Source organism: Streptomyces sp. MS06 (genome assembly GCF_047200655.1).
Taxonomy (GTDB): Bacteria; Actinomycetota; Actinomycetes; order Streptomycetales; family Streptomycetaceae; genus Streptomyces.
The window spans coordinates 1-56677 of sequence record NZ_JBJZOJ010000044.1 but is presented as its reverse complement, the minus strand read 5'-3'; the positions used below and the strand labels follow the sequence as shown (position 1 = coordinate 56677).

The window sequence follows — 56677 nt, the reverse complement described above, 5'->3', positions numbered from 1 at the left end:
GGTTTCTCCGGGCTGGGGGGCGAGGTTCAGGGAGAGCACCCGGCGCGCCTTCGTCTGCGTCAGCGCGTCCAGCAGTCCGGGCACCAGCAGGTGCGGGATGACGGAGGAGAACCACGAGCCGGGGCCGAGGACCACCCAGTCCGCGTCGAGGACCGCCGCGAGCGCCTCCGGGACGGCCGGCGGGTCGTGCGGCACCAGGTGCACGGACTGCACCTCTCCGGGCGTGAGCGCGACGGTCGCCTGACCGCGGACGGTGTCCACGTCCTCGGGCCGGTCCGGGCGGTGCCCCTTCACCAGCGCCTGCAGCTCCAGCGGTACGGCCGACATCGGCAGCACCCGCCCGTGCGCGCCGAGCAGCTTGCCGACCAGGTCCAGCGCCTGGACGTGGTCGCCGAGCTGCTCCCACAGCGCGACGATCAGGAGGTTGCCGACCGCGTGGTCGTGCAGGTCCCCCTTGGAGTGGAAGCGGTGCTGGATGACGCGGGCCCAGGTCTGGCCCCAGTCGTCGTCGCCGCACAGCGCGGCCAGCGCCTTGCGCAGGTCGCCGGGCGGCAGTACGCCCAGCTCGTCGCGGAGCCGCCCGCTGGAACCGCCGTCGTCGGCGACGGTGACCACGGCGGTGAGGTCACCGGTGATCCGGCGCAGGGCGGCGAGCGAGGCGGACAGGCCTCTGCCGCCGCCGAGGGCGACCACCTTGGGCTGGGCGCCCCGGCGGCGCGGCCGGGCGCCGCGGGCCTCGGCGGGGCGGCTCGCCCGCCCCTCGGGCACCACCCGGCGCAGCCGGCTCAGCCGCGGTGTACGTCCGGTCATTCGCGTCCCATGTCCCGGTGCACGACCACCGTCTCCACGCCCTCGGCGGCGAGCCGCGCGGCGAGCTTCTCCGACATGGCCACCGAGCGGTGCTTGCCGCCGGTGCAGCCGACCGCGATGGTCACGTAGCGCTTGCCCTCGCGCCGGTACCCCGCGGCGACCAGTTGGAGGAGCTCCGCGTAGCGGTCCAGGAACTCCTTCGCCCCGGGCTGGTTGAGGACGTACGTGGCGACCTCGTCGTTCAGCCCGGTGTACGGGCGCAGCTCGGGGACCCAGTGCGGGTTGGGCAGGAACCGCATGTCCACGACCAGGTCGGCGTCGACGGGGAGGCCGTACTTGAAGCCGAAGGACATGACGGTGGCCCGCAGCTCGGGCTCCTCGTCGCCGGCGAACTGGGCGTCCATCTTGGCCCGCAGCTCGTGCACGTTGAGGCTGGAGGTGTCGATCACCAGGTCCGCGTCGCCGCGCAGCTCGCGCAGCAGCTCCCGCTCGGCGGCGATGCCGTCGACGATCCGGCCGTCGCCCTGGAGGGGGTGCGGACGCCGCACCGACTCGAAGCGGCGGACCAGGGCCTCGTCGGAGGACTCCAGGAAGACGATCCGCCGGGTGACGCCCTTGTGGTCGAGGTCGGCGAGGGAGTCGCGCAGGTTGTCGAAGAAGCGCCGGCCGCGGACGTCGACGACGACCGCGATCCGGGCCACGTTGCCCTGGGAGCGGGCGCCGAGCTCCACCATGGTGGGGATCAGCGCGGGCGGCAGGTTGTCCACGACGAACCAGCCCAGGTCCTCCAGGCACTTCGCCGCGGTGGAACGACCGGCTCCGGACATGCCGGAGATGATCACCAACTCGGGGATCGCGGCGTCGGGCACGGCGGCCGTGTCCATGCCCGTACTGCCGGTACTGCCCGTACTGCCGGTACTGCCCGTACTGCCCGTACTCACCTGTGCTCCGTCGTCCTGGTGCGCGCCGGGGCGCCCCTGGTCCTCGCCGCTCGGCGGGGGCGCCTGCTCTCGCTGCTGCGTGGGGTCTGTCTCGTGCTCGGTCATGTCTCCTGCACCCGTCGTTCCTCCGCGGCGCCGGCGGTCGCGCGCTCCGTGGCGGGGTCCGGCGCGGCGGTCTCCCTCTTCTCCACGTCTTCCACGTCTTCCATGATCTCTCCAGTGGCCGTGTTCACGGCGGGGGCGGCCGGAGCCGCGCCGGCGAGGGCCGCGGCGACCGTCTCGGCGGTCTTGCGCCCGAACCCCGGAACCTCGCGGATCTCGTCGATTGTCGCCGACCTCAGCTTCCTCAACGAACCGAAGTGCTTGATCAGCGCCAGTCTGCGGGTCTCCCCCAGCCCCGGCACGTCGTCCAGCGGACTGGACCGCAGGCGCTTGCCCCGCCGGTTGCGCTGATAGGTGATCGCGAAGCGGTGGGCCTCGTCGCGGACGCGCTGGAGCAGGTAGAGGCCCTCGCTGGTGCGGGGCAGCACCACGGGGTCGTCCTCGTGCGGGACCCAGACCTCCTCCAGACGCTTGGCGAGGCCGCAGACGGCGATGTCGTCGATGCCCAACTCGTCCAGCGCCCGCCGGGCGGCGGCGACCTGCGGCGCGCCACCGTCGACGACGACCAGCTGGGGCGGATAGGCGAACTTCCGGGGCCGGCCGTCCTCGTCCTTCAGCGGGCTCGCGTCCTCGCCGTTCCCGTTCTCCCCGGCCGCGCCGTCGTCCGTCCACTCGCCGGTCCGCTCCTTCTCGGCGAGGTAGCGCCTGAACCGGCGGGTGATCACCTCGTGCATGGCGCGGACGTCGTCCTGACCGGCGAAGCCCTTGATCTGGAAGCGGCGGTACTCGCTCTTGCGGGCCAGGCCGTCCTCGAAGACGACCATGGAGGCCACCACGTCCTCGCCCTGGAGGTGCGAGATGTCGTAGCACTCGACGCGCAGCGGGGCGCTGTCCAGGGTGAGCGCGTCGGCGATCTCCTCGAGCGCGCGCGAGCGCGTGGTCAGGTCGGAGGCGCGTTTGGTCTTGTGCAGCACGAGCGCCTGCTGGGCGTTGCGCTGCACGGTCTCCATGAGGGCCTTCTTGTCGCCGCGCTGCGGCACGCGCAGGGACACCTGGGAGCCCCGCCGCCCGCTCAGCCACTCCTGTGCCGGTTCCACCGGATCGGGCAGGGCCGGGACCAGTACCTCCTTGGGCACGGTGTCCCCGGCCTCCTCGCCGTACAGCTGCTGGAGGGCGTGCTCGACCAGGGCGCCGGTGGCGATCTCCTCGACCTTGTCGGTGACCCAGCCGCGCTGGCCGCGCACCCGCCCGCCGCGGACGTGGAAGATCTGGACGGCCGCCTCCAGCTCGTCCTCGGCCACCGCGATCAGGTCGGCGTCGGTCGCGTCCGCGAGCACGACCGCGTTCTTCTCCATGGCCTTGCGCAGGGCCTCGACGTCGTCGCGCAGGCGGGCCGCCCGCTCGTACTCCATCTCCTCGGCCGCCTCGGCCATCTGCTTCTCCAGGCGCCGCAGATAGGTGCCGGTGCGGCCGGCCATGAAGTCGCAGAAGTCCGCGGCCAGGTCCCGGTGGTCCTCCGGCGAGATCCGGCCGACGCAGGGCGCGGAGCACTTGCCGATGTACCCGAGCAGGCAGGGGCGGCCGCTGCGGGCGGCGTTCCTGAAGACACCGGCCGAGCAGGTGCGCACCGGGAAGACCCGCAGCAGCAGGTCGACGGTGTCGCGGATGGCCCAGGCGTGCGCGTACGGCCCGAAGTACCGTACGCCCTTGCGCTTGTGACCGCGCATCACCTGCACCCGCGGGAACTCCTCGTTCATCGTGACCGCGAGGTACGGGTAGCTCTTGTCGTCGCGGTACTTGACGTTGAACCGCGGGTCGTACTCCTTGATCCAGGAGTACTCCAGCTGCAGCGCCTCGACCTCCGTGGACACCACCGTCCACTCCACGGACGCCGCCGTGGTGACCATGCTGCGGGTGCGCGGGTGGAGGTTCGCCAGGTCCTGGAAGTAGTTCGCCAGGCGCTGGCGCAGGCTCTTCGCCTTCCCGACGTAGATCACCCGGCGGTGCTCGTCGCGGAACCTGTACACCCCGGGCGAGTCCGGGATCTCCCCCGGCCGGGGGCGGTAGCTGGAGGGATCGGCCATGTCTCCCACCCTACTGGCGGGGAGTGACAGCACGGCGGGCCCGCACCGGACGGGCCGGGTCGGCCTTCCGGCGCGGCCCGGGCCCCTCCGGGGGGTCCCGCGGAGCGGCCGTGCGGCCGGGTCCCGCACCGTGCCGACTCGGCCAGCGGCGCCCCGGTACCGGGTCTCGGGTGTTGTCGGGACCTGGTCGACACGCTTCAATGCGGAGGAACTCGGGGCCGTGAACGACGCCGTACGGATGTGAAGACCCGTCCTGCGCCGGCCGGGGGAGGCCCCGACCGCCCAAGCCGACGGCCTGACCAGCCGTTGTGATCCTTCACAGAAAGGCGCCTGCATGCCGCACGCCACATCGCACGCGGACGTCACCGCCGCGGAACTGGACACGGCCCTGAGCGGCGGCCCCTTCCATGTCGCACTGCGCGCGGCGATAGCCGCCCGCGGACTCCCGCTCCAGCGCGTACAGCACCATCTGTCGCGCCACGGGGTGAAGGTGGGCGTCACCAGCCTGAGTTACTGGCAGCAGGGCGCCCGGCGCCCGCAGCGCCCGGAGTCGCTGCGGGCCGTACGCGCGCTGGAGGAGATACTCCAGCTCCCCGAGGAGTCGCTGATCCGGCTCCTCGCCGAGACCGGCGGGCAGTCGGCATCCGGACGGCCCGCTTCCCGGTCCTACCGCTCGCTGGTCGAGGCGTCCGGCGTGCTGGAGCGGATGCTGGCCGAGCTCGAGGCCGCGCCCGGCGACGGACTGCAGACCCTCGGTCATCACGAACGGGTGCGCATCGGGGCGCGCCGGGAGCTGCTGCGGCGCGAGGCGCACCACATCGTGCGCGCCCACCGGGACGGCGTCGACCGCTTCGTGGCGGTCCACCACGGCGACCCGGGGTGCGTGCCGGAGCGGATGACGGTGCGGGCCCTGGAGAACTGCCGCACCGGCCGCGTCCTGCTGCACCACGACACCGGAGTGCTCGTCGCCGAGCTGCTCTTCGACACGCGACTGCGGTCCGGGGAGACGTTTCTGTTCCGCTACGGGGTCGAGGACGGTACCGCGGACGTCTGCCGCGAGTACCTTCGCGGGGTCGGCGGCGCGGGCGGACAGTACGCCCTCCAGGTGCGCTTCGACGAGCGTGCCCTCCCGGTGCGGTGCCACCGCTTCGCCCAGCACTCCCCCGCGGCGCCGCGCAGCGGCCGCCAGGAGTTGCCGCTGAGCGAGCGGCACCGCTCGGTGCACCTCGTCGAGCCCAGGGCTCGGTCCGGGATCGTGGGGATCGGGTGGGAGTGGGAGTGACGACCGGGCCGGAACGGACGGGAGGGCGGCGCGGCCCGGTCCGGTGGCTCAGTCGGCCGGTCCGGCCACGATCCGGCCGTTCTTCGCCTGCACGGACAGCTTCTGCAGCGGCTCGGTGGCGGGATCGCGCAGCACATCGCCGGTCCGGGCGTCGAACTCGCTGCCGTGGCACGGGCAGATCAGCGTGGTGCCCTGCAGCTTGTTGATGGCGCACCCGGCGTGCGTGCAGATCGTGCTGTGCGCCGTGTAGGTGTCACCGCTCCGGCTGACGACGACGTTGTGGTCCCGGTACAGGTGGGCGCCTCCCTCCGGGACCTCGCTCGCCGCTCCCAGGTCCACGGGGGCGGTGGGCGCTGCGGGCCCGGTCTCCCCGCTGCAGGCGGTGAGGGCGAGCCCGGCAGCGGGCGTGGCGGCGGCTGACTTCAGCAGGAGGCGGCGGCTGGGGGCCGGGCGGCCGGACATGAGGCTCTCCACGGGTCGGAAGGCGGTGCCTGCTGACGATATCCGCGGCGGCGGGCGCGGGGCCCGCCGGGTGGGCTCCGGGAGTGGCGGGTCCAGGCGGGCTCCGGGTGGCGGGTCCAGGCGGGCTCCGGGTGGCGGGTCCAGGCGGGCTCCGGGTGGCGGGTCCAGGCGGCTTCCCGAGTGCTGCGACGACGGGTGACTGCAGCGGAACGGCGGGGGCGCGGCAGGGCGGAAGGGCCGGGTCACGGCGTGGCGCGGTGGCGGGGTGGCGGGAGAGGGGGAGAGAGGGAGAGAGGGGCGGCAGGGAGGGAAGTCCTTGGCGTAAACGCTTGCGTAAGCGTTTACGCGAGCCGCCGCATCGGATAGGTTCCCTGGCACGGCCGAGCGTGGACACCCGTCGGTGAGCCGCCGGGCCGGGACCGGGAGGGGATCCGTATGCCGACCATGCTGGACGTCGCACGGTGCGCGGGCGTGTCCGTGGCGACCGTCTCGCACGTCCTGAACGGCACCCGCCCGGTGCGGGAACACACCCGGCAGGCCGTCCTGGACGCCGTCGAGGAACTCGGATACACCCCGAACACGCTCGCCCGGTCCCTGGTGACCTCGCGGACCCGGTCGATCGGGCTGGCCGTGTCCGCGATCCGCAACCCGTACTTCACCGAGCTCCTCCAGGGAGTGGAGGCCGCCGCCCTGGAACACGGCTACGGGCTGCTCCTCGCCGACCCGCACGACGATCCGCACCACGAACGCACGGTCGTGCAGTTGCTGCACGAGCGCCGGGTGGACGGCCTGATCGTCGCGCCGTCCGCACAGCCGGCCGCCCTCCTCGCCTACCTCACCCGGCACGGCGTGCCCGCCGTCCTCCTCGACCGTCTGGCCGACGGACCGGCCGGCGGCAGCGCGGGCGGCTCCCCGCGCTTCGACCAGGTGTGCGCCGAGAACGCGGCGCCGACGGCCCGGCTCGTCGGCCACCTCGCCGGACTCGGCCATCGGCGCATCGGCCTCGTCGCCGGCCTGCCCGGGCTCAGTACCACCGACGAGCGGAGCGCCGGCTACCGCCAGGGCCTCACGGCGGCCGGGCTCCCCCACGACGAGCGGCTCGTCCGGCACGGCGACTCCACCGCGACCGGTGCCGAGCGGGCGACCGCCGCGCTGCTGTCCCTGGACGCGCCACCGACGGCCCTGGTCAGCGGGAACAACACGATGACCCTGGGCGTGCTGCGCACCCTGCGCGACCGGGGCCTGTCGGTTCCCGGGGACATCGCGCTCTGCTGCTTCGACGACTTCCCCTGGGCGGATCTCTTCTCGCCCAGGCTCACGGCGGTCGCGCAACCCGGCCGGGAGATCGGCGCGACCGCTGTGCGCGTGCTCCTGGACCGCCTGGACGGCCCCGGACGCGCTCCCCGGACCGTGCGGCTTCCGTGCGACTTCGTCCACCGGGACTCCTGCGGCTGCCCGGCCCCGGAGGCCGGCTCCGGTCCCGGCCGCCCTGTCCGGCGCCTCCAGCGCGCCCTGCCCGAGGAAGGAACCGACTCGTGATCGTCGTCGCCGGTGAGGCCCTGATCGACCTGGTACCGCAGGACAGGGGCGCCCTGGCCGCGCTGCGTCCGGCACGCGGCGGCGGACCGTACAACACGGCCGTCGCCCTGGCCCGGCTCGGCACCCGTACCGCGTTCTGCTCGCGCACCTCCACCGACGCCTTCGGTGAGGCACTGCTCGACGGGCTGCGGCAGGCCGGGGTGGACGTCTCCGGCGTGCAGCGGGGGCCGGAGCCGACGACTCTCGCGGTCGCCACGCTCGACGAACGGGGCTCGGCGGCCTACTCGTTCTACGTCGAGGGCACTGCGGACCGCCTCTTCACGACTCCGCCCGCGCTTGCCGAGTCCGTCCGCGCGGTGTCCTTCGGCACGTGCTCGCTGGTGCTGGAGCCGGGGGCGAGCGCGTACGAGGAACTGCTGCGAGCGGCGGCCGGGCGGGGCCTGTTCACCGCTCTCGATCCGAACATCCGGCCGGGCCTCATCCCGGACGAGGAGGCCTACCGCGCCCGCTTCCTCAGCTGGTTGCCGTCGGTGTCGCTGCTCAAGCTGTCCGAGGAGGACGCCCGCTGGTTGGGCGGCACCCCGCGGCAGTGGCTCGCCGCCGGGCCCGCGGCCGTGGTCATCACCCGGGGCGGTGACGGCCTGACCGTCTTCACCCGGGACGGCGCCGTGTATACGGTGCCGGGCGAGAAGGTCGAGGTGGTGGACACCATCGGCGCCGGCGACACGGTGAACGCGGCTCTGCTGCACGGCTTGGCCGCCCGGGACGCGCTGTCCCCGGAGGCCGTGACGAGACTGGGCGGCGACGGGTGGAGCGGACTGCTGCGGTTCGCGGCCCGCGCGGCCGCTGTCACCTGCTCGCGGGCGGGTGCGGAGCCACCGTACGCGCACGAACTGGACGGATGACCCGCAGCGTTCGCGGGCCGTGCCTTCGGTCGGCGGAGGGGGCTGCCGGATGCTGGAGAAGCGGGCCGGCCTCAGGGCGCCGGACGCCGGACGGGTCGCCTGGGGCGGCTGCCTGCCCGAGGGCGGGCCGCACACCCGACCGGCACGGGGTTTCCGTACCCGGGCGGTGTGCGCGGCCCCCACGGCCGGCGCGGTCAGGCCCCGTCGGCGCGCGTCGTCTTCTTCGCGGTCTTCTTGACCGCCGCCTTCCCGGCCGCCGTCTTCTTGACCGCCGTCTTCTTGACCGCTGCCTTCCCGGCCGCCGTGTTCCCGGCCGCGGCCTTCGCGGCGCTCTTCGTCGCCGCGGACTTCTTCGCAGTGGCGCCACCGGCGGTCTTGGCGACCGTCTTCCCGACGGCGGCCTTCTTTGCAGCGGTCCTGGCGGCCGGCTTGGACTCCGCCGTCTTCGCCGCCGAGGCCCTGCCACCGCGTACCGGGGACATCGGGGCGTCGCTGATCCGGTCGGCACCGAGGATCTCCCGCAGGAACTTGCCGGTGTGGCTGGCCGGTACGCCGGCGACCTGCTCCGGGGTGCCCTCGGCGACGACGAGCCCGCCGCCCGCGCCGCCCTCGGGTCCCATGTCGACGACCCAGTCGGCGGTCTTGATCACGTCGAGGTTGTGCTCGATGACGATGACCGTGTTGCCCTTGTCGACCAGTCCCCCGAGCACCTTCAGCAGCTTGCTGATGTCCTCGAAGTGCAGACCGGTCGTCGGTTCGTCCAGGACGTAGACGGTGCGCCCGGTGGAGCGGCGCTGCAGTTCGCTGGCGAGCTTGACGCGCTGGGCCTCGCCGCCGGAGAGGGTGGTCGCGGACTGGCCGAGGCGGACGTAGCCCAGACCGACGTCGTTCAGCGTCCTCAGGTGTCGGGAGATGGCCGGCACCGCGTCGAAGAAGTCCATGGCCTCCTCGATCGGCATGTTCAGCACGTCGGCGATGGACTTGCCCTTGTAGTGGACCTCCAGGGTCTCCCGGTTGTACCGGGCGCCGTGGCAGACCTCGCACGGGACGTACACGTCCGGGAGGAAGTTCATCTCGATCTTGATCGTGCCGTCGCCGGCGCAGTTCTCGCAGCGGCCGCCCTTGACGTTGAAGGAGAAGCGGCCGGGCTGGTACCCGCGGACCTTGGCCTCGGTGGTCTCGGCGAACAGCCTGCGGACGTGGTCGAAGACGCCGGTGTACGTCGCCGGGTTGGAGCGCGGGGTGCGGCCGATCGGCGACTGGTCGACGTGGACCACCTTGTCGACGAGATCGTCGCCGTCCACCCTGGTGTGCCGCCCCGGGACGTTCCGCGCTCCGTTGAGTTCACGGGCCAGGTGCGTGTAGAGGATGTCGTTGACCAGGGTGGACTTGCCGGAACCGGACACGCCGGTGACCGCGGTGAAGACACCCAGCGGGAAGGAGACGTCGATGTCCCGCAGGTTGTTCTCCCGGGCCCCGTGCACGGTCAGCCGACGTGCACCGTCCTGGGGGCGGCGGATGTCCGGCAGCGGAATGGACTTCCGTCCGGACAGGTACTGCCCGGTCTGCGACTCTGCGTTGGCGAGCAGTTCCTTCAGGGCGCCGCTGTGCACGACCTTGCCGCCGTGCTCCCCGGCGCCGGGGCCGATGTCGACGATCCAGTCGGCCGTCTTGATGGTGTCCTCGTCGTGCTCGACGACGATGAGGGTGTTGCCCATGTCGCGCAGCCGGACCAGGGTCTCGATGAGCCGGTGGTTGTCGCGCTGGTGCAGGCCGATGGAGGGCTCGTCCAGGACGTAGAGGACGCCGACGAGTCCCGAGCCGATCTGGGTGGCCAGGCGGATGCGCTGGGCCTCGCCGCCGGAGAGGGTTCCGGCCGCGCGGTTCAGCGAGAGGTAGTCCAGGCCTACGTCGACGAGGAACCGCAGCCTCTCGTTGACCTCCTTGAGGACCCGCTCGGCGATCTTCTTGTCGCGGGCGCCCAGCCGCAGCTCGCCCAGGAAGTCCGCGCAGTCGCTGATGGACATCGCGGAGACCTCGGCGATCGACCTGCCCATGACGGTGACGGCCAGGACGATCGGCTTCAGCCGGGAGCCCTCGCAGGTGGGGCAGGGCACCTCGCGCATGTAGCCCTCGAAGCGCTCCCGGCTGGCGTCGCTCTCGGCCTCGCTGTGCCGCCGCTTGACGAAGGGCACGGCGCCCTCGAAGGGCGTGGTGTAGCGGCGCTCGCGACCGTAGCGGTTGCGGTAGCGGACCTCGATCTGCGTCCGGTGCCCGTGCAGGAGGGCCTTGCGGGCCCGCTGCGGAAGTCCGGCGAAGGGGATGTCGGTCCGGAAACCCAGTGCGTCGGCCAGGGCACCGGTCAGGCGGCCGAAGTAGTCCTTGGTGTGCCCGTGCGACCAGGGGTGGATGGCGCCCTCGTCGAGGGACTTCTCCTCGTCCGGGACGATCAGTTCCGGGTCGACCTCCATCCGGGTGCCGATACCGGAGCAGTCGGGGCAGGCGCCGAACGGCGAGTTGAAGGAGAAGGAGCGCGGCTCCAACTCCTCGAAGGACAGGTCGTCGTACGGGCAGTAGAGGTGCTCCGAGTACATGCGCTCGCGCTCGGGGTCGTCCTCGGGGAGATCGACGAAGTCGAGCACGACCATGCCGCCCGAGAGGCCGAGCGCGGTCTCCACGGAGTCGGTGAGGCGGCGCTTGGCGGAGTCCTTGACGGTGAGGCGGTCGACGACCACCTCGATCGTGTGCTTCTCCTGCTTCTTCAGCGTGGGCGGGTTGGACAGCTGGACGGTCCCGCCGTCCACCCGCGCGCGGGAGTAGCCCTTGGTCTGCAGCTCGGCGAAGAGGTCGACGAACTCGCCCTTGCGTTCGCGTACCAGCGGGGACAGCACCTGGAAGCGGCTTCCCTCCGGCAGTTCCAGGACCTTGTCGACGATGGCCTGCGGCGACTGGCGCGAGATGGGACGGCCGCACTCGGGGCAGTGCGGCTTCCCGATCCGCGCGAACAGCAGCCGGAGGTAGTCGTAGACCTCGGTGATGGTGCCGACCGTCGAGCGCGGGTTGCGCGAGGTGGACTTCTGGTCGATGGAGACCGCGGGCGAGAGCCCCTCGATGAAGTCGACGTCCGGCTTGTCCATCTGGCCGAGGAACTGGCGCGCGTACGAGGAGAGGGACTCCACGTAGCGACGCTGGCCCTCGGCGAAGATCGTGTCGAAGGCCAGGGAGGACTTGCCCGACCCGGACAGGCCCGTGAAGACGATGAGCGCGTCCCGAGGCAGGTCGAGCGAGACGTTCTTCAGGTTGTGCTCGCGCGCGCCACGGACGATGAGACGGTCGGCCACGCCGGTCCGCACCTTTCTTGAGGGAAGTGACAGGGCCAGGGGCCCCGTCCTTTTCAGACTAGGGCGAGCCACTGACAACGCCGGTCGGTTTCACCGGTTGCAAACAACCTCCGGCCATCCAGCATGCCCGACGCCGGACACGAGCTTATAGCACGTGCATTCGAATTAGGGCGTTGCTTCACCACCTTCACCCGAAGGAGTGGCGGGGACTACTGTCGGCACCATGATTGATCACGTGCGTGACCTGGCCTCCGTACAGGACGCGACCGAACGGCTGCTCACCGCCGTCGCCGAACTGGACAACGCCTCGGTGGCCGGACCGTCACGGCTTCCCGGCTGGAGCCGTGGACATGTCCTCGCCCATCTCTCCCGCAACGCGGACGCGCTGATGAACGTTCTGCAGGGCCGCCCGATGTACGTCTCCGCGGAGGCGCGGAACGCCGACATCGAGGACGGCGCCGGCCGCCCCGTGCACGACCAGCTCACCGACCTGCGCCAGAGCGCCGCCCGCCTGCAGGCGCTGGGCGACGTCCCGGCCGACTGGTCACGGACCGTCGAGCTGCGCAACGGGGTGACCGACTCCGCGGCCCGGCTGCCGTTCCGGCGCTGGGGCGAGGTCGAGCTCCACCACGTCGACCTGGGCATCGGCTACGAACTGGAGGACCTGCCCGCGGAGTTCACCGAGCGGGAGATCGAATTCCTGGCGAAGCGGTTCGAGGGGCACCGGGACGTTCCCGCCACGCGGCTCGGCACCGTGGACGGCCGGACGTGGAGCACCGGCGGCGGCGCCCCGGGGGGACCGGTCGCGGTCGAGGGCCCGGCCGCCGATCTGCTCGGCTGGCTGGCCGGCCGCCGGGACGGCTCCGCGCTGACCGTGCGGGGCGGAGCCCTGCCGAAGCTCCCCGCGCTGTAGCGGCGGCCCGCGCTCCCCGGGCCGCCGCCGCTATAGGCTGGCCGTCATGACGTACAGCGGACAGGTGACGGTCGGCGGCCCGGCGGACGTGCACGAGCTGAAGGACCTGATGATCACCAAGATCGCGGTCGGCCCCATGAACAACAACGCCTATCTGCTGCGCTGCCGGGCCACCGACGAGCAACTGCTGATCGACGCGGCCGCCGACGCCCGGACTCTGCTCGGGACGATCGGCGACGACGGGATCGCGTCCGTCGTCACCACGCACCGGCACGGGGACCACTGGCAGGCGCTCGCCGAGGTGGTGGCGGCCACCGGAGCCCGCACCCACGCGGGACGCGAGGACGCCGACGGGATCCCGGTGCCGACCGATGTCCTGCTGGACGACGGCGACACCGTGCGGGTGGGGCAGGTGGAACTCACCGCACGTCATCTCGTGGGCCACACCCCCGGCTCGATCGCGCTCGTCTACGACGACCCGCACGGGCACCCGCACGTCTTCACCGGGGACTGCCTCTTCCCCGGGGGACCTGGCAGGACAACACGTCCGGAAGAGTTCAACTCCCTGATGGGCGACCTGGAGACCAAGCTCTTCGACGTCCTGCCCGACGAGACGTGGATCTACCCCGGCCACGGCAACGACACCACCATCGGCACGGAGCGGCCCCACCTCGCGGAGTGGCGCGCACGAGGCTGGTAACCGTCCAACGACGACCGCCCTTGTCTCGGAACCGAGGAGGGGGATTGATTTCGGCCCGGTATCCGGGTGTTCTGATCGCCGGTTGCCGGCCGGATGTCTCCTCGTCGGGCCCGCCTGAGCTCGCCAGTCGCGTCGGACGACACCGCCTCGGTCCCCCGTCGGCGGTTCCCGGTGGCCGGGGTGCCGACCGACCGTCTCGATGACACCGCCGTGGTGGACGTGGCCGTCCGGCTCGCCGTCTCGCGCCGTGCACCGCTGCTGCTGATCGCGGCGCTGCCTCCACCACCGCCCAGGACCAAGGCCGTCTGCCCGGACTCGATGGCGGTCCGTGCGGTGGGCGGGCGGGCCCTGCCGCGGCTGGCCCGCGCGGGGATCGCCCATGGCTCAGACTTCGATCACCGTCCCGCTGTGCGCGGCGGCGGGCAGCCGCATGCGGCGTAGGCGCTGCTGGACACGGCGGTCCTTTACGGCTGCTCGCTGCCGGTGGTATCGCGCAGCGGGGCCCGGATGCGTGCACACGGTGACAGAGGCTGCCGCCATCCGTGGCGGCCCGTTCGTGCCCGCGGTCTCGCCGGTGCCGTGGGTGCCGCCGGCCGTGCCCTCCCCGCCCCGCTGGGCCTCGGGCAAAAGGAATCGGTGTCTCGACCGCCCTCAGCCCCCACCGCCGCAGCACACCCGCCCCGCACCTCCCCCGTCCACCTGCCCGCACCCTGGCGCGGTTCGCCGCCCGCATCGCTGCCACCGTGATCACTTCTGTGCTGCTCCACCCACCCGGCCGGGCGCCACTCGGGCGACTTTCCGACCGGGCGGTGGTGTGACTGCCTCGATTCCCGGCCAACCGGTACGACCATGCTGACGTACCGCGGCACCAGCGACCGAGGAGGACCTGTGGAGCGAGAGGACGTGACAGCGGTGGCCACCGGTGTCACCACCGAGCGTCTCACCGGGCTCCGCAGGTGGAACCTGGGGCTCACGCTGCTGCACTTGATCCAAGCCGTGGCCGTCGTCCTGCTCGCCGGAAGCTTCTCGATCACCGTGACCTCCTCCGTCCCCGAGGGGCCACCGGGAACGGCAGCGCCCGCCCCGGAAGCGTTGTTCGACGTGCCGATCGGCTGGGCCGTCGCCGTGTTCCTCGCCCTCGCGGCAGCAGACCACCTACTGACGGCGACAGTGTGCCGCGACACCTACGAACGCGACCTCAGACGCGGCATCAACCGTTTCCGGTGGCTGGAGTACGCGCTGAGCGCAACCCTGATGGTGCTCCTCATCGGCTTCTACGCGGGCATTACCGGCCTCAATGCCGTCATCGCCGTCGTCGGCGCCAACGTCGGGATGATTCTCTTCGGCTGGGTCGAGGAGGTGATGAACCCTCCGGGGCGGGCGAGGACCAGAATGCTGCCGTTCTGGTTCGGGACGCTGGTCGGCGTCACGCCGTGGGTCTCGATCGCGTACAACACCGTCGCGGCCGAGACCGTCCCCGGCTTCGTGTACGGAATCGTTCTCGTCCAGGCCGCCCTCTTCTTCAGCTTCGGTCTCAACCAGTGGCTCCAGTACCACGGAGTCGGCCGGTGGTCCGACTACGCGTACGGGGAAAAGACCTACCTGGTCCTCAGCCTCGTGGCGAAGTCACTCCTGGCGTGGCAGATCTTCGCCGGCTCGCTGGCCGACTGAACCTCTTCGACGGTACGCGCGGGTACCCGGAGATCCGAACGTAAAGAAGGACGAGGGTACGGCGCGGGGAGAGCATCCCAGTGTTCAGAGGAACCCAGGACTTCCCGGGCGGCGTCGGCAACACGCACCAGGACGGGAAGGCGTTCGCCCGCCTGATCCACGACGTGGAGACGAAGATCTTCGACGTACTGCCCGACGAGACCTGGGTCTACCCGGGACACGGCGACGACACCACATTGGGTGCCGAGCGGCCGCATCTGCCGGAGTGGCACGCGCGCGGGTGGTGAGAACCTGCGGCGCGCCCCGGCACTGCCGGGCGGCACCGGGGCGGGCGGCCCGGATCCCGCCCGCCCGCAACCGCCCCCGGCACTCGCCGCGCCCGGTCGGGGGCGGTGAGCGCCGGGGCCCCGCCGGGGGTCACGCCTGCGCGCGGCCCGCTTCGGCGAGCGCCGCGACCCGCGCCACACCGAACGCGTATCCCTGCACCCCGCACCCCGCGATGACGCCGTCCGCGCGCAGCGAGACGTAGGAGTGATGGCGGAACGCCTCGCGCCGGTGGATGTTGGAGATGTGCACCTCGATCACGGGGAGGCCGTCGCAGGTGTTGAGGGCGTCCAGGATCGCCACCGACGTGTGCGAGTAGGCGGCGGGGTTGATCACGATGCCGCAGTGGTGCAGGCGCGCCTCGTGGATCCAGTCGACCAGTTCGCCCTCGTGGTTGGACTGCCGGAAGTCCGCCGTACCGCCGTGCGCGGCGGCCGTCTCGGCGCAGAGGGACTCCACGTCGGCGAGCGTGTCGGAGCCGTAGATCTCCGGCTGGCGCTGCCCGAGGAGGTTCAGGTTGGGTCCGTTGAGGATCATGATCGGGGCGTTGGCCAGGGTGCGGGGCACGGTTCCTCCGGTCCGTTCGCGGTGGGGCGGCCCGGCTCGGACCGCCGCTCGGACCTGGTGTATCACGGGCCGCCGAACGCCCGGCGGCCCGTTTCCGGGGCCCTCCCGGCCCGATGGCGCCCGGTCCGTGGCGCTGCGGGTCACGGGCTGATCGCCAGCTCCAGGTAGGCCGCGAACAGCACCACCGTCAGGGTGACGATCAGGGCCCACCTCGATGACCGTGACGGCGACGGCGACGGCGAGCACGAGCGAGCCGAAGGGTTCGCCGACCCTGTGGGCGATCACCTCGGCGTGGTGCACGGCTGCCAGGACGGAGCCGGCCGGCACCAGCGACAGCAGGGCGACGAACGCACCGGACAGGTCGCGGCCCCAGGTCAGGACCAGCAGCACGACCGCGCCCACCGGCACGAGGGCTGTCCAACGGGTCGCTTCGGACCTCAGCCGGGTGATTACGGAGCAGGGGCCGCGGCCGCCGGACGGCCCTGCCGGGTCCGGGAGCGTCCACCACAACGAAACCTCGTGGACGCCGGTCGGCGATTCGGCCCGTGCCGGTCCCGCGGGGGAGCCTGGAGCCGTCTACTTCGAGGTCAGGCCTCGATACGGTCCTTGCGGTCCTTGCGGTCCTTGCGGTCCTGCGGCCCCCGGTCACCGCCCGCTTGCGCCGCTTCGCGACCGGCCCGTCTGGCGGACGCGTGCAGGCTGGTGAGCGTGGTGACGACCAGCACGGCGCAGATGACGCCGAGCGAGACCGGGACGCTGATCTGCGGCACGTGCACACCGGACTCGTGCAGCGCGTGCAGCACCAGTTTCACGCCGATGAAGCCGAGAATGACGGACAGGCCGTAGCTGAGGTGGACGAGCTTCTTCAGCAGGCCGCCGATCAGGAAGTACAGCTGCCTGAGACCCATCAGCGCGAAGGCGTTGGCCGTGAAGACGATGTAGGGGTCCTGGGTCAGGCCGAAGATCGCGGGAATGGAGTCGAGCGCGAACAGGACGTCGGTGGTGCCGATCGCGAGCATCACGACCAGCATGGGGGTCATGACCCGCTTGCCGTTCTGCCGGATCCACAGCTTGGTCCCGTGGTAGCGGTCGGCGACACCGAACCGGCGTTCAACGGCCTTGAGCAGCCGGTTCTCCTCGTACTCCTCGTCCTCGCCGCCGGCACGGGCCTCCTGGACGAGCTTCCACGCGGTCCAGATGAGGAAGGCGCCGAAGAGGTAGAACACCCAGGAGAACCCGGCGATGATCGCGGCGCCGGCGGCGATGAACACGGTGCGCAGGACCAGGGCTATCAGGACCCCGACGAGGAGGACTCGCTGCTGGTACCGCGAGGGCACCGAGAACTTCGCCATGATCAGGACGAAGACGAACAGGTTGTCGACGCTCAGGGACTTCTCGGTGATGAAGCCTGCGAAGAACTCGCCGGCGGGCTTCCCGCCGGCGAGGACAAGCAGTCCGACTCCGAAGAGACCGGCGAGGGCGACCCAGACGGCAGTCCAGGCACCGGCTTCCCTGAGGGAGACCTCGTGCGGTTTCCGGCCGATGAAGAAGTCGACCGCGATGAGAGCGGCGAGGCCTACGACAGTCAGGACCCACAGGGTCAGAGAGATGTCCACTGCGCCTCCGGTAGTCGTAACGGCAAGTGATCGGTGTCGTCGCGCGACCGGAGGTCTTCTCCACCCCGGGAGGCCGGGTACGGCGTGCGCCCGGGACGCCCTGGGCCGGCGCCCCGGGATCAGTATCGATCCGAACTGACGGGTGCGCCGCGCTTACGGGGAGTACTCCCCTCCGTGCCGACCACCCTACCGAAATACCAAGGAAAGGTAAAGAGCAAGGCAAAGGAAAAGCAAAGCATGCTGGTCCTTGCGCTTTGCGCAGCCCCGTGACCGATGTGCCGCGCGTTCAGCGGCCCCCTGGCCGGTTGGCGGCGGCGAGTCGACCGAGCACCTGGTGCAGTATCCGGCTGCCGGGTGGGACGAGGGCGGGCTCATAGGTCCACGCGTGGCCGACCCAGGGGTCGGCGAGGTGATCGCTCGGGACCGGGGTGAGCCGCAGCAGCGAACGCCACAGCGGATCCAGCAACGGTCCGTGATCGGCGGCGTCCTCGCGGTCGGCGACCAGCATCAGGTGCACACCGGCGGCGGGCCCCTCATCCGCCAGATAGCGCAGCCGGGTGAGGGCACGATCGTCGAAACCGTGCGGGAAGTCGTTGATCACGAGGAGGTGCCGGGCGGTGCCGAACCCGGGCGCCAGCGCATCCGTCGCACCGCCTCGCACCGCCATGTGCACGAGGTCGACATGCTCGGTGAGCCGGTTCAGCACGTCCGAAAGGCCCGCGGCACCCCGGGACGGGGGAGCCGCGAGCACTCCGGTCTGCGTCAGCGGAGCGCAGGCCCGCGTTCCCGAACCAGCGGGATCGACCAGGTGCGCCATGAATTCGCCCGGCGGGTGGACGGCGAGCAGTCGCGCGGTCAGCGCCACCGCGGTCTCCCACGCCGCGTGGCGCGGATCGAGGCCGTCGGTGGACGGCCCGCGGACCTGCCCGCCCGACCCGCCGTCGATCCAGATTCCGCGTTCCAGAGGCAGCCGTACCAGCATCGGAATGCGCAGCCGCTCGCTCTCCGGCAGGCTGAGGTCCCCCAGGCGAACCGCCATCGGCGCGCGGGTCGGGAGACGGTAGCCGTGCCACACCGGATGGTCCCAGCGGGCGCATGCGGGCGGCAGGGCCGGCTCCACGACCTCGGATTCGGCCGCCAACTGGATGAGGTCGCGGTCGAGGACCTGTCGGGCCCGGCCGACGAGGTGGTCGCGTCTGGCCTCGGCTTCCTCGCGTGCCGCCTCGCCGGATGCACCGGCGCGGCTGCGCGGGTCGGACAGGAGCTGGTCCAGTTCCTTCTCCCGCCGCGCGTCCGCGAAGCCGACCGCGCTGCGGTAGGCGGCGGTACTGCGGGCGAGGTCCTCGAACATGCCCCAGACCTGGTTGTAGAGCCGCTCCTCCATGGACCAGCCGGTCGCGTCGCCCGCCACGGGCGCCGCGGGCTGCCCGGGCCCGCCGGTAACGGGCACCGCGGCAGGGGAGGACGGGGGCGCGCCGGGCCGCCGACGGGGATGGGTGTAGTCGATCGGCGGCGCGGCCGGCGCGGACGCCGGCGCTGCCGGGGCCGCGGTGTGTGCGTCCTGCGACCGGGGAGGCGGAGTGTGCTGCGGCGGGACCGGGGCCGCGGGGCCGCCGCCGTCCGGTCCGGGGGCAGCGGTCGCCGCCGGCAGCGGGAGGTCCCGGTCCACCGTCCCCGGAGAGGGGGCCGGGGCCGCGCGGCCCGAACCGTCGGCCGCCGCCTCCTCGATGGCATCCGCGATCCGGGAGGCTTCGGGCAGGCCCCGGTCGGCGAGGAGTTCGACGAGGCCGCCGGCGTACCCCTGCCCGACGGCGCGCACCCTCCAGGCGTGCTGCCGCCGGTACAGCTCCAGAGCGACGACGGCCCTCTCGGCGTCCAGGCCGGCGAGGGTGCAGCTGACGAGCCGGGTGCCGTCGACGCCGTCCACCGCGGCGGAGGGGGCGGCGACGGCGCCGAAGCGGGCCGGTCCGCCGTGGGCGGGGGCCGGCAGGGCCAGCAGTACCTCGACCCGGTGCACGGTCTCCGGCATCGCGTCCAGGTCAACCGCGAGCCGCTGCTCGGCGGCCGTCCGCCGGGGAACCCGGACGCCGGGCAGCGCGGGCACGCCGGGGTGGGCCACCCAGTCCTCGCCGCGTACCGTGCCGTTCGCGTCGCTGAGGATGGCCGCGGCCACGACGGGGGTACCGGCCGAGACGCGGATCCCGAGGCGGGTCCGGGGCAGCGGGTGGTTCTGCCCCCGCACCAGCTCCGCCACCGCCGCCCCCCATGTCGCCGTGTCGCCGTGTCGCCGTGTCGCTCCGATTGTCGTGGCCGCGGCCCGTGGCCCGACCGCCGCCGGCCTGCTACAGCAGCGGCAGGATCGTCGGCATCAGGTCCTGGAAGGTGCGTCCGTTGGCCGGGGTACCGAGGGCGGTCATCGTCCACCCCTGACCGGCGCGGTGCACCTTCGCCATGATCTGCGCCGTGTAGGAGCCGCCGCCGGCGAGCGTGTAGCGCGCCAGTTCCTGGCCGTTGGTCTCGTCGACGAGCCGGCAGAAGGCGTTCTGCACCTCCTGGAAGGTCTGGCCGGTGAACGAGTTCACCGTGAAGACGATCTGGTCGATGTGGACGGGCACACGTGCGAGGTCCACCAGGACGGCCTCGTCGTCGCCGCCCTGGCCGGCGCCGCCGACGAGGTTGTCGCCGGTGTGCCGCACGGACCCGTCGTCGCTCACCAGATGCCTGAAGAAGACGACATCGACGGGCTGCTTGTCGGCGAACAGCACGGCGGAGGCGTCGAGGTCGATCTCCCGGGTCCTGGAACCGAACAGGCCGCGCCGCGGAGCCGCCTGCCAGCCGAGCCCCATCCGGACCGCGGTCAGGCTGCCTCCGTCGTTCTTCTCCAGACTGATGGCCTGACCCTTGGTCATGTTGACGGTCACGCGCAGTTTCCCCTCTCGAGCTGTCCCCTGTTGCCGCGTTGTACGCGGTTGACCAGAACCCTACGCAGCGGCACGGACATCGCCGAACCCGGTGCACCGTTTGTGTCGGTGTTGCAACACTGCGGACGGGGTCCCGCGGAGCCCGGTGGCGCGGCGGGCGTCAGGTCAGACCGGCCTCCTTCATCTGGCGCAGTTCCCTCTTCATCTCGGAGACCTCGTCGCGCAGCCGGGCCGCGATCTCGAACTGCAGGTCCGCCGCCGCGGCGCGCATGCGCTCGGTCAGCTGCTCGATCTGCTCCGCGAGTTCCGTCGCCGGCCGGTCGGTCGGTGCCGCCTCCTCGGCCTTGGCCCTCTTCTTGGGGGACGGGGTGGACTTGGCGGCCTTCGCGCCGTCGCCCGCCCGGCCTCCCGCAGAGGGCACGGGGGCCTTGGTGCTGCGGCCGTCCTTGGCCGACCGGTAGCCCGTGCCGAGCAACTGCTCGGTGTCGACCTCCTCCCTGGCGATCTGCGCCACGATGTCGTTGATCTTCTTGCGCAGCGGCTGCGGGTCGATGCCCTGGGCCGTGTTGTAGGCGACCTGCTTCTCCCGGCGCCGATTGGTCTCGTCGATGGCCTTCTCCATCGCCGGAGTGATCTTGTCGGCGTACATGTGGACCTGGCCGGAGACGTTGCGCGCGGCGCGGCCGATGGTCTGGATGAGGGAGGTGCCGGAGCGCAGGAAGCCCTCCTTGTCGGCGTCGAGGATCGCCACGAGGGAGACCTCTGGCAGGTCCAACCCCTCGCGCAGGAGGTTGATGCCGACCAGGACGTCGAACTCGCCGGCGCGCAGCTCGCGCAGCAGTTCGACGCGGCGCAGCGTGTCGACGTCGCTGTGCAGGTAGCGCACCTGGATGCCGAGTTCGAGGAAGTAGTCGGTCAGGTCCTCGGCCATCTTCTTGGTGAGCGTGGTGACGAGGACCCGCTCGTCCTTCTCGGTGCGGGTGCGGATCTCGTGCACCAGGTCGTCGATCTGCCCCTCGGTGGGCTTGACGACGACTTCCGGGTCGACGAGCCCGGTGGGCCGGATGATCTGCTCGACGACGCCGTCCGAACGGGAGAGCTCGTACGCCCCGGGGGTGGCGGACAGGTAGACCGCCTGGCCGATCCGCTCCTGGAACTCCTCCCACTTGAGCGGCCGGTTGTCGAGAGCGGAGGGAAGCCGGAAGCCGTGGTCGACGAGGGTGCGTTTACGGGAGGCGTCCCCCTCGTACATGGCGCCGATCTGCGGGACGGTGACATGCGACTCGTCGATGACGAGCAGGAAGTCGTCCGGGAAGTAGTCGAGCAGCGTGTTGGGCGGCGAGCCCGGCGAGCGGCCGTCGAAGTGCATCGAGTAGTTCTCGACACCGGAGCAGGTGCCGATCTGGCGCAGCATCTCGAGGTCGTAGGAGGTGCGCATGCGCAGTCGCTGGGCCTCCAGCAGCTTGCCCTGCTTCTCCAGTTCGGCCAGCCGCTCCGCCAGCTCCTTCTCGATGTCGTTGACCGCCCGTTCCATGCGCTCGGGGCCGGCGACGTAGTGGGAGGCCGGGAAGACGTAGAGCTGCTGGTCGTCGCTGATGATCTCGCCGGTGATCGGGTGGAGGGTGGACAGGGCCTCGACCTCGTCGCCGAACATCTCGATGCGGACCGCGAGCTCCTCGTACACGGGGAAGATCTCGATGGTGTCGCCGCGCACCCGGAAGGTGCCTCGGGTGAAGGCCATGTCGTTGCGGGTGTACTGGATGTCGACGAAGCGGCGCAGCAGCTCGTCCCGGTCGATCTCGTCGCCGACCCGCAGCGGGACCATCCGGTCCACGTACTCCTGCGGTGTGCCCAGACCGTAGATGCAGGAGACCGAGGCGACCACGACGACGTCGCGGCGGGTGAGGAGCGAGTTCGTCGCGGAGTGGCGCAGCCGCTCCACCTCCTCGTTGATCGAGGAGTCCTTCTCGATGTAGGTGTCCGACTGCGGTACGTAGGCCTCGGGCTGGTAGTAGTCGTAGTACGAGACGAAGTACTCGACGGCGTTGTTCGGGAGCAGTTCGCGGAACTCGTTCGCCAGCTGGGCGGCCAGCGTCTTGTTCGGCGCCATCACCAGGGTGGGGCGCTGGAGCCTTTCGATCATCCACGCGGTGGTGGCGGACTTGCCGGTGCCGGTCGCGCCCAGCAGGACGACGTTCTTCTCGCCGGCGTCGACGCGCTTGGCCAGCTCGGCGATGGCCGCCGGCTGGTCGCCGCTGGGCTGGTAGGGGCTGACGACCTCGAAGGGCGCCACCGTGCGTTCGATGTGGGAAACGGGCCGCATGGAATCCACCGTACGACCAGCCACTGACATCCGGGCCGGCCCGCGGGTTCCGGCAGCCGGAGGATGGGCCGGTCAGGCGCGGGAGCGGCGCGGGGCCGCCTCCCGGCCGACCCGGGGCCGGGGCCTGCCGGCGGTGTCCACGACACGCGGATGTGCGGGGACCCCGGGCTTGCGCTCGGCGGGCGTCCACTGCGGGCTCCGTGCGGCCAACAGCGGGTCGAACAGGACGACGGCGCCCGCCAGGCAGAGAAAGGCGAGCGGCCCGACCAGCAGGGGGGCGAGGAGGGTCGCGGGCGAGTCGCCCGCGGGGGCGGCCGTCGTGCCGTCCAGGTGGACGGTGAGGGCCGCCATCCCCGTGTAGTGCGTGCCGGTGACGGCGATTCCCATGACGAGGCTCGCGCCCAGGGTCCAACCGACTCCTTTGACCTGCCCGGCCGCCCACAGGGCGGCGGTGGCGGCGACCACGGCGATCACTACGGAGGCCGCGACCAGGTAGGTGTTGTACTCCACCTTGCCGGGCACGCGCATGCCGGCCATACCCAGGTAGTGCATCGAGGCGATGCCCAGGCCGGTGACGGTGCCCCCGGTGAGCAGGGCGGCTCCGCGGGCGCCCTGGTATCCGACGATGAACACCCCGATACCGACCATGAGGATCGCCAGGCCGAGGCTGGCGAAGGTGGTGGCCATGTCGTAGCGGATCGGCGCCTCGTGGACGGTGAACCCCATCATCGCGATGAAGTGCATGGCCCATATGCCGGAGCCCATGGCCGCGGCTCCCAGGGCGAGCCAGCCGGGGCGCCAGGTGTGGGCCACCAGCAGGGCTCTGGTGGTGCAGCGCAGACCGAGGGCACCGCCGAGGCAGGCCATGAGAGACGCCACCGACGGCGTGACGAGTCCATAGCTGAAACCGTCGACCGTGCCCTGCATACGCGACTGCCCCTCCGACCGATCCGATCCGGTTTCTCCCGATCGCACCCTCCCCCGGCACCGCTCGCGCGGTCGGGTACGAGTGCGAAGAGTATGGCCCCCACCGGAATGGTCGAACGACCATCCGGCGAAGAAACACGTTCCCGCCCCGGATGTGGCGCACCGGTGAGCGGACTTCGGCGACTCGGTCCGCACCGCGGCCGTCTCACACCCTGACACGCTCACTCTCTGCTGTCAGAGTTGTGCCGTGAGTCACCGTTCAACGCGAGGAGTACGCATGCACGCGCGCACCGCTGCCGCCACCACCACCGCGCTCCTGGCCACCGTGGCGTTCCTGCTGCCCGCGTCGGAGGCCGCGGCCGACGGCTTCGCCGGCCCGCCTGTGGTGGTCGCCCATCGGGGCGCTTCGGCCTACGCCCCCGAGAACACGCTGGACGCCGTGGACAAGGCGCACGAACTGGGCATCCGCTGGCTGGAGAACGACGTCCAGCGCACCAGGGACGGTGAACTCGTCGTCCTGCACGACGGCAGCCTCCGCCGCACCACCGACGTCGAGCAGGTCTTCCCCGGCCGGGCACCGTGGAACGTGCGGGACTTCACGGCCGCCGAGATCGCCCGGCTGGACGCGGGCAGCTGGTTCGGTCCCGCCTTCGCCGGTGCGCACGTGCCGACGCTCAAGGAGTACGTCGAGCGGGTCGACGAGAACCACCAGAAGCTGCTCCTGGAGCTCAAGGACCCGGAGCTGTACCCGGGCATCGAGCAGCAGACGCTCAAGCTCCTCGGCAACGAGGGGTGGCTGGACGCGCGCCACCTGGCCGACAGGCTGGTCGTGCAGAGCTTCGACGCGGACAGCATCCGCATGGTGCACGCCCTCCGGCCCGCCGTCAGGACCGGATTCCTCGGCACCCCGCCGGTCGAGGACCTGGCCGAGTACGCCGCCTTCACCGACGAGATCAACCCCTCGCACGGTTCGGTCTCCGCGGCGTACGTGGCCGCCGTGCACGGGTATCTCGGAGCTCACGGCAGGCCCCTGCAGGTGTTCACCTGGACCGTGGACACCGCGGCGATCGCACGGACGGTCACGGGGTACGGCGTCGACGGCGTCATCTCCGACAAGCCGGACGTGGTCCGGGACGCGGTGGGAGGCTTCTGAGTCCTGTCGGGTACACCGCGGCGGAGCCCGCTGCCGCTGCGGTCGGCGCCGGCCCGCCGCGGTGACGGACGCGGCGGGCCCGGTTGTCGGTGGCGGGCCGTACCGTGGGGGGCATGAGCAGCGATGAGCGGTACGGGCAGCAGGTCGTGTGGGCCGTCGTGGACACCGGCATCGGTCCGCTGCTGCTGGCCGCGACCCGTGAGGGCCTGGTGCACGTGGCGTTCCACGCGACCGCCCCGGTGCGCGAGAAGGCCCTGCGAGGGCTGGCCGAGCGGCTGGGCGGCGAGCCCGCCGAGGCCCCGGACTCCCCCCTGCTGGCCGAGGCGATACGTCAGGTGCGGGAGTACTTCGACGGTCGGCGGCGCGACTTCGACCTGTCGTTGGACTGGTCGCTGATCTCGGGCTTCAACCGGCAGGTGCTGCGTGAACTGGCGTCCGGCGTCCCGTTCGGGACGGTGGTCGGGTACGGCGATCTGGCCCGCCGGGTCGGCCAGCCGCGGGCGGCGCAGGCGGTCGGTCTGGCGATGGGCGCGAACCCCCTGCCGTTGGTGGTGCCGTGTCACCGCGTGGTGGAGAGTGACGGCGGTATCGGCGGATTCGGCGGTGGCCTGGACACCAAGCGGCAGTTGCTGGCGCTGGAAGGAGTGCTGCCGGAACCGCTGTTCTGAGCGCCCCGGCCGGTCCCCGCGGCGTCGGCGCACGCAGCGGAACGGGCACGGCGCGGCGTGGTGGGATCACGCGGGGCGGGTGGGTCACCCGTAGTGGCGAGCCTCGAACACGTTGCCGTCGGGGTCCTGGAAGTAGAAGCTCCGCTCGGCCCTTCCGCGCGCACCGAAGGAACCGTGGGAGACCGCCGACACGGGTACGGAGGCGTCCTCCAACCGCCGGCGCAGTGCGTCGAACTGCGCTTCCGGCAGGGACAGGCAGACGTGGTTGACGGGGTGCCCCGCGCTCTCGGACGCCCCGGCGAGCATCGTCATGCGAGGTGCCGAGTCCGCGGGCATCAGGTCGAGGATGGTCTCGTCGTTGATCCGGACCGACGGGAAGGGAGCCCGACCCGCCTCGAAGCCGGCGAGCCGGAGCGGTTCGAGGCCGACGGTCTTCTCGTAGAAACCGGCCGCCGCCACCGGGTCGCGCACCCACAGGACGACGTGGTCCAGACGTGCCGAACTGTGCGTCATGCCTCCAGGCTCGCGCCCTCCCGTCGGTGCCGCAAGGGGTTTGATCGGGCGCGTCGCCCGCCAGGGATGAGGGAGTACCGAGAGACAGGAGGCAGGCCCGTGACGCTGGTGGTGTCCGAGGAGGTACGGGAGGCGGTCGAAGCGCACCGCCCGGTGGTGGCCCTGGAGTCCACGATCATCGCGCACGGTCTGCCGCGCCCGCGCAATCTGCGGGTGGCGCTGGAGCTGGAGGCGGCCGTGCGGCAGGAGGGCGCCGTACCGGCGACGGTCGCCGTGCTGGACGGGCGGCCGCATGTCGGCCTGGACGGGGAACAGGTGGAGCGGATCGCCCACGAGCGGGGCATGCGCAAGCTGGGTCACCGCGATCTGCCGCTCGCCGTGGCGTCGGGGGCCAGCGGAGCGACGACGGTGTCGGCGACCGCGCAGCTGGCGGCGCTGGCGGGTGTCCGGGTGTTCGCGACGGGCGGGCTCGGCGGAGTGCACCGGCAGTGGACGGCGACGCAGGACGAGTCGGCCGATCTCGGATTGCTGGCGCGCACCCGCATCACGGTGGTGTGCGCGGGAGTGAAGTCGATCCTGGACGTGCCGGCGACGCTGCAGCGGCTGGAGACGCTGGGCGTCTCGGTGGCCGGATACGGAACCGACCGCTTCCCCGGCTTCTACCTGTCCGACTCGGGCCATCCCGTCGACTGGCGGCTCGACACGCCACGCCAGGTGGCCCGGGTCATGCGGGCCCAGGACGCCCTCGGCGGCGCCCCCTCGGCGCTGATCGTCGCCAATCCGGTCGCACCGGAGGAGCAGTTGGACCCCGAACTGCACGCGCGGGTACTCGCCGGCGCGCTGCGGGAGTGCGAGGAACGCGGCATCTCGGGGCAGGCGGTCACCCCCTTCCTGCTCGACCATCTGGTGCGCCACACCGACGGGGCGTCCCTGCGCGCCAACCTGGCGGCGGTACGCGGAAACGTGCGTCTCGCCGGGCGGGTGGCGGTGGCATGGGCGGAGGCGTGACGGCGGCGGGCGGAGGTACGGGGGCGGCGGGCGGAGGTGCGGCGGCGGGCGGCGCCCTGCTCGTCGTCGGGGACGTGGTCACGGACGTCGTGGCCCGGCACAGCGGGCCGCTGGCGGCGGGTACCGACACCGCGGCGGTGATCCGGAAGCTGCCCGGCGGAGCGGGCGCCAACGTGGCGTGCTGGGCCGCCCACCGGGGATGCCCGGACGTACGGCTGCTGGGACGGGTCGGTGCCGACGCGGGGGCGTGGCACGAGCGGGAGCTCCTGGCGAACGGCGTGCTGCCCCACCTGGTCGTCGACCCCCGGACGCCGACCGGGACGGTGATATGCCTGGTCGACGAGGACGACGGCGGTGAGCGGACGTTCCTCACCGACAGTGGCGCCGCTCTGCGACTGGGCCCCGCCGACTGGGCGGACGGCGCACTGGACGGTATCGGCTGGGTGCACCTGTCGGGCTACCTGCTGTTCTCCGAGACCAGCAGGGCGCTGGTGGCCGCTGTTCTGCGGTCGGCACAGGCACGTCGGGTGCCCGTGAGCCTGGATCCGGCGTCGGCGGGCTTCCTGGCTCGCCTCGGCACCGACCGCTTCCTCGCGCTCGTACGGGGTGTGCGCGTCCTGCTGCCCAGCCGCGACGAGGCCTGCCTGCTCACCGGGGAGTCCGAGATCGCGGAGGCGGCGGCCGTGCTGAGCCGCCGGGTCCCGCTCGTGGTCGCCAAGGCCGGTGCCGACGGTGCGGTGGTGGCACCCTCGGGTGCGGCGCCCGAACGGGTACCTGCCCTGCCGGTGCGGCCCCGCGACACCACGGGCGCCGGCGACGCATTCACCGGCGGGTTCCTCGCGGCCCTGCTCGCGGGCGCGGCTCCCCGGGACGCGGCTGCGGAGGGGTGCCGGGCGGGCGCCGAGGCGGTGCGGCGGGTGGGCGGCCGGCCACCGCGGTGAGCGGCGCGGTCCGCCCGCGGGAGGACGGGCGGGCGGCCGCCCGGCGCCGGACGGCCGCCCGTCAGAAGTGCGGATCCGGCCCCGCAGTAGCCGACCGCGGCCGACGGCTGTCCCGCCCGGCGGCACTGCGCCCGCTGCGCCTCCGCGCGGATGCGCCAGCCGCACGGACGGTGCAGCTCCCTTACCCCGCCACCGCCCTCACCCCGGCACCGCCGTCGGCCACCGCCACGTCCCTCCCACGGCACCCCGGCGCGAGCGGCGCGAACGTGTCTCCGTCGCCCGTCCCGCGTCGCCTATCCCTTCCTGCCCCAGGCGGACACCAGGGGCGCGGTGGTCAGCTCCATGTCGCCGGCGGCGATGTTCGCGAGGTGCTGGTCGATGTCCTCGTCCGTGGCCAGGCCCGCGCCGACGAGTTCGCCGCGGAGCTGGCGGATCGTCGCAGCCTCGAGTGCGGCGCAGGCCGGGGAGGTGATGGGGAAGCATGCGTCGGCCTCGACGCGCCGCAGTCCGGCCTCCCGCAGCAGCCGGGGCAGCTTCCTGCCGTAGGCGAGGTCGGCGCCGCGATCGGCGAGAAGCTTGCGGAAGCCGTGGCGCAGCCGGTTGGCGAGCCGCTGCTCGGGGCCGTACTCGTCGGGGCAGGCGAGCGGCTGGAGGGCCGGATCGGCATCCTCGATGAGGAGGCGCCCGCCGGGACGCAGGCTGCCGGCAATCGAGCGCAGCGCCCGCTCGCGGTCGGGCACGTGGACGAGGACGAGCCGGGCGTGCACCAGGTCGAAGCCCTCTCCCGGCGACTTCTCGGCCCCGACGTCGTGCCGGCGCACCTCCACCGGAGAGCGGGCCGCAGCGGCGAGCCGCGTGGTGTCGATGTCGGTGGCGACGACCTTGCCGGTCGGCCCGACCTTCTTCGCCAGCCAGGACACCACGGAGGTGCTGCCGGCGCCGACCTCCCAGCAGCGCCACCCGGGGCCGATGCCCAGGCCCTCCAGATGCCGAAAGGTGGTGCTGTCGAAGAGGTCCGCGATGGCGTCGAAGCGCTCCGCCGCCTCGGTCTGCCGGTTGTCCAGGAGATAGCCGTCGGTTCGGGTCATGCCGTGATCATCCCAGTTGCCCTGCTTGCCGGGTACGGGCGACGCTCCGATGCGTCGTGCCGGTGCCGCCGCCCCCGAGGGGGAGCGGCCGGGGGCATGCTCGCCGTGCAGCGGTGCCGTGCCGCGTGTCGGCGCCCAGCGGACCGGCTTCCCGGTCGGCGGCGACAGGGGCCCGGTGCGGCGGCGGCACTCGCGCCCGCGTGACGGCCGGAGGATGGCACCGGGGGCCGCGTCCACAGCCGGGAACAAAGCGGAACTCCCCCTTCCCACAGGCCCGCACGCCGACGACGGGTTCCTGGCAGACTGGCGTGCCACGGGGCACAGAAGACGCCGCGCGAGGAGATCGAGAGGATCCACGCAAGGGGAGCCGTATGTCCATGGCAGGGAATCTGCGGAAGGTCACCGGCAGGGTCGGCGGTCTGCGGAGGGTGGCGCGACTGGCCCGGCGGCGCCTCCAGGTCGACCTGAGCCATCCGGTGCGGTCCCCGTTGGGCTCGTCGGTGGTGAGCTGCGTGACCTATCAGGACGGCGTCCGCACGGCGGGCGGAGAGGATCTGGACCAGGCCGTGCGCAGGGTGCGCGGCGGCGGGTTCCTGTGGCTGGGTCTGCACGAGCCGACGAACGAGGAGTTCGCCGATATCGCCCGGCTGCTCGACCTGCATCCGCTGGCGGTGGAGGATGCCGTCGAGGCTCATCAACGCCCCAAGCTGGAGCGGTACGGCGACATGCTGTTCGCGGTGTTCAAGACGGTCTGCTACGTCGAGCACGAGGAACTCACCGCGACGAGCGAGGTGGTGGGCACCGGAGAGCTGATGGTGTTCGTCGGCCGGGACTTCGTGGTCACGGTGCGGCACGGACGGCACGGATCGCTCGGTCCGTTGCTCGAGGGGCTGGAGTCGGATCCGGACCAGCTCGCCAAGGGGCCGTCCGCGGTCCTCCACGCGATCGCCGACCAGGTGGTGGACGAGTACCTGAGCGTCACCGGCGCCCTGCAGGCGGACATCGACGAGGTCGAGACGGCCGTGTTCTCCGAGAACGGCGCGCGGGCGGATCCGGGGCGCATGTACCAGCTCAAGCGGGAACTGCTGGAGCTGAAAAGGGCGGTGGTCCCCCTCGGCCGGCCGCTCCAGGAGCTGTCCGACCGGCCGATGCGGGTCGTCGATCCCGAGATACAGGCCTACTTCCGGGATGTGGCCGACCACCTGCTGCGGGCCGCCGAGCAGATCGCCTCCTTCGACGAACTGCTGAACTCCATACTCCAGGCACACCTGGCGCAGGTCACGGTGGCTCAGAACGAGGACATGCGCAAGATCACCGCTTGGGCGGCCGTGGTCGCCGTACCGACGATGGTGTGCGGTGTCTACGGCATGAATTTCGCGCACATGCCGGAACTCCACTGGAGGTTCGGCTACCCCCTGGTCCTGGGCCTGATATCCCTCGCCTGTCTGGCGCTCCACCGGGGCTTCCGGCGCAACGGCTGGTTGTGAGGGCGGCACCGGCGGTGCCGGCGCCGCCTGATGGAGGGCTCAGCGCCCGGCCGATGTGCTCCTGGCGTAGACGCTCTCGGCCCAGGCACCGATCTGGTCCTCCGACAGATGCTGGGCGAGGTCGGCCTCACTGATCATCCCGACCAGGCGCTTGTTCTCGATGACCGGAAGTCGGCGGATCTGGTGCTCCTTCATCTCGCGCAACACCTCGCCGACATCGGCGCCTGCGTCGACCCAGCGCGGGGTTCCCTGGGCCAGCTCGCCGGCGGTGACCCTGGAAGGGTCGCGCCCCATGGCGACGCAGCCCACGACGATGTCGCGGTCGGTGAGAATGCCGCAGAGCCGCTCGTCCGAATCGCTGATGGGCAGGGCTCCGACGCCGAGCTCACGCATCAGCTGCGCGGCGCGGTCGAGGGTCTCGTGGGCGGGGATCCACTGGGCGCCCCGGTGCATGATGTCTCCGGCGGTGGTCATGGAATGCCTCCCTGAGCCGGCCGGCCGGCGCGGCGCGGGTCGCACCGCTGTCCCGGCGTCCTACATTCTCGCCGCGCCGGACGGTGCCCGCATGTCCGCAGGCGGGGGGCCGACGGCGGTGCGGTCCGCAGGCGGCCGACGGGCGGCGCCCCTCGCCGCGGTGGGCCGCGGGCAGGCGGAGCGGGCGGGCAGTCCCCCTCAGCCGCTCCACGCGGGATGGTGCGGGTCGTCGGCACGCACCAGGATGTCGGCGGTGCCGGCTGGGTCCGTCTCGTGCGCATAGCGCTCGTGGGCGGGGAGGGTCCACTGGTCGTCACGGGGAGTCCGGCGGCGCAGCGCCGCCGGGGAGAGGCGGAGATGCACGGAGAGGTCGAAGGGGAACCAGTGGCGCAGCAGGAGGGGCCCGTGCAACAGCATGACTCCGCCGGGCGGTAGCTCCACGTAGGGGCTTCGGGTGGCGCGATCGGTGTCGGGGTCCCACAGGTCGCGGAGGATACGACCGTCGCCGCCCGGCTCCAACGGGCCGAACACCTCGCGCCACAGGGCACCGGTGTCGAACCAGCCGTCGTAGTAGGCGTCCACGTCCTGCCGTCCGTATTCCAGGCGCAGGGACGCGGGTCGCAGGAAACCGTGCGAGCCGACCACGCACGAGGGGCGGCCGCGAACGCTCAGCGCCTCGCCTACACGCTCCGCTAGGTCACCGGGCCGTGCCGCCGGTGCGCCGTCGACGGCGACCCTGGTCCAGGGACTGCTGTCGGCCGGTTCGAGGCCGAGCAACCGCTCGGCGATACGGTCGGCGAGCCGCTGCCAGGTGATTGCTTCGAGTCGCACACGGACCATGATGCGCCGACCGCCGCCGGGCATGCGTGGCACCCTTCCCAGCGGCGATGCCCTTGCCGGTGGCGACGCGTCCCCGGTCCGGCCGGCACCGTGCCCGACGACGAAGCGGAAAGGCGGCGGCGCCCCTGCGTTCTGCTCCCTCGCCGAGGACGGCGGACTGCGTCGCGCGCAGTGGGTCACCGCGCCCGGAGGCGGGCATGGAACGGACGTGACTCCCGCACGCACGGCCGCGCCGGCATCCCGTGCCGGTGGCCGAGCCGCGCCGCAGCGCACCGACCGGACCCTGTCGAGGACGTCGGTGGCGTCGGCGTGGTCGGAGCGGGCTGCCTTCACCGCGTTCCTTCGGATTGCCGGCTTGACCGGGGTTGCCGGGGTTGCCGAGGTCGGGGTTGCCAGGGTCGGGGTTGCTTCGACTGCTCCGCACCAGCGCGCCGTGCACGGGGCATCGGCTCGGTCACGCGGTACTCGCGAGCGATGCCCTCGCGGTCGCCGGAACCGGGTCGGCGCAGGCGGGAGACACCGGTGACGAGGGGGCCACCGGAAGCGTGGGAGGTCGGCACTCCCCCGCCGCACCTCCCGCGGTCCGAGGTCGTGTTCACTCCGCGACCGAACCGGGCGAGCCCTCCCGGTTCGCGCCGCGACCGAACCGGGAACGGCCGGAGCGGATGCGGTTCTGCGGCCCTCGCACCTCGCGCGTACGGGGCGGGCCGGGTCCGCCCGGCAGGTGCCCTCGCTCCGCCACCGGACTCAGCCGGTGGCCCCGCTCGAAGGGAAGTCCCATCAACTTGTAACGGAGTGCTAGTGGTTGGGAGTGGACGCCGGTCCGCCCCGGCGGCGAACCGGCTATCCCTGCCCTGCTCCGCAGGAGCTTCGTTTCCTCCCCCGGCTGAAGCCGGGGGTATCCACGAAGGAAGGCCCTGATGACAGGCACACCTGATCCTGTGACCCACAGCTCCCTTCTCGTCATCCAGCCCCTCAGACGCAGGCATTGCGCCGCGTGCCGCCGCGGTCCGTTACCGCTGGTCGTGCTCGAGGAGGGGGCTCCGCTCTGCCTCGACTGCGCGGACCTCGGACATCTGGTGTTCCTGCCGCGCGGTGACACGGCGCTGACCCGCAGGGCCGGGGAGGGCAGCACGCTCTCGGCGGTGGTCGTTCGGTTCAACCGCCGCGAGGCGCGCTACGAACGACAGGGTCTCCTGGTCGAGGAGGCCGCCCTGGCCCGGGCCGAGGAGCGGTGCCTGGCCGACGCGGAGGCCCGGCGGCGCCGTCGCGTCCGGGACGCGCGGCGGCGAGGAGCCGAGGACGCACGGTTCGCCGAGGCGTTCGCGCGGGAGATCCGGAGGCTGTTTCCGGGCTGTCCGGAGGGCCGTGCCCGAGACATCGCCGCGCACGCCTCCGCGCGGGGCAGCGGCCGGGTGGGGCGCAGCGCTGCCGGGCGGGCACTGGACGAGGCCGCGGTGGTCGCCGCGGTGGCGGCGTCCGTGCGCCATGCCGAAACGCCGTACGATCGGCTGCTGATGAACGGGGTGCCACGTCACGAGGCCCGGCGCCGGATCGCGGTGGGGGTGGCCGCGGTGCTCGGGCGGTGGCGGGCGGCGGGCGGCCGGGACACCACGGGGTGAGCCCGTCCGTGCCGGAGCGCCGCGGGTGAGCTTCCGTACGTGCGGGCGCGGGCCTGCCGGCTGCCCCGGCGGTCACGGCCCGCGGGCCTGCGCGGGTAGGCGCGGTCGCCGGCCGCGCGTCCGCCGGGGCGGTCGCCCTCGTGCCGGGCCGGGACGGTGCGACCGCCCGGCAGGAGGAGGACGTCCGGCCGCGCGGCGTCGGCACCAGGGGAGCAGGCGGGGCGGGATCGGGGACGGACAGGAGCCGAACGGGGTGGGCGCTGAATGATCGAGGGACCGTACCTGTTGCTGGCCGTGCTGGGCGTCCTGGCGACAGGGGTGATGGCCGGGGTCTTCTGTGCGTTCTCGGTGCTCGTGGTGCGCGGGCTGGCGGCGCTGCCGCCCGCGCAGGGCGTCGCCGCGATGAACGCGATCAACTCCTCGGCGGTGACGCCGGCCTTCGTGATCGTGTTCGCCGGGACGGCCATGCTGTGCACGGTGATCGCGGTGGTCACGTTCGTGGTGTGGCCGGCCGGTGCGGCGGTGCGGCTGCTGCTCGGCAGCGCCCTGTACCTGGTCGGCGCCTTCGGCGTCACGGTGGCCGCGAACATCCCGCGGAACGCCGCTCTGCTGCGGCTGGAGGCCGGCGGGGCCGAGCGGGACGCGTACTGGCCGTCGTACGTGCGCGAGTGGTCGCGGTGGAACCACGTCCGCGCCCTCGCCTCGGTCGCGGCGGCGGGCGCCTACCTGCTGGCCCTCCTGTGAATCGCACCGGTGCGCGGCGGCGCGCCGTCCCACGGCTCGGGCAGGACCCGTCCCGAGGGCGCCGCCGCCCGTTCTGCACCCGGGGTCGGCCGGACGTATCGTGGCCCCAGGAGCCTGCCACCCGGTGACGCCCGGCCGCACGGCCCGTCGCACGCGGACGCGAGGAAGACCGCCATGGCCGACCCCAAGGGATTCATGACGACGCCCCGCCGGGAGTGGCCCCGGCGTCCGGTCGAGGAGCGGGTACGGGACTGGGACGAGGTCCACGTACCGGACGCGCTGCTGCCGCTGGTCTCCCGGCAGGCCGACCGCTGCATGGACTGCGGGGTGCCGTTCTGCCACGATGCGTGCCCGCTGGGCAACCTGATCCCGGAGTGGAACGACCTGGTGGCTCGGGAGGACTGGCGGGCGGCGAGCGAGCGGCTGCACGCGACGAACAACTTCCCCGAGTTCACCGGGCGGTTGTGCCCCGCTCCGTGCGAGGCGGGGTGCGTGCTGGCGATCAACCAGCCAGCCGTGACGATCAAGAACGTGGAGTGCGCGATCGCCGACCGGGCCTGGGCGGAGGACTTCGTGCCACCGCGGGCCCCGGAGCGCCTGTCGGGCAGGACGGTCGCCGTGGTCGGTTCCGGGCCGGCCGGGCTGGCCGCCGCCCAGCAGCTGACCCGGGCCGGGCACACCGTCGCCGTCTACGAACGGGACGACCGGCCGGGCGGGCTCCTGCGCTACGGCATCCCCGAGTTCAAGATGGAGAAGCACCGCCTGGACCGCCGACTGGAGCAGATGCGGGCCGAGGGGACCAGGTTCCGCGTGTCGACGGAGGTCGGGCGGGATGTCGGGGCCGCGGAGCTGCGTACCCGCTACGACGCCGTGATGATCGCCACGGGAGCCACCGCCCCGCGGGAACTCGCGGTGCCGGGGCGGGACCTCGCCGGTGTCCACCAGGCCATGGAGTACCTGCCGTTGGCCAACCGGGTGTGCGCGGGCGACCTCGACGTCTCCCCGCTGTCGGCTGCGGGGAGGCACGTGGTGATCGTGGGCGGCGGGGACACCGGGGCGGACTGCCTGGGCACGGCGGTGCGGGAGGGCGCCGCCTCCGTGACCCAGCTGGACATCTACCCGCTGCCGGGCGCGGAGCGGGACGAGGAGTCCGACCCGTGGCCCACGTACCCGAGGGTGTACCGGCTCTCCCCGGCGCACGAGGAGGCTCGGGACCTGCGGACGGCGCCGGCTGCGGACACCGACGCGCGGTTGTTCGCGGCGTCCACGCTCCGTCTGGCCGGTGACGCCGACGGCCGTGTGCGGGAGCTCCACCTGGTCGGTGTGGATGCCCGGCGCCGTCCGCTGCCGGACGGCGAGCGGGCCCTGCGCGCCGACCTGGTCCTGCTGGCCCTCGGCTTCTCGGGACCGGACCACGGGGACGGGCTGGCGGAACAGCTGGGTGTGGAAACGGCCCCGCCCGGCACGTTCGCACGGGACTCCGGTTTCGCGACGAACGCTCGCGGTGTGTTCGCCGCGGGCGACGCGGCGCGCGGCCAGTCGCTGATCGTATGGGCGATCGCCGAGGGACGGGCGGCGGCCGCGGCGGTGGACCGGTATCTGACGGGGAGTTCGCGGCTGCCGGCGCCGATCGGGCCGCACGACCGCCCGATGGCCGTGTGACGGCGGCCGGTTCGGCGGGCCGGGGCCTTCCCCAACGGGGCCGGAGCGCCCCGCCGGGGGCCGCGGGGCCGGAGCGGGCGGGGGTCCGCGGGGCCGGAGCGGGCGGGGGTCGCAGGGCGGGAGCGGCTCGGCCCGCCGTCAGGGCTTGCGCGCCACCGCTCCGTATCCGGGAATGACGCCGTCGTCCTGGCCGGGCACCGGCTCGCCGAGTTCGGGGTGCCATCTGTGGACCACCTCGACACCGGGTTCGACGAGTTCGAGCCCGTCGAAGAAGCGGGTGAACCGGTCCCGGGAGCGCAGGGCGAGGGTCACACCGGCCGCCTTGAGCCTCGCGGTCGCGGCGGCCGACTCCTCGGGAGTGAAGTCCGCGGTGGCGTGGGTCATCATCAGGTGGCTGCCGGAGGGCAGCTCCGCCACGAGCCGGCGGACGAGTTCGTGCGCGCCGTCCTCGTCGGAGACGAAATGCAGCAGCGCGACGAGGGACAGCGCGATCGGCCGGCCGAAGTCCAGGACCTTGCGAGCGCCTTCGAGGACGGTGGCCGGATCCCGTATGTCGGCCTGGAGGTACTCGGTGGCGCCCTCCTCGGTGCCGCGCAGCAGGGCCGCCGCATGGGCCAGCACGATGGGGTCGTTGTCGCAGTAGACGATGCGGGCGTCGGGAGCGACCTGCTGTGCCACCTGGTGCAGGTTGGGTTCGGTGGGGATTCCGGTGCCGACGTCCAGGAACTGCCGTGTCCCGTTCTGCGCCAGCCAGCGTGTGGCGCGGTGCATGAAGGCGCGGTTGACTCGTGCCATCACCGGCACCCGGGGATCGAGGGCCAGCATCTGGCGCCCCATCTCCTCGTCGACGGGGTAGTTGTCCTTGCCGCCGAGGTACCAGTCGTACATCCGGGCGGGATGCGGCCTGCTGGTGTCGATCCGGTCGGCGCCGACGGTGTCCTGTCCGGTCATACGGCACTCCGTGAACATGGAAGAGCGGGAACTGATCAAGTCAGCACCACGATAGGGAAGTCGAAGCCGGAAGGAGACACGGGTTCAGGACAGCAGGAAGTCGGCCACCCCCGCCTTGGCGCCCTCGATGAAAGCGGTCATCTCGTCGGAGGTGTAGATCAGGGCCGGTCCGTCGGGGTCGGTCGACTGGCGGACGGCGATCCGGCCGTCGGCGAGTTTCATCGCCTCCAGGCAGTTGCCGCCGTTGCCGCCGCTCCACGGCCTGTGCCAGCCCTCGCTGCCCAGCTCCCGGGCGGGCATCCCGTTGTAGATCCGCTCGCTGCGGTCCCGCGGCCCGGACTGGGACGTGATGCGATCCATTCACAACTCCTTGCGAAGATCCCGGAGGATCTCCTTCGTGCGGTGTGCCGTAGCGGCCTGCGCCGCCATGCGGTCCATGACCTCGAGGTGGCTCGCCACCTCGGCGCGCGCGTCCAGGTAGACGGCGCCGGTCAGGTACTCGCTGTAGACCATGTCCGGCAGTTCGGGCATGGCGAAGCGGAAGAGCACGAACGGCCCGTACGTGCCGGGGTGCGGGCCGGCGGAGAACTCGGCGACCTGCAGGGTGAAGTGGGACAGCGCCGTGGCGTCGAGCAGCCTGTCGATCTGGGCACGCATCACCTCCGGGCCGCCGACCGGGCGGCGCAGAGCGGTCTCGTCCATGACGACCCACAGCCGGGGCGCGTCCGGGCGGGTGAGCAGGTCCTGGCGCTGCATGCGCAGTGCGACGTGGCGCTCTATGTCGTCGGGGCTGGTCTGGCCGATGGCGCCGGATCTCAGTACGCCGCGGGCGTAGTCCTCCGTCTGCAGCAGGCCGGGCACGAAGTGCGGTTCGTACTGGCGGATCAGGGCGGCCGCGCCCTCCAGGCTGACGTGCATGGAGAACCAGCCGGGCAGGATGTCGTGGAAGCGCTGCCACCAGCCGGGCCGATTGGCGTCCTCGGCCAGTTGCACGAACGCCTCGGCCTCCTCCTCGCAGACGCCGTAGGCCTTCAGCAGCAGGTGCACGTACGGGATCTTGAGCGTGACCTCGGCCATCTCCATGCGGCGGATCGTGGCAGCCGCGACCCGCAGCACGCGGGCGGCCTCCTCGCGTTTGAGCCCGGCGCGCTCACGCAGGTCCAGCAGGCGCCGGCCGAGGATCACCTGACCGACCGTCGGCGCGGACCGCGGCTCGCTCAACGCTCCACCTCCACCAAGGGCCCCGGGGCCGGACGACGTCCGGCGGCGAGGGGACGACGACGTCGAAGAATCAGGACAGCCCAGCGGCGCCACTCGAAGGCCTGTTCGAAGATCGAATCGCACCGATCCCCGAGGACCCTCACGGGCGCCGCTCAGCATGCTGTTGCGAGCAGTGTGCCACGGCCTCTCACCGCGTCATACAGCACTCTGCAATTTTCAGAGTGACACTTGCCAAGTGTTCATGGCGAAGAGATAGTGGCAAGCGTGATTCCGTCCGCGCCCTTAGGAACAGACGCCGTCGCAGACCGTTCCGGTCTCGGCGCCGCCACGGGAGCAGGGCCCGCCGAGGCCGCTGCCCAGCGCCGGTTCCGTTTCGAGCTGGCCGCACACCCCGGTTCGCCGGCCCGAGCCAGACACCTGGCGCGGGCCCGACTGACCGGCTGGTCGGTGTGCGAGGACACCTGCGACACGGCGGCCCTGGTCATATCCGAGCTGGTCACCAACGCGATCGTGCACACCGCGAGCAGCGTCGTCGTCTGCGAGCTGCACGACGGTGACGAACTGGTCCGCATAGCCGTGCGCGACCAGGGGTGCGCACCGGGCGAGCCGAACGCGTCCCGGCGGCAGCCCGAGGAGGAGCACGGGAGGGGGTTGCTTCTCGTCGACGCGATGTGCCACTCCTGGGGCGTCCAGGAGCACGGTCCCGGGCTGCTGGTCTGGGCGGAGCTACCGCGCCGGGCGGACACGCCCGGGATGCCCGCCGCACCGCGCAACGACCTCGGCTGGGGCACACGCCCCAAGCCGGGCCCGGCAGGCGGCTCCGGCGACGAGGAGGAACGCCGCCCGGAGCACCGCGCGGCCGTCCCGCATCCGCAAGGGCGGCCAGCCGGCGCACACCGGGACCGGTGGCAGCCGAGCCCCGGGCCGGAACGGAATACGCACCCGCGGAACGGGGACCTGCCCGCGGAAACGCCCGCGCCACGGCACCGCCCGGAGGCCCCCTGGCCGGCCCGGCGGCCCGGCGCCGCCGGCCGGGCGCAGCACGGATCCGGGGCGACGGGTGTGCCCCCGCAACCGCAGTCGAAGTCGCGCCCAGCGCCGCAAGCGCACCCGGAGAGGGGTGGGGCGTGAGCCGTGTTCCCGGCCGCACCGCGGCATTCGGCATGGACACCCTGGTCCGGATGGGCCGTGGACTACCCGCCGCACGGAGCCCGCAACGACTGGCCCTGCCCGAGGGCATGACCGCTCCGCTGGGCTGCGACGCGGTGGTCGCACCGGCCCGCCTCGGCCCGCAGGTGCTGCCGAGGCTTCCCCGGGTGGGATGCGTGTACGCCGACGAGACGCGCTGGTGGTGGATCGTCCCGTCCGACTCCGACTACGCCCTGGACTGGCCGGCCCCCGCTCGGTACGCCACCGGCGCACTCCTCCCGGACCTCCCGGACACCCCGAACCTCGTCCACCGCCCCGACGACCCGGTCCCGTACACGCCGCCGATACCGCTCTATCTGGCCCTGTGCCGACTGACGGGCACCGTGCCGAGCTGGTCCCGCCCGCTCAACGTGTAGTCCCGCCCCCGCGGCCGCCGCTCCAATCTCCCGCCCCCGCCCCCGCTCCCGCGGCGGTCGGCGCCGCGCGCGCTTCGCACCACCCCCGGCAGGGCAACCGAGCGCGGAACCGGCGGGCTTGGACCCTCGGCAGGGGGTCGCGCGATCGGGGAACCATCGGGTGGGGTGGCAAATGCGGTGCGCCGGGACGCGTGGGCCGCTGCGGGCCGCCTCCGGGGTGGCGTCGCCGCGGAGGTGGCTACTCGACGACGTCGCCGGCCCGGACGATCACCAGGAACGTGTCCGTCGCGAGGTCCATGACAACCTCGGCGGCCAGTCCTTCCAGACGCCGCGCGTGCGCGAACTCCTCGGCAGGCCACGATCCGCGCGGCCCGCCCGCGGGAAAGCGTTCGAGCACTGTTCGCCCGTTCACCACCCTGCACCTCCAGAAAGCGTCGTACCCGTAGGAGTTAACGCCCTCCGAGGTGCGAACGCCCCGCGCGGTGACGGGACTGAGACATTGTCGACACCTGTTCAGCGCGCGGGATGAGACGCGGGTCACCTTGCATCGGGTTCCAGACACCCTCCGCATCCACCACCGCACCCAGTGTGACCTCGGTGCGGACCGCCGTCCGCGGGGGAACCAGGCGGCTTCGGCGGGCTGGAGCGGCACCGAGCGCGACACGTACGGGTCGGGGTCCGTACGCCGGGCCGGACCCGCGCACCGCACGCCGGAGTTCGGCCGGGTGGGTCTCGGCAGGGAGCGCCGCCGTCCCTCCGGCGCCCAGGGCCGCTGCGGTTGCGGACCGGTCGGGCAGTCTGACCGGTCGGGCAGTCTGACCGGTCGGGCAGTCGGGCAGTCGGGCAGTCGGGCAGTCGGGCAGTCGGGCAGTCGGGCAGAAGAGCATCGGGCCGGTGTGCGGACAGAGCGGGCTACGGGGCGACCGGTTCGCCGTCCGCTGCGGCAGGCATGCGTCCGGGGGCGACCGGGCGCTGCTGACGCAGCGCGCCCCTCAGTACCGTGTCCTCGATCACCGGGACGCCCGGCAGCCCCACCTGCCGACCCGCCCGGTCCAGCCGGTCCAGCAGTCCCCGGATCCTCCGGGTGTGGCCGGGGGTGAGGTGTCCGGCGTCGTCGAGGTGGACGGCGCACGCGGTGGTGGTGTCGACGAGGCGCTCCAGAACGACCGCCACCTCGTCGGTGCCCCGGGTGTGCCGGGCGAGCGTGGGTAGTTCGGCGGCCGAGAGGGCGATGGCCGAACGCGCCGCGGCAAGGCTGCGGTACGCCTCCCGGCGCAGGGTCCAGCGGACGGCCCGGTCGGCGGAGGGGGCTCCGTTCAGTACGTGCGCGAGGTAGGCGCCTGCGGCCGAGGAGGCGGCGGCGAGCCGCGCCCGGACGGCCCCGCCGCGCTGTCCCGGCATCGGCAGGTGCCCCACGACCAGGACGATCACGCAGGCCAGCAACGTCTCCCCGATCCGGCCGACGGAGGCCTGGGCCTCGCCTCCCACCATCACCAGGGCCAGGACCAGCACCGTGACGACGGCGGTCTGTGCGGCGAAGTGCCGTGTCGCGACGGGGACCAGCGCCCCGCACACGGCTACCAGCACCACCAGCCCGCCGGGGCGAGGCAGTACGGCGGCGAGGGCCGCGAAGACGACGGCCCCCAGCAGGGTTCCCGCGACCCGGGACAGCACCCGCGACACGAGGGGGCCGAGGTCGGGCTTGACGAGGAAGACCACCGTCACCGGCAGCCAGTACCAGTGGGCATGGCTGCCGTACAGGTGGCCGCGGTGCAGCGCCTGGGCGGTCCCGGCGGCGGCGCCGAAGCAGAGGGCGACCCGCATCCCGTACTCGCGTCCGCCGGGCCCGAGGACGGCGCGCGCCGCGGTCCTCACCGTGCGCCTGCGCGCCGGGAGGTCGACCGCCCTGCCCCGGTCGAAGGTCTCGGCGGCCAGCAGGAGCGCGTCGTCGAGGGCGCGCAGAGCGGGTACGTCGCGGCTCGGCGCGGGCAGCGGCCCGGAGGGGGTGTTGCCCCGGACTGCGGCGGCCAGCAGCCGGGGTCCGGCGGACGCCCGCGCGGAGACCGGCTCCCCGGCCCACGCCAGCGCGGTAGCCGCTTCGGCGAGCGGCAGCGCGGCGGCGTACTGCGCGTGCAGCCGCCGCTCGGCCGCGGAGGCGGCATAGCGGCGCAGCCGGGGTCCGGTGAGTGCGTCCTGCGCCTGGTCGAGCACCGCGGTCAGCGCTGCGCGCCGCGCGGTGGCATCCGCGGTCCCGGCGGCGTCGAGCAGCGCCGCAACGGCTTCGTAGACGGCGGCGACGGCCCGGCGCTCCCCGTCGAACCGGAAGTCTCCGGTGAGGGAACCGGGGCTGGGCAGGGCCAGCCGCAGCAACAGCAGCCAGCCGGCTCCGGCGACATACGCCAGGGACCGCACCCAGCCGCTGTCGGGCAGCGGCATTCCCGCGCCGATCGCGGACATGACCAGCAACTGCGTGGCGGCACCGGAGGCGACGGGGCCGACCGCGCTCACCGCTCCGGCGAGCAGCGCGAGGAACGAGAGGAGAAGGGTGAGCACGATGGCGCCGGTGCTCTGGCCGGCACAGGTGCCCGCGAGCAGCCCGAGTGCCCCGGCGAGGGCCGGCACCCCGATCCGGGTGACGGAGGCGCGCCGGCTTCCCGGGCGGTCGTTGACCCCGGCGAGCATGGCGGCCACCGCGGCGACCACGCCGAGAGAGGGCCGGCCGGCGGACAGCGAGGCCGCGAGCAGCGGCCCCGCGGCCAGGGCGCCGCGCGCGACAGCGCTCCGGAGCACAGGGCCGCGCTGGGTGCGCAGGGCGTGGGCGAACCAGGGCGGCAGCACGACGGCGACGCGGCGGGACACGGGGCTCCTGTCCGTACGAGGGCGGGGCGCCTTCGGACGACGGTGGCCGGGCGGTGCGGTGAGCGGGGCTTCCACGGTAGACCGTGCAACGGGAGGACGGGGGACATCCGTGTTGCGGGACGGTGACGGATGCCGGAGGGAGGGACACCGGTAGTGCCGGGCGGCGCCCGGCTCGCGCCTTCCCCCGGGCCTACGGGGCCGGACGTCCTACGGTCCGACCGGCAGGCCCGCCGTCCCGGCCGCCGTGCGCAGTACCTCCCGCAGCATCTGCGGGGTGAGGCGGCCGGTGAAGGTGTTGCGCTGGCTGACGTGGAAGCAGCCGAAGAGCTCGAGCCCGTCCAGCGTCACCCGCGCCCCGTGCCGGAATCCGGGTCGGGGGCTCGGCACCCGCCAGCCCGCCTCGGCGAGTGCGGGAAGCGAGGCCTGCCAGCCGAACCCGCCGAGGACGACCACCGCCCGCAGTGTCGGCCGCAGCAGCCTCAACTCCCGCACGAGCCAGGGTCGACAGGTGTCCCGCTCGGCGGGGGCGGGTCTGTTGGCGGGCGGGGCGCAGTGGACCGGTGAGGTGACCCGGACACCGTGCAGCTCGAGCCCGTCGTCCCTGCTCACCGAGGTCGGCCGGGAGGCCAGGCCCACGTCGTGGAGGGCCCGGTAGAGCACGTCGCCCGAACGGTCGCCGGTGAACATGCGGCCGGTGCGGTTGCCGCCGTGCGCGGCGGGCGCCAGTCCGACGACCAGCAGACGCGCGTCCGCCGGCCCGAACCCGGGAACGGGCCGCCCCCAGTACGTGTGGTCCGCGAACGCGGCCCGTTTCGTACGGGCCACCTCCTCCCGCCAGGCGACCAGCCGGGGGCAGGCCCGGCAGCGGGAGATCTGCCGGTCCAGGGCGGGCAGACTCCGCGGGCCGGGCCGGTCGGCCCAGCCGCCGGGGCTGCTGGAGTCCATCGCTCCACTCTAGGTGAGCGGGGCAGACCGCTCCGGCGCGACGGGGTGGGCCGGTTAGGGTCGGGAGCATGGTTGCTGAAGGTGCGGATCGCACCCGGACGGATCGGAAGGCCGGCAGCCCGCGGGCGGCCCGGGGGGCGAAGCCCGGGGCCCCGGAGGCGGAAGGTGCTGCGGCGGGCCGGGCCGGGGAAACGGCGGCCGCGGAGCCGGGGACCGCCGCTGCCGTGGCGGCCGCGGCGGCGGCCGGGCCCGGGAGCGGCGAGTCCGTGCGGGTGGACAGCTGGATCTGGTCCGTGCGGCTGGTCAAGACGCGCTCCGTGGGCGCCACCGCCTGCCGGGGCGGGCATGTGCGGGTGAACGGCGAGCGGGTGAAGCCCGCGCACTCGGTGCGCGTGGGCGACGAGGTGCGGCTGCGGCACGAGGGTCGGGAGCGGGTCGTCGTCGTCACACGTCTGATCCGCAAGCGGGTGGGCGCCCCGGTGGCGACCCAGTGCTACATCGACAACAGCCCTCCGCCCCCGCCCCGTGAGGCCGTCGCTCCCGCGGGTGTCCGGGACCGCGGCGCGGGCCGTCCCACCAAGCGCGACCGCCGCGAGATGGAACGCCTGCGAGGGCTGGGCCTGCCGGACGGGCCCGGCGGCCCCGGTGCCTCAGCCCGCCCCGGCACCGCGGAACCACCGGACGGGCTCGGCGGGCCGCCCCGGCCGGGCAGATCCGACGGGTCGGGCCGCTCTCCTCACCCGGGCGGGTCGGGCCGGGGCGGAGGCCGGTACTGAGTGGACGACGGGTGGTTCGTTGCGGCTGCGGTGGGCTCCCCGGCCCAGCGGCAGGGGGCCGGGATCACCGTCCGACGGGCACTGCCCGGACCCAGATCCGGTCCTGGGTGAGATACCGGTCCGCCCGTAGCCCCGCCTCCGTCAGTGCCAGCTCGAACTGCTCCTTCGTCAGTGGCCGGGCACGGAACGTCTGGGTCCAGGTCTGGTCCGGGAACTCGTACTCCGCGTGGACCGCGTGCACGCCGTCGCCGATCGGATCCGATGCGGTGATCCGCACGGTGAAGCCGCACGGGTCGCGGCGCTCGCGCGGTATTCGGGTGTGGTACTCCTCGCCCTCCCTCTGGATCAGGACGCGGCCGCCGTCCGCCACGTGCCGCACGCAGGTGCGGAGCAGGCCTCGCCGCACCTCGACGTCCGCGGTGTGGACGAGGAAGGAGGCCAGCAGCACCACGTCGAAGGTCTCCCCCAGGTCGAGATCCTCGATGGGACTGCGTATCGTGCGCGCCCCGCGAACGCGTTCCAGCATGTCGGCGGACTCGTCGACCGCGGTCACCGCGAAGCCTCGCTGCACCAGTGGGTGGGTCATACGCCCCACGCCGCTGCCCAGTTCCAGAAGAGTCGCGCCCGCCGGTGCCGCCGCGCGGACGATGTCCGGCTCCTCCCCCACCGGCAGCCGGGCGTACAGTTCGACCGCGCATCCGTCGGGGGTGATCGCCCCCGGTCCCGTCCCCTTGTGTCCCGCTCGCGTCCTCAGCTCCATACCCGTCGAACGGGCGACCGGGAGAGCGTCGTTCCCCGCCTGCCGGCGTTCACTCGTTCGAGCGACGGGTTCCGCCGCGTGCGTTTCGCGCTGCTCGTTCCGCGCCGTTCGTTCCGCCTGGTCCGTCCGCCGGGTTCGCGCGCGGAACCCGGTGTGTCGGGGGGCGCCGCGAGGAGTAGCGTGCAGGGAGGAGCAGTGGTCGCGATGCGTACGGGCAGTGAGCCGACGACGGCGCGCAGCGCGCTCAGGATGCGTTTCTGGCTGAGCGTGTGGGGCCTGGCCTGGACGGCCTTCGGCACGGTGGTTTTCGCACTGGTGGGCCGCGCCGGCTGGGCGGCGGTGTGCGGGGTGCTGTGCCTGGTGGCCGCAGTGGACCTGGTGGTGATCCGATGGCGGATCCGGCAGGGCGCGCACTTCCAGCCGGGTCGGGCGATCCCCCCGTACCGGCTGCCGGAGCAGCCGGCTCCGCCGCGCCGGCGGCCGTATCCGCCTCCCCGCGGGCGCCGCACGCCCCCGGGTCCCCGCGCCCCGTAGACCCGTCCGGTCCCTCCGAGCGCAGGTCGGCCCGGCAGGACCGGACGGCGGGGCCGCCCCGTCGGCACCGGCCTCAGGCCAGCCGGGCGGAGGCGCGGTCAGTTCTCGAAACGGGCCGCCTTCAGGTAGCGCGGGTTCGGGTCGAGCGCGGCCGCGAGGCGGAAGTGGCGCCTGGCCTGGTCGTCGCGGCCCTGCCGTTCGTAGGTGCGGGCAAGGGCGAAGTGCGCGAAGGCGTTGTCCGGTTCGCGCTCCAGGACGATGGTGAATTCGAGTTCGGCGGGACGCAGTTGCGCTGCGGCGAAGAAGGCACGCGCCCGCAGCAGGCGGGCGGCGGTGTTCTCCGGGTGTGCCCCGATCACCGAGTCGAGCAGCTTCACCGCACCCCGCGGGTCCCGCGCGGCGAGCAGTTGCTCGGCGGCGCGGAAGTCGATGACATGAGTCTCCGGAGTGCTCCCCCCGGTCGAACCGCTGATTTCGGACACGGAAGAGTCCTTCCCTCGCTCGAGACGTTCAACGCCCTTTCCGCGTGGCCCTATTCCTGGCGGTCCGGTTCCTGGCGGTCCGGTTCCTGGCCGTCCGGCCGCTGCCGCCGGGCGCGGCGCGACAGGTCGGCCCAGACCTCCCGCACGCGCTGCCGGAGTTCCTCCAGCGGGACGTCGTTGTCGATCACGATGTCCGCGATGTCCCGGCGCTCCTCACGGGTCGCCTGCGCCGCCATCCGGGCGCGGGCGTCGTCCTCGGCCATGCCCCGCAACCGCACCAGCCGGTCCAGCCGGGTCCCCGGGCTCGCATCGACGACGACCACCACGTCGTACAGCGGTGCGAGCCCGTTCTCGGTGAGGAGGGGGACGTCGTGGACGACGACTGCGTCCTCGGCGGCTTCCTTCTCCAGCTCGCGGGAACGGGCGCCCACCAGCGGGTGCACGATCGCGTTCAGGGCGGCGAGCCGGTCGGGGTCGGCGAAGACGAGCGAGCCAAGTCGCGGGCGGTCCAGGCTGCCGTCCGGGGACAGCACCTCCTCGCCGAAGGCCTCCACGACGGCCGCGAGGCCGGGCGTGCCCGGCTCGACGACCTCGCGGGCGATGCGGTCCGCGTCGATCAGTACCGCCCCGCTCTCGACGAGCAGCCGCGACACCTCGCTCTTGCCGGCTCCGATGCCGCCGGTGAGGCCCACTTTCAGCATGGCGGAAGCCTAGGGGGTGCCCGGTGCGGGTCGGGCGGCCGCCGTCAGTTGTCGCCCTCCCGCTCGGCCAGGAACCGCTCGAACTCGCGCCCGATCTCGTCGGCGGACGGGATCTCGGCCGGCTCGGCGAGCATGTTGCCGCGGCTCTCGGAGCCGGCGGCGGCGTCGTACTGGTGCTCCAGCCCCTGGATCAGGGCCGTGAGTTCCTCGTCGCCCTCCCTGATCTGCCGGTCGATCTCGGTCTGCGTGCGGTGCGCCTCGGTGCGCAGGGAGTGCGCGACGGCCGGCAGGACCAGGCCCGTGGCGCCCGTGACGGCCTCCAGGACGGTCAGCGCGGCGTCCGGGTAGCCGGACCGGGCGATGTAGTGGGGGACGTGCGCGGCGACCCCGAGGACATCGTGCCCGGCCTCCATCAGGCGGTACTCGACGAGCGCTTCGGCGCTGCCGGGGACCTGGGCCTCCTCGAAGGGGCTGCGGTGGCCGGGGACCAGTTCGGTGCGGTTGCCGTGCGGGGTGAGGCCGACCGGGCGGGTGTGCGGGACGCCCATCGGGATGCCGTGGAAGTTCACCGAAAGGCGGACGCCGAGCCGCTCCACGATCTGCCGCACCGCCGCGGCGAACCGCTCCCACTCGATGTCGGGTTCGGGGCCGGACAGCAGCAGGAAGGGCGCTCCGGTGGCGTCCTGGACGATCCGCACCGTGATGTCCGGTTCCTCGTACCCGGTCCAGCGGTCGCGGCGGAAGGTGAGCAGCGGCCGGCGGGCCCGGTAGTCGACCAGCCGGTCGTGGTCGAAACGGGCCACGACCTGGTGGGGCAACGCGTCGAGGAGCCCGTCGACGATCTGGTCGCCGGTCTCGCCCGCGTCGATGTATCCGTCGAAGTGGTAGAGCATGACAAGTCCGGCCGAGTCCTGCGCGAGCGCCATGTCGACGACGGCCAGGCCCTTCGGCTCCCATGCGTACAAACCCTGCGGATCAAGCACTTGGACCGCTCCTCCTCGTGTTCGTACTCCCCAACGCCCTGCGGAGCGCGATCATTCCCGTCCGGGCCCGTGAACGCGAGGGTCCGGAGGGAACCGGAGGTGCGGCACTGCCCGGACAGGCCGAGGGCCCGCACCCTGGGGGTGCGGGCCCTCGGCCGTGAGCCGGTGCTCAGTGTGCGATCAGCTCTGGCCGCCGGCCAGCTTCTCGCGGAGCGCGGCCAGCGCCTCGTCCGAGGCCAGGGCGCCGGAGTTGTCGCCGCCCTCGGAGGAGTACGAACCACCGCCGGTCGCGGCCGGAGCAGCGGGCTCGTTGCCCTCGGCAGCGGCCTGGGCGTCCGCCTCGCGGGACTTGATGACCTGCGCCTGGTGCTGCTCGAAGCGGGTCTCCGCCTCGGCGTACTGACGCTCCCACTCCTCGCGCTGCTTGTCGAAGCCCTCGCGCCAGTCGTTGGTCTCGGGGTCGAAGCCCTCGGGGTAGATGTAGTTGCCCTGGTCGTCGTAGGACGCGGCCATGCCGTACAGGGTCGGGTCGAACTCGACGGCCGCCGGGTCGGCGCCGAAGGCCTCGTTGGCCTGCTTCAGCGAGAGGCTGATGCGACGGCGCTCGAGGTCGATGTCGATGACCTTGACGAAGATCTCGTCGTTGACCTGGACGACCTGCTCCGGGATCTCCACGTGGCGCTCGGCCAGCTCGGAGATGTGGACCAGGCCCTCGATGCCCTCGTCGACGCGGACGAACGCACCGAACGGCACCAGCTTCGTGACCTTGCCGGGCACGACCTGGCCGATCTGGTGGGTGCGGGCGAACTGCTGCCACGGGTCTTCCTGGGTCGCCTTCAGCGACAGGGAGACACGCTCGCGGTCCATGTCGACGTCGAGGACCTCGACGGTGACCTCCTGGCCGACCTCGACGACCTCGGAGGGGTGGTCGATGTGCTTCCAGGACAGCTCCGAGACGTGGACCAGACCGTCGACGCCACCCAGGTCCACGAAGGCACCGAAGTTGACGATCGAGGAGACCACACCGGAACGGACCTGACCCTTCTGCAGGGTCGTGAGGAACGTCTGGCGGACCTCGGACTGGGTCTGCTCGAGCCAGGCGCGGCGGGACAGGACCACGTTGTTGCGGTTCTTGTCCAGCTCGATGATCTTGGCCTCGAGCTCCTTGCCGACGTACGGCTGAAGGTCGCGCACCCGGCGCATCTCGACCAGGGAGGCCGGGAGGAAGCCGCGGAGGCCGATGTCGAGGATGAGGCCACCCTTGACGACCTCGATGACGGTACCGGTGACGATGCCGTCCTCTTCCTTGATCTTCTCGATGGTGCCCCAGGCGCGCTCGTACTGGGCGCGCTTCTTCGAGAGGATCAGGCGGCCTTCCTTGTCCTCCTTCTGGAGGACCAGGGCCTCGATCTCGTCGCCGACGGCGACGACCTCGTTCGGGTCGACGTCGTGCTTGATCGAGAGCTCGCGGCTCGGGATGACACCTTCGGTCTTGTAACCGATGTCGAGCAGGACCTCGTCCCGGTCGACCTTCACGATGACGCCGTCGACGATGTCGCCGTCGTTGAAGTACTTGATCGTCTCGTCGATCGCGGCGAGGAATGCTTCCTCGTTACCGATGTCGTTGACCGCTACCTGCGGGGTGGTGGCGGTGGTCTCGGTGCTGCTCGTCATGTGGGAAAGGGCTCCGGTACGGACATTGAAGTCGTAGGTACTGCTACGCCGGAGCCCGTTTCGCTCTGCAGAAGCCGGACAGCCTAGGAAGCGTCATTTCCGGACAACGAATACCGGATGACGCCTCGACAACCGAGGGGACATACAACAGATGCGAGCGCGACCTGCTACGTCTGAGGTGCGCAGGCCCGCAGCGCAACTTGTAGCATACGGGGGCAGCCGGGCAGGGTCAATGCGCGAAGCCGCACACCCGGGGCGGATCGCCACATTTCCGGCACAGAACCAGTCGTCCGAGGCCACGCAGGCCGCGAAGCGCCCTCCCGGAAGCCCCGGAAGAGGTTGGACGGAAGAGTACGACGAGGGAGCCCGTCATCCAAGAGTCCGCAGCCGCCGAACCCGCATCGACCCGGCCGCCGGCGCCGTCCGCGCCCCGGCCCGAACCGGAGGCCGCCCGGCGGGACGCCGGCGCCGCGGAGAGCGTCCGGGCCAACCGGGGCTGGTGGGACCGCAACGCCGACGAGTACCAGGTCGAGCACGGCACGTTCCTCGGGGACGACCGCTTCGTGTGGGGACCCGAGGGCCTGGACGAGGTGGAGGCGGAACTGCTCGGCCCACCGGAGCGACTGGCCGGCCGGGACGTGCTGGAGGTCGGCGCGGGCGCGGCGCAGTGCGCGCGCTGGCTCGCCGCCCAGGGTGCCCGGCCGGTCGCCCTGGATCTCTCCCACCGGCAGTTGCAGCACGCGCTGCGCATCGGCGGACCGCTGCCGCTGGTGTGCGCCGACGCCGGTGCACTGCCGTTCGCGGACGGCTCGTTCGACCTGGCCTGCTCGGCGTACGGGGCGCTGCCGTTCGTCGCCGACCCGCGGCGGGTGCTGCGGGAGGTGCGCCGGGTGGTGCGGCCGGGCGGCCGGTTCGTCTTCTCCGTGACGCACCCGCTGCGCTGGGCCTTCCCGGACGAGCCGGGCCCGGAGGGGCTGACCGTGTCCGCCTCCTACTTCGACCGCACGCCCTACGTGGAGCAGGACGACCGCGGCCGCGCGGTCTACGTCGAGCACCACCGCACGCTCGGCGACCGCGTCCGCGACGTGGTCGCCTCGGGGTGGCGGCTGGTGGACCTGGTCGAACCGGAGTGGCCGGAGTGGAACACCTCCGAATGGGGCGGCTGGTCGCCGCTGCGGGGCAGCCTGATCCCGGGAACGGCGATCTTCGTGTGCGAGCGGGACTGAGCGGGCCCGCGCCGGCGCTTCCGCCCGGCGTACGACACTAGGGGCGTGATCCGCCGAGACGCCATGGACGCCCTTCCCGTACGCACGGCCCTGCCCGAGCTCGCCGCCGCCCTGGACGGGCCCGGGACGGCCGTCCTCGTCGCCCCGCCCGGCACCGGCAAGACCACGCTGGTGCCGCTGTCGCTGGCGGGACTCGCGGACGGAGGTCCGGCGCGGCGGGTGGTGGTGGCCGAACCTCGGCGGATCGCCGCCCGGGCGGCGGCCCGGCGGATGGCCTGGCTGCTGGGCGAGGAGCCCGGCGAGAGCGTCGGGCACACGGTGCGCGGCGAGCGCGTGGTCGGGCGGCGCACGCGGGTGGAGGTGGTCACCACCGGCGTGCTGCTGCAGCGCCTGCAACGCGACCAGGAGCTCGCGGGCGTCGACACGGTGGTGCTCGACGAGTGCCACGAGCGGCATCTGGACGCGGACACCGCGGCGGCGTTCCTGTGGGACGTGCGCGAGACGCTCCGACCGGACCTGCGGCTGGTCGCGGCGTCGGCGACGACGGACGCCGCGGGCTGGTCGCGGCTGCTGGGCGGGGCGCCCGTCGTCGCGGCGGCGGGCGCGTCGCATCCGGTGGAGGTGGTGTGGGCACCGCCCGCCGGGCCGGTGCGGCCCGCGCACGGGATGCGGGTGGATCCCGCGCTGCTGGACCACGTGGCGTCGGTGGTGCGGCGGGCCCTGACCGAGCGGTCCGGCGACGTGCTCTGCTTCCTGCCGGGCGCCGGGGAGATCGCCCGGGTGGCGGGCCTGCTGGGGCACGCCGGCGGGGTGGACGTCCTCCAGGTGCACGGGCGTGCGCCGGCCTCGGTGCAGGACGCGGTGCTGGCGCCCGGGTCGCGGCGACGCGTGGTGCTGGCGACGGCCGTGGCCGAGTCGTCGTTGACTGTTCCCGGTGTACGGGTGGTCGTCGACTGCGGTCTGGCGCGCGAGCCGCGGGTGGACCACGCGCGCGGGCTGAGCGCGCTGACCACGGTCCGCGCCTCGCAGGCGGCGGGGCGGCAGCGGGCCGGCCGGGCCGGGCGTGAGGCACCGGGGGCGGTGTACCGGTGCTGGGCCGCATCGGAGGACGCCCGGCTGCCGCGCTTCCCCTCTCCGGAGATCAAGGTGGCCGACCTGACGGCCTTCGCGCTGCAGGCCGCCTGCTGGGGCGACCCGGACGCCTCCTCACTGGCGCTGCCCGATGCGCCGCCGGGCGGGGCGATGGCGGCGGCGCGGCAGGTGCTGTCGGCGATCGGCGCCGTGGACTCGGCGGGGCGCGCCACGGAACGCGGGAAGCACCTGGCCCGGCTCGGGCTGCACCCCAGGCTGGGGCGGGCGCTGCTGGACGCGGCGCGGTCGGTCGGCAGCGGGACCGCCGCGGAGGTGGTGGCACTGCTGAGCGAGGAGGCGCCGCGGGGATACGGGGACGACCTCGCGGGCGCGCTGCGGGCGGCCCGGCGCGGCGGCGACGCCTACGCCGCTCGGTGGCGGGCGGAGGTGCGGCGGCTGCGGAACGCGGCGGGCCGGTCCTCGCCCCCGGATGCCGACGGAACGCGTACGGACCGCGCGGAGGGCGGCGGCCGAGGGGCAGCCGGCGCGGGCCGGGACAGGGCGACAGCGGTCGGGGGCGGCGGCGCCGGACCGGTGGGGCGGGAGCACGGGGAGGACAGGGCCGTGGGCCTCGTCGCCGCCCTCGCCTTCCCGGAGCGGGTCGCCAGGGCCGACGGCGGGTCGTACCTCATGGTGTCGGGGACCCGTGCCGAACTGCCCGCCGGCTCACCGTTGCGCGGCGCGCCCTGGATCGCCGTCGCCGTGGCCGACCGGCCCGTCGGCCGGGGACACGCACGCGTGCAGCTCGCGGCGCCGGTGGACGAGGACATCGCCCGGCGGGCGGCCGGAGCGTTGCGGCACGAGGTGCGCGAGGTGCACTGGGCGGACGGCGATGTGATCGCGCGGGACGTCGAACGTCTGGGGGCGGTCGAGCTGGCGGCGCGGGCCCTGCGGGACGCCGATCCAGCCTCGGTGCGGGCCGCGCTGCTCGACGGGCTGCGACAGGAGGGGCCGGCTCTGCTGCGCTGGACGGGGGAGGCGCGGGGGCTGCGGCAGCGGCTCGCCTTCCTGCACCTGCACCTCGGTGAGCCCTGGCCCGAGGTGGGAGACGAGGCGCTGCACGCGCGTGCGGCGGAGTGGCTGGAGCCTGAGCTGGGCCGGGCCCGCCGCCGGGCCGATCTGGCCCGGATCGACGCCGGGCGGGCGCTGGCCCGGCTGCTTCCCTGGGCCTCGGGCGAGGGCGCCCGGCTGGACGAGCTGGCGCCGGAGCGGGTGACCGTGCCGAGCGGGTCGCGGATCCGGGTCGACTACTCGGACCCGGAACGGCCGGTGCTCGCGGTGAAGCTGCAGGAGATGTTCGGACTGCGCGAGTCGCCCGCCGTCGCGGGGGTGCCGCTGCTGGTGCACCTGCTCTCCCCCGCCGGGCGGCCTGCCGCCGTCACGGCCGACCTGGCCTCGTTCTGGCGGGACGGCTACCGGGCGGTGCGGGCCGAACTGCGCGGCCGCTATCCGAAGCACCCGTGGCCCGAGGACCCCGGCACGGCGGAACCGACCCGGCACACCAACGCCCGGCTGCGGGGCTGAGCCGCCCCGCGGCGGGCGTGCCGCGGGCGCTCACCGGCGAAGGGGCGCCCGCGGACGGCGGGTCAAGCGCCGGTGCCGCCCGACGCCGACGGACCGGGCGCGGCGGTCGGTTCCGACGAGGTGCCGGGGGACGGAGCGGAGGACGGCGACGGGCCGCCGGACGGTTCCCGCGCCGGGTCGCCCGACGGGTCCTGGGTGGGATCGCCCGACGGGTCCTGCGTCGCGTCCTTCTGGGCCACCGTCAGCTCGACGGTGAGAGTGGCGCCGCCGGTCGTGGTGATGCGCAGCAGGAAGGTGCCGGTGCTGTCGTCCGCGTACAGCTCGGGCAGCTTCAGCAGTCCGTCCGCGTCGGTGTACAGGTCCGTCAGGGTGCGTACCGGATCGCCGTCGGCGTCCTTGAAGTAGGGACCCTTGTCGTTCTCGGTGGTGCCCTGGTCGCTCCCGGAAGGGGTCTCGGTCTTTCCTCCGGACGCGTTCCGGTCGTCGCCGCCGGCGGACGGGTCGCCGGTGGCCTCGACGAGCGTGGCGGTGGCCCGGACCCGGTCCGCGGCGTCGCCCCGGTAGGTGGCCTTCACCTCGATCCGGTCGGCGAACTCGTCGCCCGGGGTGCAGGTGAGCGGGGTGTCGGTGGTCCGGACGAGGGTGTCGGCGGCACGCTCGGTGACGGTGGCCCGGTAGTCCAGGCCGGTCAGGGACCGTCCCACGACCGTGGCGCGGATCCGGACCTCGCCGGTCGTCTCGCCCGCCCGGAGCGCGGGGGCGGTGGCGACGCCGTCGCTGCCGGTGACGACGGTGGCGACGCTCTCCCCTCCAGCGAAGACGGTGTCGGTGGAGGCGTCGGCGTCCGTGGAGGCGTCGGCGTCGGTGGAGGCGTCGGCGTCGGTGGAGGCGTCGGCGAGGATGGTGAAGCGGACGCGGACCCTGCCCACGGCCTCGCCGGCCTCGGTCTCGGCGCGGGCGCGGATCCGCTCGCCGAACGCGTCGCCGGCCATCGCCGTGAGCGTGTCGGTGCCGGCGTCCGCCAGATGGTCCACCATCTCGGCCGGCGTCGGTTTGGTCGCGGCGGGCGGCGAAGCCGGAGTGGTCGGGGTCGTCGGGGTGCTGGGGACGGCCGGGGTGCTGGGGGTCGACGGCGTGCTGGGGGCCGACGGGGTCTGCGACGCCGGCGGGGTGGTGTCCGGCGTGGCCCCGCCGGTTCCGCCGGTCGTCGGACCGGGCTCGGCGGACGGCTTCGCGGTGGAACCGGAGCCGGCGGTGCGGTCGTCGCTGCGCTTGCCGGGCAGACTGCCGGTGCCGTCCGGGATCTCGTGGGTGCCCTTGCGGTAGTAGTGCAGCCACGACAGGACGGTGTCGAGGTACGCCTGCGAGTTGTTGTAGCTGAGGACCGCGCGGTGCAGGCCGGAATCGCTGGACATGTCCCAGTCGTAGCGGCACAGGTAGTGCCCGGCGGCCAGGGCGGCGTCGTAGACGTTGTTCGGGTCCTTCACGCCGTCGCCGTTGCCGTCGCGGCCCGCCCAGGCCCAGGTGGACGGAATGAACTGCATGGGGCCCACGGCGCGGTCGACCGTGCTGTCGCCGTCGTAGGCACCGCCGTCGGTGTCCGCGATGAACGCGAAGCCGTTGCCGTTCAGCTTGGGGCCGAGGATCTTGCCGATGGTGGTGCCGTGGGCGTCGACGCGACCGCCGCGGGCCTGACCCGACTCCACCTTGCCGATGGCGGCGAGCAGTTGCCAGGGCAGGTGGCAGCCCGGTTTGCTGACGGCGAGTTCGGCTGCGGCCTTCTTGTAGGCGTCGAGGACCGTCGCGGGGATGCCGGCCTCGGCGGCGGTGGCGGTGCCCGTGGCGCTCGGCGCGGTGCTGGCGCTCGGCGCGGGTTCGGGGCTGTTGAGCGGCGGCAGGTCCGTGTAGTACGGGGAGTCGCCGGTGGCGCCGCCGCCTTCGCGGTTCTGCTCCGGTGAGGGTTGGGCGTCGGTGGCGGGCTGCCTGCCGTCGCCGTCGTTCGTCGCTCCCGGAGCCTGGGATGCGGAGAGCGCCGCGACCGCCGCCGCGGCCACGGCGGTGGTGACCGCTCCCTTCCGCAGCCGCCTGCCGAATTGCGCCGCCATAGCGTGAACCCCTCCCGTGGACGCCGAGCGTCCGTCTTCGTCTGCCCTGCCCGGCGTGCCGCGGGGCGGGCCGGCCCGTGTGGCTCGCGAGGCTCACCGCGCGCGGTGAGCCCGCTCGCCTCCGGTGTGACGATCGGCCCGCCGCAGTGGTTGCCCCGGTGGTGCGTGTGTCCGGTTTTGTGCGCGGTGCTCCGCACGGTTGCCGGGGCGGCTCTGGCACGGACGGCGCCGTCCGCCTCACGGGGTCTTCCGTGCTCCGGTACCGCGCCGAGGTGACACTACGGCAACTTCCTTTGCGCGGACACCTGTTCATGACCGATTTTCACCGGTTGGTCATGGGTCGCGGTCGAGGAACCGCGGGGTGCCCCACGGACACGGTGCTCACCGGCCGGACGGTCCGGTCGTCTCGCGTCACCCGTCGAGCCGCGCCGACATCGGGCGGACCGAGCGGCGTTCCCGGCCGCCGGAGCATGGGCCGCCGGAGCACGGCCGGCCGGGGCACGGGAAGCCGGGCACGGGGCGGGGCACGGGAAGCCGGGCACGGGGCGGGGCACGGGAAGCCGGGCACGGGGCGGGGCACGGGAAGCCGGGCACGGGGCGGGGCACGGGAAGCCGGGGCGGACGCACCGCCGAACCGGCAACTGCGGTACCGCGGTGCGTCGGTGGCCGCGCCCGCCGCCGTACCCCTTCGACGGCGTGCTTCGGAGCGGGCGCCACCTCGCGCTCGGACTCCCGCCGTGGACGGCGGAGGGCCGGGCGCGGCAGGGCGCCGCGCGGGGCGGGGAACGTCAGCCCCGCGTCCCCGGGGGGCCGTCCGCGCGTTCGCCGACGCGGGGCGCGGCCGAGGCCGCCGTCGCGACGAACACGGTGAAGGTGCGGGTACGGCGGGGTCTCGGCAGGCGGGCCAGCAGCAGGGCGAGATAGCCGAGGCCGAGGTCCGCCCAGGTGCGCCATCGGGTCCCGTCCGGCATGCGTACGGCGCTTCGGCTGCGGCGGGCCAGGCCGCGGCCGAGTCCTGCGGCCGCCCGGCGCAGGGCCTCGGTGCGACTGTGCGGGACGCGTGCGGTTGCGGCGCCCGCCGCGAACGGCGGTACGGCGCAGGGCGCCCCGGACGGGGCCGCCTCGGCGCCGGACCGGGCCGGTGCCGATGTCTGGGCCTGAGCTCGTGCCGTCCGGCCGTGGAGCGTGCGTATACCCATGCCCGCATCCTGACGGCGGGGACGGCGGGGGGCTTTCCCGCGGGGTCCAGGCGAGTGACGGTGCCCGGAGAGCGGGCCGCGGGCGAGCGGCGCTGACGTGCCGGTGGGGTCGGCGCACGTCCGGCACGCACGTCCGGCAGGTACGTCCGGCCGGTACGTCCGACGGGTACGTCCGGCGTCGAAGCTGTTGCGGTCGGTCCGGGCCCGGTACGGCACGGTCGGTGCGTGCTTCGGGCGCCCGAGGAGGTGGGTGGGGACGGGACGGTCGGGGAGGGGAGTGACCGGGGCGGCTCGGGAAGCGGCGCGGCACTCACGCACCGGCGACGGGAACAGCCGGGCCGGGGCACGGGTACGGCGTCCGGGTGTCGGGGTTGGCGGGTGCGGCCGGGCCGGTGCCGGGCGCGCACCGGGGC

At 73.2% G+C, this 56677-nt stretch carries 48 protein-coding genes and 2 pseudogenes (1 of these 50 cut by a window edge); 22 read left to right on the top strand and 28 right to left on the bottom strand.

Features of this window, described 5'->3' with window-relative positions; translation table 11 throughout:
- The 3 genes in view from ACL02U_RS22690 to uvrC are tightly spaced (each overlapping or abutting the next) and all read right to left on the bottom strand, a layout consistent with a single transcriptional unit that may run on beyond the window.
- Positions 1–810, bottom strand: the 5' portion of a protein-coding gene (locus ACL02U_RS22690; RefSeq protein ID WP_412792732.1) for a gluconeogenesis factor YvcK family protein. 258 nt of this gene lie to the left of the window's left edge; only the first 810 of its 1068 coding nucleotides appear in the window; the start codon lies at positions 808–810; its stop codon lies off the left edge, out of view.
- The gene (gene rapZ / locus ACL02U_RS22685; RefSeq protein WP_412792731.1) at positions 807–1856 is read right to left on the bottom strand and encodes an RNase adapter RapZ; all 1050 of its coding nucleotides are present in this window, start codon (positions 1854–1856) and stop codon (positions 807–809) included. The genes ACL02U_RS22690 and rapZ overlap by 4 nt, the downstream gene beginning before the upstream one ends.
- Positions 1853–3937 (bottom strand): excinuclease ABC subunit UvrC, encoded by a 2085-nt coding sequence (gene uvrC, locus ACL02U_RS22680; RefSeq protein WP_412792730.1) that lies wholly within the window; start codon positions 3935–3937, stop codon positions 1853–1855. Before uvrC ends, rapZ begins: the two co-directional genes overlap by 4 nt.
- Before the next feature lie 334 nt (positions 3938–4271).
- Between uvrC and ACL02U_RS22675 the strand changes: the two genes are divergently transcribed.
- On the top strand, positions 4272–5219 hold the full coding sequence (locus ACL02U_RS22675; RefSeq protein ID WP_412792729.1) for a hypothetical protein: 948 nt from the start codon (positions 4272–4274) through the stop codon (positions 5217–5219).
- Positions 5220–5267: 48 nt separating this feature from the next.
- Here the strand turns inward: ACL02U_RS22675 and ACL02U_RS22670 are convergent, their stop codons facing one another.
- On the bottom strand, positions 5268–5681 hold the full coding sequence (locus tag ACL02U_RS22670; RefSeq protein WP_412792728.1) for a Rieske (2Fe-2S) protein: 414 nt from the start codon (positions 5679–5681) through the stop codon (positions 5268–5270).
- 435 nt (positions 5682–6116) lie between these two features.
- On the opposite strand from ACL02U_RS22670, the gene ACL02U_RS22665 reads away from it, so the two are divergent.
- On the top strand, positions 6117–7220 hold the full coding sequence (locus ACL02U_RS22665) for a LacI family DNA-binding transcriptional regulator (RefSeq protein ID WP_412792727.1): 1104 nt from the start codon (positions 6117–6119) through the stop codon (positions 7218–7220).
- A complete protein-coding gene (locus tag ACL02U_RS22660; RefSeq protein ID WP_412792726.1) occupies positions 7217–8125 on the top strand; it encodes a carbohydrate kinase family protein in 909 nt (302 codons plus the stop codon). Before ACL02U_RS22665 ends, ACL02U_RS22660 begins: the two co-directional genes overlap by 4 nt.
- Positions 8126–8319: 194 nt before the next feature.
- On the opposite strand, the gene uvrA is transcribed toward ACL02U_RS22660, so the two are convergent.
- A complete protein-coding gene (gene uvrA, locus ACL02U_RS22655) occupies positions 8320–11466 on the bottom strand; it encodes an excinuclease ABC subunit UvrA (protein ID WP_412792725.1) in 3147 nt (1048 codons plus the stop codon).
- 223 nt (positions 11467–11689) lie between these two features.
- On the opposite strand from uvrA, the gene ACL02U_RS22650 reads away from it, so the two are divergent.
- The 5 genes and pseudogenes from ACL02U_RS22650 to ACL02U_RS22630 form a co-directional block, all read left to right on the top strand.
- Entirely contained in the window at positions 11690–12379 is a 690-nt protein-coding gene (locus ACL02U_RS22650) for a maleylpyruvate isomerase family mycothiol-dependent enzyme (protein ID WP_412792724.1), read from the top strand.
- A gap of 46 nt (positions 12380–12425) precedes the next feature.
- Entirely contained in the window at positions 12426–13079 is a 654-nt protein-coding gene (locus tag ACL02U_RS22645) for an MBL fold metallo-hydrolase (RefSeq protein ID WP_412792723.1), read from the top strand.
- 180 nt (positions 13080–13259) lie between these two features.
- Positions 13260–13520, top strand: a complete 261-nt coding sequence (locus tag ACL02U_RS22640; RefSeq protein WP_412792722.1) for a hypothetical protein — start codon at positions 13260–13262, stop codon at positions 13518–13520.
- 447 nt (positions 13521–13967) lie between these two features.
- Positions 13968–14750, top strand: coding sequence for a heliorhodopsin HeR (gene heR, locus ACL02U_RS22635; RefSeq protein WP_412792721.1), 783 nt, complete (start codon positions 13968–13970; stop codon positions 14748–14750).
- Between the two features lie 80 nt (positions 14751–14830).
- Positions 14831–15037, top strand: a pseudogene (locus ACL02U_RS22630) (MBL fold metallo-hydrolase); the annotation flags it as partial.
- 130 nt (positions 15038–15167) lie between these two features.
- On the opposite strand, the gene aroQ reads toward ACL02U_RS22630, so the two are convergent.
- From aroQ to ACL02U_RS22600, 6 genes are all read right to left on the bottom strand, one after another.
- Positions 15168–15641 (bottom strand): type II 3-dehydroquinate dehydratase, encoded by a 474-nt coding sequence (gene aroQ, locus ACL02U_RS22625; protein ID WP_412792739.1) that lies wholly within the window; start codon positions 15639–15641, stop codon positions 15168–15170.
- A gap of 587 nt (positions 15642–16228) precedes the next feature.
- The gene (locus ACL02U_RS22620; RefSeq protein ID WP_412792720.1) at positions 16229–17257 is read right to left on the bottom strand and encodes a TerC family protein; all 1029 of its coding nucleotides are present in this window, start codon (positions 17255–17257) and stop codon (positions 16229–16231) included.
- Positions 17258–17543: 286 nt separating this feature from the next.
- Positions 17544–19511 carry a TerD family protein gene (locus ACL02U_RS22615; RefSeq protein WP_412792719.1) on the bottom strand — a complete coding sequence of 656 codons (1968 nt, stop codon included), beginning with the start codon at positions 19509–19511 and terminating at the stop codon, positions 17544–17546.
- A gap of 88 nt (positions 19512–19599) precedes the next feature.
- On the bottom strand, positions 19600–20178 hold the full coding sequence (locus ACL02U_RS22610) for a TerD family protein (RefSeq protein ID WP_412792718.1): 579 nt from the start codon (positions 20176–20178) through the stop codon (positions 19600–19602).
- 160 nt (positions 20179–20338) lie between these two features.
- Entirely contained in the window at positions 20339–22501 is a 2163-nt protein-coding gene (uvrB, locus tag ACL02U_RS22605; RefSeq protein WP_412792717.1) for an excinuclease ABC subunit UvrB, read from the bottom strand.
- 72 nt (positions 22502–22573) lie between these two features.
- Positions 22574–23428, bottom strand: a complete 855-nt coding sequence (locus ACL02U_RS22600) for an MHYT domain-containing protein (RefSeq protein ID WP_412792716.1) — start codon at positions 23426–23428, stop codon at positions 22574–22576.
- Between the two features lie 277 nt (positions 23429–23705).
- On the opposite strand from ACL02U_RS22600, the gene ACL02U_RS22595 reads away from it, so the two are divergent.
- Both ACL02U_RS22595 and ACL02U_RS22590 read left to right on the top strand, forming a co-directional pair.
- Complete coding sequence (locus tag ACL02U_RS22595) at positions 23706–24581, top strand: glycerophosphodiester phosphodiesterase (RefSeq protein ID WP_412792715.1); 876 nt, start codon at positions 23706–23708, stop codon at positions 24579–24581.
- A gap of 113 nt (positions 24582–24694) precedes the next feature.
- The gene (locus tag ACL02U_RS22590; protein WP_412792714.1) at positions 24695–25249 is read left to right on the top strand and encodes a methylated-DNA--[protein]-cysteine S-methyltransferase; all 555 of its coding nucleotides are present in this window, start codon (positions 24695–24697) and stop codon (positions 25247–25249) included.
- A gap of 84 nt (positions 25250–25333) precedes the next feature.
- On the opposite strand, the gene ACL02U_RS22585 is transcribed toward ACL02U_RS22590, so the two are convergent.
- Positions 25334–25762, bottom strand: coding sequence for a VOC family protein (locus ACL02U_RS22585; RefSeq protein WP_412792713.1), 429 nt, complete (start codon positions 25760–25762; stop codon positions 25334–25336).
- A 99-nt stretch (positions 25763–25861) separates the two neighbouring features.
- Between ACL02U_RS22585 and ACL02U_RS22580 the strand changes: the two genes are divergently transcribed.
- Entirely contained in the window at positions 25862–26770 is a 909-nt protein-coding gene (locus ACL02U_RS22580; protein ID WP_412792712.1) for a pseudouridine-5'-phosphate glycosidase, read from the top strand.
- Positions 26755–27711, top strand: coding sequence for a carbohydrate kinase family protein (locus ACL02U_RS22575; protein ID WP_412792711.1), 957 nt, complete (start codon positions 26755–26757; stop codon positions 27709–27711). The genes ACL02U_RS22580 and ACL02U_RS22575 overlap by 16 nt, the downstream gene beginning before the upstream one ends.
- Before the next feature lie 293 nt (positions 27712–28004).
- Here ACL02U_RS22575 and ACL02U_RS22570 read toward each other — a convergent pair whose 3' ends face one another.
- Positions 28005–28799 (bottom strand): methyltransferase domain-containing protein, encoded by a 795-nt coding sequence (locus ACL02U_RS22570; protein WP_412792710.1) that lies wholly within the window; start codon positions 28797–28799, stop codon positions 28005–28007.
- A gap of 371 nt (positions 28800–29170) precedes the next feature.
- On the opposite strand from ACL02U_RS22570, the gene ACL02U_RS22565 reads away from it, so the two are divergent.
- A complete protein-coding gene (locus ACL02U_RS22565; protein ID WP_412792709.1) occupies positions 29171–30286 on the top strand; it encodes a magnesium and cobalt transport protein CorA in 1116 nt (371 codons plus the stop codon).
- A 39-nt stretch (positions 30287–30325) separates the two neighbouring features.
- Here the strand turns inward: ACL02U_RS22565 and ACL02U_RS22560 are convergent, their stop codons facing one another.
- Together ACL02U_RS22560 and ACL02U_RS22555 are read right to left on the bottom strand one after the other, a co-directional pair.
- Positions 30326–30760 carry a CBS domain-containing protein gene (locus ACL02U_RS22560; RefSeq protein WP_412792708.1) on the bottom strand — a complete coding sequence of 145 codons (435 nt, stop codon included), beginning with the start codon at positions 30758–30760 and terminating at the stop codon, positions 30326–30328.
- Between the two features lie 198 nt (positions 30761–30958).
- The gene (locus ACL02U_RS22555; RefSeq protein ID WP_412792707.1) at positions 30959–31591 is read right to left on the bottom strand and encodes a uridine kinase; all 633 of its coding nucleotides are present in this window, start codon (positions 31589–31591) and stop codon (positions 30959–30961) included.
- 929 nt (positions 31592–32520) lie between these two features.
- Here ACL02U_RS22555 and ACL02U_RS22550 point away from each other — a divergent pair.
- From ACL02U_RS22550 to ACL02U_RS22540, 3 genes are all read left to right on the top strand, one after another.
- The gene (locus tag ACL02U_RS22550) at positions 32521–33222 is read left to right on the top strand and encodes a DUF2293 domain-containing protein (RefSeq protein ID WP_412792706.1); all 702 of its coding nucleotides are present in this window, start codon (positions 32521–32523) and stop codon (positions 33220–33222) included.
- Positions 33223–33486: 264 nt separating this feature from the next.
- Positions 33487–33966 (top strand): DUF1772 domain-containing protein, encoded by a 480-nt coding sequence (locus ACL02U_RS22545; RefSeq protein WP_412792705.1) that lies wholly within the window; start codon positions 33487–33489, stop codon positions 33964–33966.
- Between the two features lie 174 nt (positions 33967–34140).
- Positions 34141–35628 carry a glutamate synthase subunit beta gene (locus ACL02U_RS22540; protein ID WP_412792704.1) on the top strand — a complete coding sequence of 496 codons (1488 nt, stop codon included), beginning with the start codon at positions 34141–34143 and terminating at the stop codon, positions 35626–35628.
- 138 nt (positions 35629–35766) lie between these two features.
- Here ACL02U_RS22540 and ACL02U_RS22535 read toward each other — a convergent pair whose 3' ends face one another.
- The 3 genes from ACL02U_RS22535 to ACL02U_RS22525 form a co-directional block, all read right to left on the bottom strand.
- Entirely contained in the window at positions 35767–36579 is an 813-nt protein-coding gene (locus ACL02U_RS22535) for an SAM-dependent methyltransferase (protein ID WP_412792703.1), read from the bottom strand.
- An 84-nt stretch (positions 36580–36663) separates the two neighbouring features.
- Positions 36664–36939 carry a DUF397 domain-containing protein gene (locus tag ACL02U_RS22530; protein ID WP_412792702.1) on the bottom strand — a complete coding sequence of 92 codons (276 nt, stop codon included), beginning with the start codon at positions 36937–36939 and terminating at the stop codon, positions 36664–36666.
- Positions 36940–37800: a DUF5753 domain-containing protein gene (locus ACL02U_RS22525; RefSeq protein ID WP_412792701.1), complete on the bottom strand. Its 861-nt coding sequence runs from the start codon at positions 37798–37800 to the stop codon at positions 36940–36942.
- Between the two features lie 228 nt (positions 37801–38028).
- Here ACL02U_RS22525 and ACL02U_RS22520 point away from each other — a divergent pair.
- Positions 38029–38685: pseudogene (locus tag ACL02U_RS22520) on the top strand (ATP-binding protein); the annotation flags it as partial.
- Between the two features lie 278 nt (positions 38686–38963).
- Entirely contained in the window at positions 38964–39365 is a 402-nt protein-coding gene (locus tag ACL02U_RS22515; RefSeq protein ID WP_412792738.1) for a hypothetical protein, read from the top strand.
- A 238-nt stretch (positions 39366–39603) separates the two neighbouring features.
- Here the strand turns inward: ACL02U_RS22515 and ACL02U_RS22510 are convergent, their stop codons facing one another.
- From ACL02U_RS22510 to ACL02U_RS22500, 3 genes are all read right to left on the bottom strand, one after another.
- Positions 39604–39777 carry a hypothetical protein gene (locus tag ACL02U_RS22510; RefSeq protein ID WP_412792700.1) on the bottom strand — a complete coding sequence of 58 codons (174 nt, stop codon included), beginning with the start codon at positions 39775–39777 and terminating at the stop codon, positions 39604–39606.
- Between the two features lie 500 nt (positions 39778–40277).
- Positions 40278–42224, bottom strand: coding sequence for an FUSC family protein (locus ACL02U_RS22505; RefSeq protein WP_412792699.1), 1947 nt, complete (start codon positions 42222–42224; stop codon positions 40278–40280).
- Between the two features lie 207 nt (positions 42225–42431).
- The gene (locus tag ACL02U_RS22500; protein WP_412792698.1) at positions 42432–43169 is read right to left on the bottom strand and encodes a uracil-DNA glycosylase; all 738 of its coding nucleotides are present in this window, start codon (positions 43167–43169) and stop codon (positions 42432–42434) included.
- A 68-nt stretch (positions 43170–43237) separates the two neighbouring features.
- Here ACL02U_RS22500 and ACL02U_RS22495 point away from each other — a divergent pair, with 68 nt between their 5' ends.
- The gene (locus ACL02U_RS22495) at positions 43238–43945 is read left to right on the top strand and encodes an RNA-binding S4 domain-containing protein (RefSeq protein ID WP_412792697.1); all 708 of its coding nucleotides are present in this window, start codon (positions 43238–43240) and stop codon (positions 43943–43945) included.
- 64 nt (positions 43946–44009) lie between these two features.
- Here ACL02U_RS22495 and ACL02U_RS22490 read toward each other — a convergent pair whose 3' ends face one another.
- Complete coding sequence (locus tag ACL02U_RS22490) at positions 44010–44705, bottom strand: class I SAM-dependent methyltransferase (RefSeq protein WP_412792696.1); 696 nt, start codon at positions 44703–44705, stop codon at positions 44010–44012.
- Positions 44706–44909: 204 nt separating this feature from the next.
- Here ACL02U_RS22490 and ACL02U_RS22485 point away from each other — a divergent pair, with 204 nt between their 5' ends.
- On the top strand, positions 44910–45239 hold the full coding sequence (locus tag ACL02U_RS22485) for a DUF6343 family protein (protein WP_412792695.1): 330 nt from the start codon (positions 44910–44912) through the stop codon (positions 45237–45239).
- Between the two features lie 98 nt (positions 45240–45337).
- Here ACL02U_RS22485 and ACL02U_RS22480 read toward each other — a convergent pair whose 3' ends face one another.
- From ACL02U_RS22480 to rpsA, 4 genes are all read right to left on the bottom strand, one after another.
- The gene (locus tag ACL02U_RS22480; RefSeq protein ID WP_412792694.1) at positions 45338–45721 is read right to left on the bottom strand and encodes a tetratricopeptide repeat protein; all 384 of its coding nucleotides are present in this window, start codon (positions 45719–45721) and stop codon (positions 45338–45340) included.
- 50 nt (positions 45722–45771) lie between these two features.
- Positions 45772–46422 carry a dephospho-CoA kinase gene (gene coaE, locus ACL02U_RS22475; RefSeq protein WP_412792693.1) on the bottom strand — a complete coding sequence of 217 codons (651 nt, stop codon included), beginning with the start codon at positions 46420–46422 and terminating at the stop codon, positions 45772–45774.
- Positions 46423–46466: 44 nt separating this feature from the next.
- Positions 46467–47405, bottom strand: a complete 939-nt coding sequence (locus tag ACL02U_RS22470) for a PAC2 family protein (RefSeq protein WP_412792692.1) — start codon at positions 47403–47405, stop codon at positions 46467–46469.
- Between the two features lie 180 nt (positions 47406–47585).
- The gene (rpsA, locus tag ACL02U_RS22465) at positions 47586–49079 is read right to left on the bottom strand and encodes a 30S ribosomal protein S1 (RefSeq protein WP_412792691.1); all 1494 of its coding nucleotides are present in this window, start codon (positions 49077–49079) and stop codon (positions 47586–47588) included.
- A gap of 371 nt (positions 49080–49450) precedes the next feature.
- Between rpsA and ACL02U_RS22460 the strand changes: the two genes are divergently transcribed.
- Both ACL02U_RS22460 and hrpB read left to right on the top strand, forming a co-directional pair.
- Positions 49451–50305, top strand: coding sequence for a class I SAM-dependent methyltransferase (locus ACL02U_RS22460; RefSeq protein ID WP_412792737.1), 855 nt, complete (start codon positions 49451–49453; stop codon positions 50303–50305).
- Between the two features lie 45 nt (positions 50306–50350).
- Positions 50351–52960 (top strand): ATP-dependent helicase HrpB, encoded by a 2610-nt coding sequence (hrpB, locus tag ACL02U_RS22455; RefSeq protein ID WP_412792690.1) that lies wholly within the window; start codon positions 50351–50353, stop codon positions 52958–52960.
- Positions 52961–53022: 62 nt separating this feature from the next.
- On the opposite strand, the gene ACL02U_RS22450 is transcribed toward hrpB, so the two are convergent.
- Both ACL02U_RS22450 and ACL02U_RS22445 read right to left on the bottom strand, forming a co-directional pair.
- Positions 53023–55065 (bottom strand): lytic transglycosylase domain-containing protein, encoded by a 2043-nt coding sequence (locus ACL02U_RS22450; RefSeq protein WP_412792689.1) that lies wholly within the window; start codon positions 55063–55065, stop codon positions 53023–53025.
- Between the two features lie 788 nt (positions 55066–55853).
- Entirely contained in the window at positions 55854–56264 is a 411-nt protein-coding gene (locus ACL02U_RS22445; protein ID WP_412792688.1) for a hypothetical protein, read from the bottom strand.
- Positions 56265–56677: the final 413 nt, after the last annotated feature.

What these genes read in the sequence shown, in the direction of transcription:
- ACL02U_RS22670 (WP_412792728.1), bottom strand. Translation starts at nt 5,681, where the DNA reads ATGTCCGGCCGCCCGGCCCCCAGCCGCCGCCTCCTGCTGAAGTCAGCC.
- ACL02U_RS22645 (WP_412792723.1), top strand. Translation starts at nt 12,426, where the DNA reads ATGACGTACAGCGGACAGGTGACGGTCGGCGGCCCGGCGGACGTGCAC.
- ACL02U_RS22665 (WP_412792727.1), top strand. Translation starts at nt 6,117, where the DNA reads ATGCCGACCATGCTGGACGTCGCACGGTGCGCGGGCGTGTCCGTGGCG.
- ACL02U_RS22550 (WP_412792706.1), top strand. Translation starts at nt 32,521, where the DNA reads ATGACAGGCACACCTGATCCTGTGACCCACAGCTCCCTTCTCGTCATC.
- ACL02U_RS22590 (WP_412792714.1), top strand. Translation starts at nt 24,695, where the DNA reads ATGAGCAGCGATGAGCGGTACGGGCAGCAGGTCGTGTGGGCCGTCGTG.
- ACL02U_RS22595 (WP_412792715.1), top strand. Translation starts at nt 23,706, where the DNA reads ATGCACGCGCGCACCGCTGCCGCCACCACCACCGCGCTCCTGGCCACC.
- ACL02U_RS22485 (WP_412792695.1), top strand. Translation starts at nt 44,910, where the DNA reads ATGCGTACGGGCAGTGAGCCGACGACGGCGCGCAGCGCGCTCAGGATG.
- ACL02U_RS22600 (WP_412792716.1), bottom strand. Translation starts at nt 23,428, where the DNA reads ATGCAGGGCACGGTCGACGGTTTCAGCTATGGACTCGTCACGCCGTCG.
- ACL02U_RS22445 (WP_412792688.1), bottom strand. Translation starts at nt 56,264, where the DNA reads ATGGGTATACGCACGCTCCACGGCCGGACGGCACGAGCTCAGGCCCAG.
- ACL02U_RS22535 (WP_412792703.1), bottom strand. Translation starts at nt 36,579, where the DNA reads ATGACCGGACAGGACACCGTCGGCGCCGACCGGATCGACACCAGCAGG.
- ACL02U_RS22545 (WP_412792705.1), top strand. Translation starts at nt 33,487, where the DNA reads ATGATCGAGGGACCGTACCTGTTGCTGGCCGTGCTGGGCGTCCTGGCG.
- ACL02U_RS22540 (WP_412792704.1), top strand. Translation starts at nt 34,141, where the DNA reads ATGGCCGACCCCAAGGGATTCATGACGACGCCCCGCCGGGAGTGGCCC.
- ACL02U_RS22575 (WP_412792711.1), top strand. Translation starts at nt 26,755, where the DNA reads ATGGGCGGAGGCGTGACGGCGGCGGGCGGAGGTACGGGGGCGGCGGGC.
- ACL02U_RS22500 (WP_412792698.1), bottom strand. Translation starts at nt 43,169, where the DNA reads ATGGACTCCAGCAGCCCCGGCGGCTGGGCCGACCGGCCCGGCCCGCGG.
- ACL02U_RS22565 (WP_412792709.1), top strand. Translation starts at nt 29,171, where the DNA reads ATGTCCATGGCAGGGAATCTGCGGAAGGTCACCGGCAGGGTCGGCGGT.
- ACL02U_RS22530 (WP_412792702.1), bottom strand. Translation starts at nt 36,939, where the DNA reads ATGGATCGCATCACGTCCCAGTCCGGGCCGCGGGACCGCAGCGAGCGG.
- rpsA (WP_412792691.1), bottom strand. Translation starts at nt 49,079, where the DNA reads ATGACGAGCAGCACCGAGACCACCGCCACCACCCCGCAGGTAGCGGTC.
- uvrC (WP_412792730.1), bottom strand. Translation starts at nt 3,937, where the DNA reads ATGGCCGATCCCTCCAGCTACCGCCCCCGGCCGGGGGAGATCCCGGAC.
- ACL02U_RS22450 (WP_412792689.1), bottom strand. Translation starts at nt 55,065, where the DNA reads ATGGCGGCGCAATTCGGCAGGCGGCTGCGGAAGGGAGCGGTCACCACC.
- ACL02U_RS22675 (WP_412792729.1), top strand. Translation starts at nt 4,272, where the DNA reads ATGCCGCACGCCACATCGCACGCGGACGTCACCGCCGCGGAACTGGAC.
- rapZ (WP_412792731.1), bottom strand. Translation starts at nt 1,856, where the DNA reads ATGACCGAGCACGAGACAGACCCCACGCAGCAGCGAGAGCAGGCGCCC.
- ACL02U_RS22650 (WP_412792724.1), top strand. Translation starts at nt 11,690, where the DNA reads ATGATTGATCACGTGCGTGACCTGGCCTCCGTACAGGACGCGACCGAA.
- ACL02U_RS22585 (WP_412792713.1), bottom strand. Translation starts at nt 25,762, where the DNA reads ATGACGCACAGTTCGGCACGTCTGGACCACGTCGTCCTGTGGGTGCGC.
- coaE (WP_412792693.1), bottom strand. Translation starts at nt 46,422, where the DNA reads ATGCTGAAAGTGGGCCTCACCGGCGGCATCGGAGCCGGCAAGAGCGAG.
- uvrB (WP_412792717.1), bottom strand. Translation starts at nt 22,501, where the DNA reads ATGCGGCCCGTTTCCCACATCGAACGCACGGTGGCGCCCTTCGAGGTC.
- ACL02U_RS22560 (WP_412792708.1), bottom strand. Translation starts at nt 30,760, where the DNA reads ATGACCACCGCCGGAGACATCATGCACCGGGGCGCCCAGTGGATCCCC.
- ACL02U_RS22490 (WP_412792696.1), bottom strand. Translation starts at nt 44,705, where the DNA reads ATGGAGCTGAGGACGCGAGCGGGACACAAGGGGACGGGACCGGGGGCG.
- ACL02U_RS22515 (WP_412792738.1), top strand. Translation starts at nt 38,964, where the DNA reads ATGGACACCCTGGTCCGGATGGGCCGTGGACTACCCGCCGCACGGAGC.
- ACL02U_RS22495 (WP_412792697.1), top strand. Translation starts at nt 43,238, where the DNA reads ATGGTTGCTGAAGGTGCGGATCGCACCCGGACGGATCGGAAGGCCGGC.
- ACL02U_RS22570 (WP_412792710.1), bottom strand. Translation starts at nt 28,799, where the DNA reads ATGACCCGAACCGACGGCTATCTCCTGGACAACCGGCAGACCGAGGCG.